This window comes from Ruegeria sp. CF8, assembly GCF_056537285.1.
In genome coordinates this window covers 576716-633867 of the sequence record NZ_JBQFRG010000002.1, presented here as the reverse complement: position 1 = coordinate 633867, position 57152 = coordinate 576716, and the positions used below count along the sequence as shown (strand labels likewise).

Annotated in this window: 52 protein-coding genes (2 of these 52 running past the window's edge); 33 read left to right on the top strand and 19 right to left on the bottom strand. The window is 56.9% G+C overall.

Translation table 11 applies throughout. From position 1 onward, the window contains the following. Positions 1-637, top strand: the 3' portion of a protein-coding gene (locus ACR0EV_RS07435) for an amidohydrolase (protein ID WP_480799510.1). It extends 488 nt beyond the left edge of the window; the window shows 637 of its 1125 coding nt (coding positions 489-1125); the start codon falls outside the window, past its left edge; the stop codon is at positions 635-637. A gap of 104 nt (positions 638-741) precedes the next feature. Here the strand turns inward: ACR0EV_RS07435 and ACR0EV_RS07430 are convergent, their stop codons facing one another. The 5 genes from ACR0EV_RS07430 to ACR0EV_RS07410 form a co-directional block, all read right to left on the bottom strand. After that, on the bottom strand, positions 742-1125 hold the full coding sequence (locus tag ACR0EV_RS07430; protein WP_171095340.1) for a carboxymuconolactone decarboxylase family protein: 384 nt from the start codon (positions 1123-1125) through the stop codon (positions 742-744). A 58-nt stretch (positions 1126-1183) separates the two neighbouring features. Continuing rightward, positions 1184-2857, bottom strand: a complete 1674-nt coding sequence (locus ACR0EV_RS07425; RefSeq protein ID WP_480799509.1) for a BCCT family transporter — start codon at positions 2855-2857, stop codon at positions 1184-1186. A 34-nt stretch (positions 2858-2891) separates the two neighbouring features. Next, a complete protein-coding gene (locus tag ACR0EV_RS07420; protein WP_480799508.1) occupies positions 2892-4346 on the bottom strand; it encodes an aldehyde dehydrogenase family protein in 1455 nt (484 codons plus the stop codon). 74 nt (positions 4347-4420) lie between these two features. Continuing rightward, the gene (locus tag ACR0EV_RS07415; RefSeq protein ID WP_171095334.1) at positions 4421-5509 is read right to left on the bottom strand and encodes an aromatic ring-hydroxylating oxygenase subunit alpha; all 1089 of its coding nucleotides are present in this window, start codon (positions 5507-5509) and stop codon (positions 4421-4423) included. Next, positions 5506-6393: a MurR/RpiR family transcriptional regulator gene (locus ACR0EV_RS07410; protein ID WP_480799583.1), complete on the bottom strand. Its 888-nt coding sequence runs from the start codon at positions 6391-6393 to the stop codon at positions 5506-5508. The genes ACR0EV_RS07415 and ACR0EV_RS07410 overlap by 4 nt, the downstream gene beginning before the upstream one ends. A 106-nt stretch (positions 6394-6499) precedes the next feature. On the opposite strand from ACR0EV_RS07410, the gene ACR0EV_RS07405 reads away from it, so the two are divergent. The 6 genes from ACR0EV_RS07405 to ACR0EV_RS07380 all read left to right on the top strand — a co-directional run bounded on the left by ACR0EV_RS07405 (position 6500) and on the right by ACR0EV_RS07380 (position 14992). Then, positions 6500-8977: an FAD-dependent oxidoreductase gene (locus ACR0EV_RS07405; protein ID WP_480799507.1), complete on the top strand. Its 2478-nt coding sequence runs from the start codon at positions 6500-6502 to the stop codon at positions 8975-8977. Between the two features lie 71 nt (positions 8978-9048). After that, positions 9049-10143 (top strand): alcohol dehydrogenase family protein, encoded by a 1095-nt coding sequence (locus tag ACR0EV_RS07400; RefSeq protein ID WP_480799506.1) that lies wholly within the window; start codon positions 9049-9051, stop codon positions 10141-10143. A gap of 74 nt (positions 10144-10217) precedes the next feature. Beyond that, positions 10218-11321: a mandelate racemase/muconate lactonizing enzyme family protein gene (locus tag ACR0EV_RS07395; protein WP_480799505.1), complete on the top strand. Its 1104-nt coding sequence runs from the start codon at positions 10218-10220 to the stop codon at positions 11319-11321. Between the two features lie 29 nt (positions 11322-11350). Beyond that, complete coding sequence (locus tag ACR0EV_RS07390) at positions 11351-12712, top strand: aminotransferase class III-fold pyridoxal phosphate-dependent enzyme (RefSeq protein ID WP_480799504.1); 1362 nt, start codon at positions 11351-11353, stop codon at positions 12710-12712. A gap of 24 nt (positions 12713-12736) precedes the next feature. Continuing rightward, complete coding sequence (locus ACR0EV_RS07385; protein ID WP_480799503.1) at positions 12737-13951, top strand: NAD(P)/FAD-dependent oxidoreductase; 1215 nt, start codon at positions 12737-12739, stop codon at positions 13949-13951. 18 nt (positions 13952-13969) lie between these two features. Then, positions 13970-14992: a GlxA family transcriptional regulator gene (locus tag ACR0EV_RS07380; protein ID WP_480799502.1), complete on the top strand. Its 1023-nt coding sequence runs from the start codon at positions 13970-13972 to the stop codon at positions 14990-14992. A 48-nt stretch (positions 14993-15040) separates the two neighbouring features. Here the strand turns inward: ACR0EV_RS07380 and ACR0EV_RS07375 are convergent, their stop codons facing one another. Continuing rightward, positions 15041-15928 (bottom strand): LysR substrate-binding domain-containing protein, encoded by an 888-nt coding sequence (locus tag ACR0EV_RS07375; RefSeq protein WP_480799501.1) that lies wholly within the window; start codon positions 15926-15928, stop codon positions 15041-15043. A 101-nt stretch (positions 15929-16029) separates the two neighbouring features. Here ACR0EV_RS07375 and ACR0EV_RS07370 point away from each other — a divergent pair, with 101 nt between their 5' ends. Genes ACR0EV_RS07370 through ACR0EV_RS07355 form a run of 4 tightly spaced genes read left to right on the top strand, consistent with a single transcriptional unit; the run spans position 16030 to position 20303 of the window. Beyond that, on the top strand, positions 16030-17157 hold the full coding sequence (locus tag ACR0EV_RS07370; RefSeq protein ID WP_480799500.1) for a CaiB/BaiF CoA transferase family protein: 1128 nt from the start codon (positions 16030-16032) through the stop codon (positions 17155-17157). A 22-nt stretch (positions 17158-17179) separates the two neighbouring features. After that, positions 17180-18013 (top strand): HTD2 family dehydratase, encoded by an 834-nt coding sequence (locus tag ACR0EV_RS07365; RefSeq protein ID WP_480799499.1) that lies wholly within the window; start codon positions 17180-17182, stop codon positions 18011-18013. Between the two features lie 11 nt (positions 18014-18024). Next, on the top strand, positions 18025-19443 hold the full coding sequence (locus ACR0EV_RS07360; protein ID WP_480799498.1) for an MmgE/PrpD family protein: 1419 nt from the start codon (positions 18025-18027) through the stop codon (positions 19441-19443). After that, on the top strand, positions 19440-20303 hold the full coding sequence (locus ACR0EV_RS07355) for an HpcH/HpaI aldolase/citrate lyase family protein (RefSeq protein WP_480799497.1): 864 nt from the start codon (positions 19440-19442) through the stop codon (positions 20301-20303). Before ACR0EV_RS07360 ends, ACR0EV_RS07355 begins: the two co-directional genes overlap by 4 nt. 20 nt (positions 20304-20323) lie before the next feature. On the opposite strand, the gene ACR0EV_RS07350 is transcribed toward ACR0EV_RS07355, so the two are convergent. Next, complete coding sequence (locus tag ACR0EV_RS07350; RefSeq protein ID WP_480799582.1) at positions 20324-21190, bottom strand: amidohydrolase family protein; 867 nt, start codon at positions 21188-21190, stop codon at positions 20324-20326. Between the two features lie 5 nt (positions 21191-21195). Next, on the bottom strand, positions 21196-22200 hold the full coding sequence (locus tag ACR0EV_RS07345; protein ID WP_480799496.1) for an ester cyclase: 1005 nt from the start codon (positions 22198-22200) through the stop codon (positions 21196-21198). Positions 22201-22313: 113 nt separating this feature from the next. Here ACR0EV_RS07345 and ACR0EV_RS07340 point away from each other — a divergent pair, with 113 nt between their 5' ends. The 14 genes from ACR0EV_RS07340 (at position 22314) to ACR0EV_RS07275 (ending at position 36173) form a co-directional block, all read left to right on the top strand. Further along, on the top strand, positions 22314-23360 hold the full coding sequence (locus ACR0EV_RS07340; RefSeq protein ID WP_480799495.1) for an ABC transporter ATP-binding protein: 1047 nt from the start codon (positions 22314-22316) through the stop codon (positions 23358-23360). 94 nt (positions 23361-23454) lie between these two features. Further along, complete coding sequence (locus tag ACR0EV_RS07335; RefSeq protein WP_480799494.1) at positions 23455-24699, top strand: ABC transporter substrate-binding protein; 1245 nt, start codon at positions 23455-23457, stop codon at positions 24697-24699. A gap of 69 nt (positions 24700-24768) precedes the next feature. After that, complete coding sequence (locus ACR0EV_RS07330) at positions 24769-25800, top strand: carbohydrate ABC transporter permease (protein ID WP_480799493.1); 1032 nt, start codon at positions 24769-24771, stop codon at positions 25798-25800. 9 nt (positions 25801-25809) lie between these two features. Beyond that, positions 25810-26691, top strand: coding sequence for a carbohydrate ABC transporter permease (locus tag ACR0EV_RS07325; RefSeq protein ID WP_171187560.1), 882 nt, complete (start codon positions 25810-25812; stop codon positions 26689-26691). 137 nt (positions 26692-26828) lie between these two features. Further along, complete coding sequence (locus ACR0EV_RS07320) at positions 26829-27359, top strand: ester cyclase (RefSeq protein WP_171187562.1); 531 nt, start codon at positions 26829-26831, stop codon at positions 27357-27359. Positions 27360-27370: 11 nt separating this feature from the next. Next, on the top strand, positions 27371-28702 hold the full coding sequence (gene hisD, locus ACR0EV_RS07315) for a histidinol dehydrogenase (RefSeq protein WP_480799492.1): 1332 nt from the start codon (positions 27371-27373) through the stop codon (positions 28700-28702). Next, entirely contained in the window at positions 28699-29751 is a 1053-nt protein-coding gene (locus ACR0EV_RS07310) for an ester cyclase (protein WP_480799491.1), read from the top strand. The genes hisD and ACR0EV_RS07310 overlap by 4 nt, the downstream gene beginning before the upstream one ends. 1 nt (position 29752) lies before the next feature. Beyond that, positions 29753-30520 carry an SDR family NAD(P)-dependent oxidoreductase gene (locus ACR0EV_RS07305; RefSeq protein WP_480799490.1) on the top strand — a complete coding sequence of 256 codons (768 nt, stop codon included), beginning with the start codon at positions 29753-29755 and terminating at the stop codon, positions 30518-30520. Then, a complete protein-coding gene (locus ACR0EV_RS07300) occupies positions 30520-31539 on the top strand; it encodes a LacI family DNA-binding transcriptional regulator (protein WP_480799489.1) in 1020 nt (339 codons plus the stop codon). Before ACR0EV_RS07305 ends, ACR0EV_RS07300 begins: the two co-directional genes overlap by 1 nt. Further along, positions 31536-32525, top strand: a complete 990-nt coding sequence (locus tag ACR0EV_RS07295; protein ID WP_480799488.1) for a nuclear transport factor 2 family protein — start codon at positions 31536-31538, stop codon at positions 32523-32525. The genes ACR0EV_RS07300 and ACR0EV_RS07295 overlap by 4 nt, the downstream gene beginning before the upstream one ends. A gap of 155 nt (positions 32526-32680) precedes the next feature. Continuing rightward, a complete protein-coding gene (locus ACR0EV_RS07290; RefSeq protein WP_480799487.1) occupies positions 32681-33643 on the top strand; it encodes a cupin domain-containing protein in 963 nt (320 codons plus the stop codon). Between the two features lie 18 nt (positions 33644-33661). Next, entirely contained in the window at positions 33662-34789 is a 1128-nt protein-coding gene (locus ACR0EV_RS07285; RefSeq protein ID WP_480799486.1) for a cobalamin-independent methionine synthase II family protein, read from the top strand. Next, on the top strand, positions 34786-35481 hold the full coding sequence (locus ACR0EV_RS07280; RefSeq protein ID WP_480799485.1) for an alpha/beta fold hydrolase: 696 nt from the start codon (positions 34786-34788) through the stop codon (positions 35479-35481). Before ACR0EV_RS07285 ends, ACR0EV_RS07280 begins: the two co-directional genes overlap by 4 nt. Further along, entirely contained in the window at positions 35478-36173 is a 696-nt protein-coding gene (locus tag ACR0EV_RS07275; protein WP_480799484.1) for an RraA family protein, read from the top strand. Before ACR0EV_RS07280 ends, ACR0EV_RS07275 begins: the two co-directional genes overlap by 4 nt. 194 nt (positions 36174-36367) lie before the next feature. Here the strand turns inward: ACR0EV_RS07275 and ACR0EV_RS07270 are convergent, their stop codons facing one another. From ACR0EV_RS07270 to ACR0EV_RS07245, 6 genes are all read right to left on the bottom strand, one after another. Next, positions 36368-37495 carry an aminotransferase gene (locus ACR0EV_RS07270; RefSeq protein WP_480799483.1) on the bottom strand — a complete coding sequence of 376 codons (1128 nt, stop codon included), beginning with the start codon at positions 37493-37495 and terminating at the stop codon, positions 36368-36370. A gap of 201 nt (positions 37496-37696) precedes the next feature. Further along, on the bottom strand, positions 37697-38485 hold the full coding sequence (locus ACR0EV_RS07265) for an inositol monophosphatase family protein (RefSeq protein WP_480799482.1): 789 nt from the start codon (positions 38483-38485) through the stop codon (positions 37697-37699). 1 nt (position 38486) lies between these two features. Beyond that, positions 38487-39290 carry an ABC transporter permease gene (locus ACR0EV_RS07260; protein ID WP_480799481.1) on the bottom strand — a complete coding sequence of 268 codons (804 nt, stop codon included), beginning with the start codon at positions 39288-39290 and terminating at the stop codon, positions 38487-38489. After that, entirely contained in the window at positions 39287-40123 is an 837-nt protein-coding gene (locus ACR0EV_RS07255) for an ABC transporter permease (RefSeq protein WP_480799480.1), read from the bottom strand. Before ACR0EV_RS07255 ends, ACR0EV_RS07260 begins: the two co-directional genes overlap by 4 nt. Positions 40124-40197: 74 nt before the next feature. Continuing rightward, a complete protein-coding gene (locus ACR0EV_RS07250; RefSeq protein WP_480799479.1) occupies positions 40198-41340 on the bottom strand; it encodes an extracellular solute-binding protein in 1143 nt (380 codons plus the stop codon). A 17-nt stretch (positions 41341-41357) separates the two neighbouring features. Further along, the gene (locus ACR0EV_RS07245) at positions 41358-42530 is read right to left on the bottom strand and encodes an ABC transporter ATP-binding protein (protein WP_480799478.1); all 1173 of its coding nucleotides are present in this window, start codon (positions 42528-42530) and stop codon (positions 41358-41360) included. Positions 42531-42673: 143 nt separating this feature from the next. Here ACR0EV_RS07245 and ACR0EV_RS07240 point away from each other — a divergent pair, with 143 nt between their 5' ends. From ACR0EV_RS07240 to ACR0EV_RS07205, 8 genes are all read left to right on the top strand, one after another. Further along, positions 42674-43687: a LacI family DNA-binding transcriptional regulator gene (locus tag ACR0EV_RS07240; RefSeq protein WP_480799477.1), complete on the top strand. Its 1014-nt coding sequence runs from the start codon at positions 42674-42676 to the stop codon at positions 43685-43687. A 2-nt stretch (positions 43688-43689) separates the two neighbouring features. Beyond that, positions 43690-44223: a 2'-5' RNA ligase family protein gene (locus tag ACR0EV_RS07235; RefSeq protein ID WP_480799476.1), complete on the top strand. Its 534-nt coding sequence runs from the start codon at positions 43690-43692 to the stop codon at positions 44221-44223. Positions 44224-44583: 360 nt separating this feature from the next. Beyond that, complete coding sequence (locus ACR0EV_RS07230) at positions 44584-45543, top strand: dihydrodipicolinate synthase family protein (RefSeq protein WP_480799475.1); 960 nt, start codon at positions 44584-44586, stop codon at positions 45541-45543. Beyond that, entirely contained in the window at positions 45534-46466 is a 933-nt protein-coding gene (locus ACR0EV_RS07225; RefSeq protein ID WP_480799474.1) for a 4-hydroxyproline epimerase, read from the top strand. Before ACR0EV_RS07230 ends, ACR0EV_RS07225 begins: the two co-directional genes overlap by 10 nt. A 67-nt stretch (positions 46467-46533) precedes the next feature. Next, a complete protein-coding gene (locus ACR0EV_RS07220; RefSeq protein WP_480799473.1) occupies positions 46534-47784 on the top strand; it encodes an NAD(P)/FAD-dependent oxidoreductase in 1251 nt (416 codons plus the stop codon). A 78-nt stretch (positions 47785-47862) separates the two neighbouring features. After that, on the top strand, positions 47863-48888 hold the full coding sequence (locus ACR0EV_RS07215) for a trans-3-hydroxy-L-proline dehydratase (RefSeq protein WP_480799472.1): 1026 nt from the start codon (positions 47863-47865) through the stop codon (positions 48886-48888). 128 nt (positions 48889-49016) lie between these two features. After that, positions 49017-49700 (top strand): GntR family transcriptional regulator, encoded by a 684-nt coding sequence (locus ACR0EV_RS07210; protein WP_480799471.1) that lies wholly within the window; start codon positions 49017-49019, stop codon positions 49698-49700. Between the two features lie 210 nt (positions 49701-49910). Beyond that, positions 49911-51023, top strand: coding sequence for a mandelate racemase/muconate lactonizing enzyme family protein (locus ACR0EV_RS07205; protein ID WP_480799470.1), 1113 nt, complete (start codon positions 49911-49913; stop codon positions 51021-51023). Between the two features lie 112 nt (positions 51024-51135). On the opposite strand, the gene bhcD is transcribed toward ACR0EV_RS07205, so the two are convergent. The 5 genes from bhcD to ACR0EV_RS07180 form a co-directional block, all read right to left on the bottom strand. Further along, entirely contained in the window at positions 51136-52125 is a 990-nt protein-coding gene (gene bhcD, locus ACR0EV_RS07200) for an iminosuccinate reductase BhcD (protein WP_480799469.1), read from the bottom strand. An 80-nt stretch (positions 52126-52205) separates the two neighbouring features. Beyond that, the gene (bhcC, locus tag ACR0EV_RS07195) at positions 52206-53369 is read right to left on the bottom strand and encodes a 3-hydroxy-D-aspartate aldolase BhcC (RefSeq protein WP_480799438.1); all 1164 of its coding nucleotides are present in this window, start codon (positions 53367-53369) and stop codon (positions 52206-52208) included. A 10-nt stretch (positions 53370-53379) separates the two neighbouring features. Then, positions 53380-54354 carry a beta-hydroxyaspartate dehydratase BhcB gene (gene bhcB, locus ACR0EV_RS07190; RefSeq protein WP_480799437.1) on the bottom strand — a complete coding sequence of 325 codons (975 nt, stop codon included), beginning with the start codon at positions 54352-54354 and terminating at the stop codon, positions 53380-53382. Between the two features lie 10 nt (positions 54355-54364). After that, a complete protein-coding gene (gene bhcA, locus ACR0EV_RS07185) occupies positions 54365-55555 on the bottom strand; it encodes an L-aspartate--glyoxylate aminotransferase BhcA (RefSeq protein WP_480799436.1) in 1191 nt (396 codons plus the stop codon). A gap of 758 nt (positions 55556-56313) precedes the next feature. Then, positions 56314-57152, bottom strand: the 3' portion of a protein-coding gene (locus ACR0EV_RS07180) for an ABC transporter permease (protein ID WP_480799468.1). Its footprint extends 103 nt past the window's final position; the window shows 839 of its 942 coding nt (coding positions 104-942); its start codon lies off the right edge, out of view; its stop codon occupies positions 56314-56316.

The window sequence follows — 57152 nt, the reverse complement described above, 5'->3', positions numbered from 1 at the left end:
AACCCAGGCGGGGCCTTTCTGCGCGTTCGAGGACAATTTTGAAATCCGCATTCAGGGGCAGGGGGGTCATGCTTCCATGCCAGAGAAGGGCATCGATCCGATCGTGACCGGGGCGGCGATTGTCATGCAGTTGCAATCTATCGTTTCGCGTTCCCTGCCGCCTCGGGAGCATGGTGTGGTTTCAATTACAGAATTCCTGACAGACGGTGCACGCAACATCCTGCCGAGCAATGTCACCATACGCGGGGATTGCAGGGGGTTTTCCAAAGATGTGTCGGATTGCATCGAGCGTAGAATGCGCGCCATTGTCGACGGCGTTAGTACGGCACAAGGGGCGGTGTCAGAGGTCGATTACTCCACATCGTTTCGTCCATTGGTAAACGATGCCAAAGCCACTGATGCGATCTCGGGCGCAGCTGGCAAAGTTGGTACGCTTGATGCTGAATTTGGCCGGGTTGGTTTCTCAGAGGATTTTGCCGAGTTTCTCATGCATCGCCCCGGCGCGTTTATCCTCATGGGAAACGGGTTGGACGGGAACAATGCAATGCCGCTTCATAATCCGTCCTATGATTTCAACGATGAAGCGATCAGATACGGAATTGCGTTCTGGACCAGCCTTGCGCAGCGCGGTTTTTGAGGCTGACGCGGTTGCCGCTCTGGTGGTTCTTTTTCAAAAAGAAAAAGGGTCCCCATTGTGTGCAAGGACCCTTTAACTGAAGCGAAGAAAATCGTGACGCGAGTTTAGTCCAGCAGGCCGCGTTCGGTCAGCACCTTACGTGCGACGCGGAAACACTCCAGCGACTGCGGGACACCGCAATAAATACCGATCACGTGAATGATCGAGCGGATTTCTTCTTTGGTCACGCCGTTGTTCAGAGCGCCGTTGCAGTGAATTTCCCATTCATGCATCTTGCCAAGTGCGCCGATCATGGTGAGGTTCAGCATGGACCGTGTCTTGTGGTCAATCGTGTCGTCACCCCAGCCAAAACCCCAGCACCATGCGGTCATGGCCTCTTGGAATGGGCGGGTGAAGTCGTCCGCGGCTGCAAGGTTCTTTTCAACATACTCGGCGCCCAGCGTGGATTTACGCTGTTTCAGGCCGTGTTCGAACAGGTTGTCGTCCATTTCGTTCTCCTTTGGTGAACGGGCCGGCCGATACCATGACCGGCCCGGATTGATTTGACTATTCTGCCGGGGTCGCTTCGGTTTCTACATCTTCAAAGACCGGCAGGCCCATCTTTTCGCGCTGGCTGTCCCGCCAGATTGCTTTGAGGACCGAAATTCCCATCAGAACCATGACCACGCTGAATGGCAATGCGCCGATGATCATGGCTGTCTGGATCGCCCCGAGGCCACCAATCATCAGCAATGCGCCCACGACCAACGCCAGGGCAGCACCCCAGAACAGGATGTGTGGGCGTGCTTTGGGTCCTTCGTCGCCAGCGGCATTGATGGTATTGATGATCAGCACCGCCGAGTCCGCCGAGGTCACCAGGTAAGTGAGCAACAGCACGACGACCATGATCGCAAACACCCAGGCCATGGTTTCGCTCAGCATGACCGAAAGGGTCGCGAAAAGCTGATCTGAAAGGCCGGTTCCGATGATCGCATTGTCCGCGACGCCCGAAAGCTCAAGCTCGATCGCTGTACCGCCAACCAGAGCAAACCAGACAAAGCACATGACGGACGGTACGATTGCCGCGCCAAGCACATATTCGCGAATGGTTCGGCCCTTGGAAATGCGCGCCAGGAAGACGCCTACAAAGGGTGCAAATGCAATCCACCACGCCCAATAGAACACGGTCCAGCTGCCCTGCCATCCGGCCAGTTGGCTTGCGACCGATCCATCCACCCCATCGCTGTTCCAGACGGTAAACAAGAGCGCTGGTGTTGCGATTAGGTAGTCGTAGATGCCGACAAATAGCGCCTGCAACCCAAAGAAGGTCGAGCCAAAGAACAGGAAGAAGGCAAGCAAAGCGAAGCTGAGCGCCATGTTGATGTTCGAGAGCCATTTGATGCCTTTACCGACACCAGACAACGCCGACAGTGTGGACGCACCAACAATGATCAACAGCGCGACGGCGATCGCCACTTTTGTCGGATTACCCGCGTCAGTCAGAAGCCAATCCCCGACACCGATCCGATGCAGCCCCGCAATGAACTGGTTGACGCCAAAGCCAAGCGTCTGCGCAACACCCAGCACGGTTGCGACAACGGCAACTACGTCGATGACGTGACCCAACGGGCCAGACAGGGATTTTCCGAAAATCGGTGTCAGTGCCGACCGGATGGTCAGCGGCAGGCCACGCCTGAACGAAAAATAGGCCAGCGCAAGTCCAACAATTGCGTAGCTGGCCCAGGCATGCAGGCCCCAATGTGAGAAAGACCATTTATAGGCCGAACGCACGGCCTCTTGCGTGGATCCTTCTGCCAGGCCCTGGATGACGTCTGGGTTGGTCTGGAAATGATAGATCGGCTCACCGGTTGCATAGGTCAGCATCCCGATACCGATCCCTGCACCGAACATCATCGAAAACCATGAGAAGCGCGAGAATTCAGGTTGGTCTTCCGGGCGGCCAAGTTTCATGCGCCCCGACACCGGCAGGATCGCAAGAACGATGCAGGTCAGGAAGAAGAAGGCCATCACATAGACGTACCAGAAGTTGAACGACGCCAGGATCAACGAGTTCAACCCCGACAGAACCGAAGCGGCATTGTCAGGAAAGGCCACGGCCCAAATGACGAGCGCACCAATCAGCAGCTTGGCAGTGATGGTCACGTCTTTCGTGAAGCCACGGTAGAACCCGCTGTCAGCCGTTTTGATCGGTAGTTCGGTAACGGGTGGTTTTATCGGCATGGGGTTTCCTCCCTATTGTTTTTGAGTTGGTGGATTAGCTGCGCAGCCGAATAGCCACGTTCTTGGTCTGGACGTAATTCCACAGCGCTTCGCGCCCCTTTTCCCGCCCATAGCCGGATTTCCCGTATCCACCGAATGGCGTTTCAACGCCGCCGGCATACCATTCGTTGACAAAGACCTGACCGGCGCGGATCTGCCGTGCGGCCTGCGTCGCGCGGTCGATATCGCGGGTGAAGACTCCACCGACCAGCCCGTAAGGTGTTCTGTTTGCAATCTCGATTGCCTGAGCGTCGTCACGGAACTTCAAAACAGAAAGAACCGGTGCAAAAGCTTCTTCATTCGCGATGTTCATGTCGGGGTTGACGTTGGTCAGAATGGTTGGTTCCAGAAATGCACCGGGGATGTTCATTTTACGCCCGCCCGTGGCTGCAGTCGCGCCAGCTGCGATTGCATCAGACACCATGCCAGCCGCGCGGTCACGTTGCGCTTCACTGACCATCGGACCCATGTTCGGGCCAAACTCACCCCGTTCAATACCCGGACCGACAGAAAGGTTGCTTGCCACGTTCGATATGCGCTCGATCAGTTCGTCATGGCGGCTTTCATGCACGATCACGCGGCTCATCGCTGAACACACCTGACCTGCGTTGAAATAGATCCCCCAGCGTACGTCGCTTTCGAACGCTTCCAGATCCGCATCATCATGCACGATGGCTGCGGATTTCCCGCCAAGCTCCAGGACGCAGGGCACAACGTTGCGTGCGGCTGCGGTGGCAATTGCGATGCCAGTTGGAACCGAGCCCGTAAAGACGATCTGATTGACGTGTGGATGCGCCGAAAGCGCGGCGCCTGCCTCGTGACCCAAGCCGCAAAGGATGTTTACGGCACCTTTCGGCAAGCCAACGGCCTCGGCAGCATGCGCAAACCAGGCATTGGTCAAAGGTGTCAACTCAGGAGTTTTGATGACAACGGTATTGCCCGTGGCCAAAGCTGCCGACAAGGACCGGGCAGTCATCTCGACAGGATAGTTCCATGGGATGATTTGCGCGGACACACCGAACGGCTCATACGTGGTGAAATCGAAGTAGTTCGCTCCAAGCGGAATGGACCGGCCTTCGACGGTTTCTGCCTGATTGCCGTAGTATTCGAAATAGCGGGCCGCACCTTCGATTTCGACGCGTGCTTCCCAAAGCGGTTTACCCTGCTCAAGGGTCAGAACCCGAGCAATCTCGTCAATGTTGTCCAGCAAATAGCGGCCCATGGCCTGTACCATTCGACCACGTTCCACAGGGCGCAGATCGCTGAGCGCACCTGACAGATGCACGCGGCGGGCCGCCATGACCGCACGATCCACGTCACCGGCATCGGCCAGCGCCTGTTCGGTTAGTTTTTCGCCAGTTCCCGGGTTGAAAACATCGATCCGACCTGCACCACCATCGATCCAGGTGCCGTCCACATAGTTCTGCCAATACGGCTTAACGTCTTGCATGTCGCGCATCTCCAAAACTTCGGAGGGCAATGAATTACCCTCCGAAGCGCAAGTTTCTTTGACTTTGTTTGGTTTTATTCCACGGCCTCGCGCATCCATTGCTGGAGCTTGGCGATGGAATGTTCACTCATGACACCACAGGCGGGGTCCAGAACCAGCGGGCCGGGAACGTACCCTTTGGATTTCAGCCCACGGTGAACGGATTCAACAAGACGGATGTCTTCTTCGACGGTGGTCTGGCGGTCTTGTACGGCAAGCCCCCGGATTACGTCGCTTTCATGACCGCCTTCGGTGTACCAGCCGCGCCATACGGTGCAGGTGTCCACAGTGTTGGCACGCCAGTGATAGGTGTTCAGCACGTTGCCCGGATAGCACTGGAACGAGAACATGGGCCACAGGAACCACGACTGATAGTCGCCTGCATGCGGAACTGACATGTCGATTGGATAGGTCATCTTGTCCAACGCCTGACATTCCGTGGTGTGACGCAACACGTAACCGCCGCCCGCATCGGGTTGAATGTCGTAAGTTTCCGGCTTAACAACGCCTTCCGCAAAGGTGGGGTGGTTCGAGGGGCAGTGATAGCATTCGGAGTAGTTTTCGATCGAAACTTTCCAATTGCAGTTTTCCGGAATCTCGACCCATTCCAGCGGCGCCAGGTCGTTTATGCCAGGTACGTATTCCGCAATCTCTTCGCGCACACCCGGATACCATTCGTCCATAGGCGCGGCATCTTTGTCGAGGTTGACGAAGATGAAGCCCAGGAAGTCCTCGGTCCGAACCTCGGTCAGGCAAATCTTTTCGCGCTGGAATCCGGGAACGTTCTTGACGTTGGGCCCGGCACGCAATCCGCCGGTCAGCTCGTAGGACCATTGGTGGTAGGGGCAAACCACAACCCGCGTGTTGCCGGTTCCGGTGACCATTTCATGCGCACGGTGCTGGCAGACGTTATAGAACGTGCGGATGACGTTGTCGCGCCCACGGATGGCAAACAGGTTCTGACCGGCAATTTCAAACGCGAAATAGTCGCCGACATTAGGGATGTCGTTAGCGTGGCCAGCATACTGCCAGGTGCGCATCAGAAGACCATTCATCTCTTTTTCAAAGACTGCCGGGTCGGTGTAATAGCTGGCGTCCAGCGAGTGGGTCAGCGGGGCATTCATGTGTGTTCCTCCTGGTAAAGGCCAAGCTGATGACGGCGTATATGAAACTTTTCGACCCGCTCGACGATCTCATCGCTGGACACTGCAATAACAAAACTGAGCAGCGTTTCTAACAGAGCAATTGTAGACACGGAGGAAGGGAAGAATTGAGGGGTATCTGCTGATACAACAAAACTATGTTGTGCAGATAAGATTATCGGACTGGCGGGCGAGTCGGATATACCGATAACGGTCACACCTTGCTTGCGCGCGGTCTGTACCGCTTCGACGACTTCAGTGCGATAGGGGTGGCAAGTGATGGCGATCAGGACATCCTGCTCTTCCGCCCATGCCAAGTCATCAATCGCTGTTGATCCGGGCCGGGGGATCGCATGGAAATCTGTCATACCGGTGCGGGCGAGATACGTGAAGTTGGACGCGTTCGAATTGTTTACTCCGACGCCCAGAGTATAGATGGATCGAGCCGACCAAATAGCCTCAGCTGCTGACTGCAGGCGACGGGCATCAATCTCGGCGAAAGTTTCTTCGATGTTTCGAATAGCTGAGCCCAGCAAGTCTGCGTAAAGCTCACCCAGGTCGCCAGAACGGCTGATTCCCTGCAACCAACGTGCGCGGTCGGGGAATGAGACGTCGCTTCGGCGAATCTCATCACGAAAAGGTTCCCGGAAATCTCCATAGCCCTCAAAGCCGATTTGTCTGGCCATACGAACGACGGTGTTCGGTTTGACGCTGGCGGCTTTGGCTATCTCACGGACGGTGGAAACACCAACTTCTCTGGGGTTTTCCAGAACATACCGCGCGGCTTTCTGTGCTTCCGGGGTCAACAGCGACAATTCTTGCGACAGGCGTCCCAGAACCTCGCTTGAAACATCTGTACCATTCATTGTGAATCTCGGTATGTACATTTGTGCCGTTTGACGTTGACACTGGTACATATGTGGCAATAGGAAGTCCATAGAAATATGCGACTCTCGAACAGGAATTTTTGCGATGTCCAAAAAAGAACTGCCCGAACGCGCCAAGGTTGTCATCGTCGGTGGCGGTGTCATGGGGTGCGGCCTTGCTTACCACCTTGGCCATGAAGGCTGGGGCGAAGAAACCGTCCTGCTGGAAAAGGCCGAATTGACCAGTGGATCGACCTGGCACGCGGCGGGTCAGATCACCCATTCGACCAGCTCATACGGGTTGGGTCGCATGGTGGACTACAACATTGGCCTGTATTCGAAGACTCTGGAAGAAGAGACAGGCCAGGCCGTCACTTGGCATGGCTGCGGTTCGTTCCGTCTGGCGTATACCGAAGACGAAATGGACTGGCTGCGCCACACCCTCTCGGTCGGTCGCTCTCTGGGCTTCAACATTGAATTGGTGGGGCCTGATTTCATCGCAGAAAAGCACCCGTTCTACAACCTCGACGGCGTTCTGGGCGCGCTTTACACCCCGGATGACGGCCACGTTGACCCGTCCAACGTGACCATGGCGATGGCCACCGGTGCCCGCCAAAAGGGCGTGAAAATCTTCCGCCACTGCCGCGCCACCAACATCACGCAGAACGATGCAGGTGAGTGGGTGGTCGAGACCGAAAAAGGCACGATTGTCTGCGAGCACGTTGTGAACGCAGGCGGCACCTATGCCCGCCAGATGGGTGAATGGTCAAATCTGCAACTGCCGATGACCTCGATGACGCACCATTATTTCGTCACCGAGAATGTGCCCGAGTTTCAGGATTTGGACGTTGAGCTGCCTGTGATCCGCGACGACAAACAGGTCTCGGGCTATATCCGGATGGAGCAGAAAAAGGGTCTGATCGGGATCTACGAGAAAGAGAATTCGAACTCGGTCTGGCATGACGAATGCCCATGGGAATACGAAAACTGGCTGTTTGAAGCCGACTATGACCGTGTCATGCCGTGGCTGGAAAACTCGTTGGAGCGGATGCCGATCTTTGCTGAGCTTGGCATTACCCGCGAAGTGCACGGTGCGATCAGCCATCCGCCGGATGGCAACCCGATGGTTGGCCCGGCGCCGGGCGTCAAGAATTACTGGTGCTGCTGTGGTACCCAGATCGGTATCGGCTGGGGCCCGGGTCTGACCCGCGAACTGGCCAAATGGATGGTTCACGGGGCCGCTGACATCTCGATGCGCGACTACGATCCGCGCCGCTTTGGCGCCTATGCCAAGAAAGACTGGCAGGTCATCAAAGCGCACGAAGACTACAAATTGCGCCACGAGATCCCCTTCCCGCACTTTAACCGTCTGGAAGGCCGCCCGATCAAGCCGTCGCCGCTGTATGAAATCCTCAAGGACAAGGGCGCGGTTTACGAAGAAGTCTATGGATTCGAACGTCCCCGTTGGTTTGCAACCGAAGGTGTCGAGCAGCGCGATCACTACAGCTTCCGCCGCAACGTGGTGCATGATGTCGTCGGTGCCGAGGTCAAAGCCGTCCGCGAAAGCGTCGGCATCATGGATGTGACCGCTTTCACCAAGGTCGAGGTTTCGGGCCCGGACGCCTATGCGTTGCTGGATCGTCTGACCGCAAACAAGATGCCGCAGAAAACCGGTTCGATCACGTTGACCCACATGCTGAACCGCCGGGGCCGGATCGAGTTGGAAACCACGCTGGTTCGGATGGCGGATGACCGCTTCTATCTGGTCTGCGCGGCCTTCTTCGAACAGCGTCTGCTGGACCACCTGAACCACAACCGCGCGGATGAGAACGTGACCGTCACACCTCTTTCCGCTGGCTGGTCGGCCCTGTCGCTTAACGGTCCGAAATCGCGCGAAGTTCTGGCGCAATGCACCGATGCGGACCTGTCCAATGCCGGTTTCCGCTGGCTGTCGGCGCAGGAAATCACCGTGGCCGGTCACAAGGTCTGGGCGTTCCGCATGTCCTATGCTGGCGAGCTGGGTTGGGAATTCCACATGCCGGATGAGGCCTGTGTGGATGTCTACACGGCCCTGTGGGCCGCAGGCGAGCCGCATGGCATCGTCAACTACGGTTCTTTCGCCATGAACGCGATGCGGATGGAAAAAGCCTTCCCCGGTGCGGGCGAGTTGACCAATGAGGTCACGCTGCCCGAGGCCAATGTGGGTCGCTTCTTCAAGCTGGACAAAGAGTATCTGGGTGTCGAAGCCACGCGCGTCAGCGCCGAGCAATCCGAGAAGGGCGAAATGCCCTGGGTCTGCGCTTATCTGGAAATCGAGCCCGACGGGATCGAGGACGGACATGGTGGCGAGGCGATCAAGGTGAACGGTGAGGTTGTTGGTGCTACAGCATCGGTTGCTTATGGCCACACCGTCGGCAAGATCCTAGCCTTTGCCTATATCAAGCCGCATGCCAACGTACCGGGTCAGGAGATCGAGGTGATCGTTGCAGGTGAGCCGCGCAAGGGCCGCATTCTGGGTGAAGCTGCCTATGATCCGCAAAGCAAGCTGCCACGCACCGACGCGCCTGCTGCAGTCCCTGCATAAGGCAACACCGGCGGGTACCAATAAGGTGCCCGCCGCTTGAAACCGACAACTCAGGCAAGGAGTCAGGCCCGATGATCCCAGAAACGATGAAAGCCGTGGTACTAAATGGTCATGGCGGGTTGGACATGCTGGAATTTCGGGACATGCCCACGCCGACGCCCGAAAAGGGCGAGGTGTTGATCAAAGTTGGAGCCTGTGGTCTGAACAATACTGACATCAACACGCGCACCGCCTGGTATTCCAAGAAAGTGGAGGCCGTTCTGGGCAGCGGCGCGGCTGATGGATTTGACGAAGCCAGCGGCGATGACGGCTCCTGGGGCAGCGGGTCGTTGAACTTTCCTGTCATTCAGGGCGCAGACGTCGCTGGTGAAATCGTTGCCGTTGGCGAAGGCGTTGATCCCGCACGCGTCGGCGAACGGGTGATGATCGATCCTTGGTTGCTGAGCCATGGGGATTGGCTGAACCCTGAAAACTCGGGCTATTTCGGGTCCGAGGCAGATGGCGGTTATGCCGAATACACCAAGGTGCGCGCGGCCAATGCGGTGCCCGTGAACAGCAGCCTGAGCGATGCGGAACTGGCCACTTTCCCTTGCGCCTATACGACCGCAGAAAATCTGGTGCAGCGCACCGCTCCGCGTCCGGGCGAGGTTGTGGTGATCACAGGCGCATCCGGCGGCGTGGGTTCTGCCGCTATTCAGCTTTGCCGTCTGCGAGGGTGCAAGGTGATTGCGATTGCCAGCCCCTCGAAGGCTGAAATGCTGCATGAACTGGGCGCGGCCCATGTCATCGACCGCAACACCCCTGTTCTGGAAGCCGCTATTCGTGACGCGGCTGGAGGACCGGTTGACATTGCGCTGGATGTGGTTGGTGCACCGATGTTCATGCCGCTGATCAACGCTTTGCGTCAGGGTGGCCGGTATTCCACATCAGGCTGCATCGCGGGTCAAATGGCCGAATTCGACCTGCGCCAGCTGGTCTACAAGGATCTGCAACTGACTGGCGCAACCATCTGCCCGGCAGGCACGATGCAGCGTGTGGTGGGCATGATCGAAACCGGGGCACTGAAGCCTCTGCTAGCGGCGACCTATCCGTTGGAAAACCTGGCGCAGGCGCAAGAGGCGTTTATGCAGAAAGCCCATGTTGGCAACATCGTGGTGACGCCCTGACGCGTGCCACGACCCTTTAAAAATAACGGCAAAACCAGTCTTTGGTTTGGCGGGCCAATCTAAGGAAAACTGACGTGAAGATCATCCGCATTGCAGCTTGGGAAGTTCCGCTGACCAGCCATGACACGTATTACATGGCGGATGGGAAAACCTGCGACACGACAACCTCGGTTGTGCTACGGCTTGATACCGATACGGGCCTGTCTGGCTGGGGTGAGGTCTGCCCGATCCCCCATTACCTGCCTGCCTATGCCAAGGGCGTGATCCCGGCCATCACCGAACTGGCCCCGGTTCTGATCGGCACCGACCCGGTGGGGCCGGAAACCGTAATGGAGCAGGTAAACCGGTTTCTGCAGGGTCATGCTTACGCGAAATCCGCGCTGGATACTGCGCTCTGGGATCTGACAGGGCAAGCCGCGGGTCTACCTGTTCACCGCCTTCTGGGTGGTCGGCAGGTCAAGGACATGCCGCTCTATCACTCGATCACATGCGTGGCCCCGGACGAAATGGCCCGCATGGCGCAGGATGCATTTGACAAGGGCATGCGCCAGTTTCAGGTCAAGCTGGGGGCTGATGGTGACTGGCAGACGGATGCTGAACGACTGGCAAAAGTGCGCGAGACCGTCGGTGCGGGGCCATTGGTCTATGGTGACTGGAACTGTGGCAGTGATGCGTTGAACGCAATCCGTGTTGGTCGCGCCGTCGCTCATCTGGATGTCATGCTCGAGCAGCCCTGCGCGACGCTTGAGGAATGCGCCCATGTGCAGCGGGTCACGGGCCTGCCGATGAAAATCGACGAAAACGCGCATGACGTCGCCTCGGTCATCGCAGCGCATCAGGCCGGTTGCATGCAGGCTGTTGCGCTGAAACTGTCCAAGATGAGTGGCCTGTCCGCGATGCGCCAGATCCGCGATGTCTGTCTGACGCTGGGCACGCAGATGTGTATCGAGGACACCTGGGGCAGCGACATCACCACCGCCGCGCTGCTGCATCTGGCTGCGTCCACCCCCGCACGTGGTATCATGAACACCTGCGACCTGAGCCACTATGTCGGCCCCCGTCTCGCCCCCGACGGTCCGGTGCGCGAAAACGGCCGTATCACCCCGCCCGAAGGGCCCGGTCTGGGCGTGACGCCCGACGCAGAAGCCCTGGGCCAACCCGTCACCATTATCGATTGATCCCAACCCAGCCCGCAGAGAGACCTGCTATGGAAGATTTCAGCAACGCCTACCCCTCACATGATCCTGAATGGGTCAAAGACATGCATGCAGATCACTATCTGCAAAGCTGGTCGAAACAGGGCAGCCGCCCGCGTGTCATAACCGGCGCGCAAGGCAGCTGGTTCTGGGACAGTGATGGAAAACGTTACCTTGATTTCCAAAGCCAGCTGGTCAACGCCAATATGGGCCACCAGCACCCCAAGATCGTTCAGGCGATCAAGGATCAGGCCGACAAGCTGTGTTACATCGGCCCCGCAATGGGTTCGGATGTACGTTCGGAAATGGCGGCGATCATGAATGAGATCACGCCCGAGAACATCACATCGACCTTTTTCACCACCGGTGGTTCGGCAGCGAACGAAACCGCGATCCGTCTGGCGCGCCACTATACCGGTCGTACCAAGATCATTGCGCGCTATCGTTCTTATCACGGGGCGACCGGCGGCACGCTGTCGCTGACCGGCGACCCTCGCCACCACCTGACCCGCGCTGATATGCCCGGCGTGGTGCGGATGCTGGACCCCTATGTCTATCGCCTGCCGACCGGACACACCGACCCGGCGAAATGCCCGGTGGCGCAGGGTGGTCCGCATCTTGAAGAACTCCTGATGTACGAAAACCCCAACACGGTGGCCGCTGTCATTCTGGAGCCGATTGTGGGCACCAACGGCATCATCGTGCCCCCCGATGGCTATCTGCAATCGATCAAAGAAACCTGCGAGAAATACGGCATTCTGCTAATCGCGGATGAGGTCATGGCCGGGTTTGGTCGTACCGGCAAATGGTTCGCCGTCGATCACTGGGGCGTCCAGCCGGACATCATCACCAGCGCCAAGGGTATCAACTCGGGCTATGTGCCGCTGGGAACAATGTCGGTTTCGACCGAGCTACACAATTGGCTGCGCGACTATCCGATGCCGGGCGGTCTGACCTATGCCGGTCACCCGCTGGCCTGTGCCTCAGGCATTGCTGCAATTCGCGCCATGCAGGACGAAGGTGCGCTGGAAAACGCCACAGCCATGGGTGAGAAGATGCGCGCCGATCTGGCCAAGATGGCTGAAAAGCACCCCAGCATCGGCGACATTCGTGGCAAGGGCATGTTCAACGGCATCGAGCTGGTCAAGAACCGTGAAACGCGTGAGCCACTGGTTCCGTTTGCCGCCAAAGGCCCGGATGCCAAACCGATGTCGGACATGATGAGCTTTGCGATGAACGAGGGCCTCTATCTGTCGTTCTACTCGAACGTCGTTCGCCTGACACCGCCGCTGAACATCAGCGAAGAGGATCTGATGACCGGTCTGGAGATACTGGATCGCACCCTCGACATAGCTGATCGTGAGTGTGTTTGAGCGTGACTTTGAGAGGCCGATGAAATGACCAATTACGGTGTCATCATTGTGGGGGCGGGGCAAGCTGGTTGCTCCGCCGCAGTCAAACTGCGCAATCTTGGTTATGACAAGCCAATTGCCCTGATCGGTGAAGAGGCGCACCCGCCCTATCAGCGGCCGCCTCTTTCCAAAGCTTATCTTCTGGGTGAGCTGCCGCGTGACCGTCTTTTCCTGAGGCCCGAAAGCTTCTTTGACGAGCACCAGATCGACTTGCACCTGAACCAGCAAGTCACCGAGATATCGGCAGACAAACAGACACTTGTTTGTGGCGATCAGACGCTGGCGTTTGAGCATCTGGTCCTCGCAACCGGCTCGACCCCCAACCGCCTGCCCAAGAGCATCGGTGGTACTCTGCCCGGGACCTATACAATCCGTGGCATCGCCGACATCGATGCAATTGCGCCCGAGTTCAAGCAAGGGCGAAAGATCGTCATCATTGGCGGGGGCTATATTGGCCTGGAAGTTGCTGCCGTTGCTGCAAAGCTTGATCTTGAAGTCACGCTGATCGAAGCCGCTCCGCGCATTTTGCAGCGGGTTGCTGCCCCGGAAACCGCCCAGTATTTCCGCGAGCTGCACGATGCCAACAACGTACGCATTCTTGAAGATACCAAGATTGCACGCGTTACCGGAGTAGAGCGTGCAGACGGGGTGGAGCTTGCCAATGGTGAGGTGATCCCGGCCGATTTTGTTGTTTTCGGGATCGGCATCACGCCAAACACGGCTCTCGCAAAAGCCGCCGGTGTGGCGGTTGAAAACGGCATCAAAACGGATGCGTGGGGCCGTACTTCGCATCCTTGTATCTGGGCGGCAGGAGACTGTGCAACGTTTCCGCATGGTGACGCACAGATCCGCTTGGAAAGCGTCGGGAACGCCATTGATCAGGCTGAAGCGGTTGCTGAGAACATTATGGGTGCAACCAAGCCTTACGAAGCAAAACCCTGGTTTTGGTCTGATCAGTACCATGTCAAGCTTCAGATTGCTGGTCTGAATGCCGGCTACGATCAGGTCGTTTCTCGTGAAGGTGAGGATGGGTCGACCTCGGTTTGGTACTACCGCGATGCCCAGCTTATAGCCGCGGACGCGATGAACGACCCGCGCGCATACATGGTTGCGAAACGGCTGATCGAATCCGGAAAATCCCCGCATCCCCAAATGGTTGCGGATACAGCTACTGATCTCAAAACACTTCTTAAAGTCTGAGGAAAGGCACGGCAGCGCATGTATCTTGAGTCAAAACCCATCACCCGGTGCCGGGAGGGCGAGCACCCAAGCGCTGCCGGACATACTGCGGGCGTTGCGCAGAAGCGCCATTTTTACTTTCTGCTGCTGCCTGGTTCCAACATGCTGGATTTTGCGGCTGGGATCGAACCGCTGCGCGCCGTCAATTCAGTGACCGGCGAAACTGATTACACTTGGTCGATTATGACTGAGACAGGCTCCCCAGTGACGTGTTCCAACGGAATCGAAATCCCTGCGCAGACAGGCCTATGTACGACGCGACATTCAGATTACGTCATTGTGTGCTCGGGCAATGCTGGATACTTGGAAGCCCGCCCCGAAACCCTGCAATGGTTGCGAAGACATGCCAGATTCGGCGGTCGGGTTGCGGCGATTGGAACCGGCGCGTTTACGTTGGCGCGGGCCGGGCTGGCAAACGAAGCGCAATTGACCTTGCACTGGGCACTGGCCCCTGTTTTCGAAGAAATGTTTCCGAAACTTGATTGTTTGCCGTCGCGGGTTGTGGCGGATGACGACGTGGCCTCAAGCGCCGGTGGCACTGCGGGTTTGGATTTGACCCTGTCCATCATCGAGTCGGATTTCGACAACGGCACTGCACAAAGAGTGGCGGATTATTGTGTCCACGACTTCGACTGCCACAGCAACCGGTCGCAACGCCAGGCCATGTCGAAGATGGCCGGGTCCCGGAACCCTGCATTTCTGAGTATCCTCAAGAAAATGGAGGACTCGCTGCAGGACCCGATCCCGGTTGATGAACTTATCGAAGACGAAAAAATCTCGAGGCGGCAGATCGAACGTTTGTTCAACAAACACCTCAAGACAAGCCCATCCCGATACTATCGCAATTTACGTCTTGATCGGGCGCGGGTGTTGCTGCGCGGTACTGATCTGTCCATCATTGATGTTGCCGTCGCAACAGGGTTCGCCAGTATCGTTAACTTCTCGAAAGCCTACAAAACGAGATTTGGCGAGCGTCCAACAGCCGACCGATCAGCCGCGTAAACGCGCGGCCATCTGAGAGCGGTCGCAAGTGTCAATTGTACAGGTAGATTACAGCGCGGCCTCTGCGACCAGCCAGTCCCAGAAGGCGCGAACCCTTGGCTGACGTTGGCGGTGGGAAACCGCACTCAGGAAATAACGCGGCGCAGGAGGCACGGTTTCAGAAGGCAATTCAAAGGGAATGCACAAACGTCCTTCGGCCAGCATCCTTTCGGCATTGGCCCGATTGCCCAGAGCCACGCCGATCCCTCGGGCAGCTGCCTCGAATGCGTGCAGAGAGTAGCTGACCGAAAAGAAACGCTGACGACGCAGCCAGGATCGCCCTGCCAGTACTTTTTTCCACGATGTCAGTCGCCTTTCAGTTTCTATCAGTGTCGCGCCTTTCAGGTCATCCAAAGCCCGCAATGCGTTCGCCTCAGCATAATCTGTACTGGTCAATGCAACGAGTTCGTCCGGTAAAAACTGTAGTGACACAAGATCCGGGTCGGCCTCGAACCGGTATTCAATGGCAACATCAATGCCTCGCTCTTCCGGGTTGAATGTCATACGGTCAAGAAGACGGATGTCATAGTCTGGATACAGTTCCGAGAACCCGTGCAGCTTGGGCATCAGCCACATTGCCGTTAGCGTGGGCGGGGCTGCAATTGTCAGAACTTCACGTTGAGACTGCTGGGTCGCAACCGATGTCGCACGCCCTATCGCTTCTAGGCCAGGACGGACTTCTGTCAGATAATCATGCGCGCCTTCGGTAAGAACCAGATTGCGCCCTCGGCGAATGAACAAGGGGGCGCCCAGAAACCCTTCCAATTTGTCCAACTGATGGCTGACGGCTGGGGGGGTCACGTTCAATTCGGATGCGGCTGCCCGCACTCCGCCCAGACGGGCGACGGTTTCAAACACATGCAATGCGTGAAGGGGTGGAAGTTTGTGAGTCGTCATTTTGTAAAAAATAACTAAACAAAAAACGCAAAAGCAATAAATTTTCTTTCAGGTGAATCGCTTTTATCCTGCTTAAAATGGATCGAAGCAAGGACGCCGAAATGAAGCCGTTGAAAGACATTCTCGTGGTCTCGGTCGAACAGGCACTGGCCGCTCCGCTTTGCACTGCACGACTGGTCGAAGCCGGGGCACGTGTCATCAAAATCGAACGCGCAGAAGGGGATTTTGCGCGTGGCTACGATCGTGCGGCCAAAGGCACAAGTTCGTATTTTGCCTGGACCAACCAAGGCAAGGAATCATTGGCGCTTGACTTCCGCGCTGAAGAAGACGCGGCCTTGCTGCATCGCATTATCGCTCGGGCTGATGTTTTTGTTCAGAATCTTGCTCCGAGTGCCATGGCGCGTGCCGGGTTTGGTTCAGCACAGTTACGCGAAATGCATCCGCATCTCATCACCGTTGACATCACCGGCTATGGAGAGAGTGATGCGGTCAAGCATCTGAAGGCCTATGACTTTCTGATACAGGCTGAATCTGGTCTCACTGGAATCAGCGGTGGTGTTAACGAAATGGGACGCATCGGCGTATCGATTTGTGATATTGGTGCAGGCATGACCTGCCACGCGGCCGTTTTAGAAGCCCTGATGCGCCGTGAAATGACGGGCGAAGGGGCAGCTTTGGCCGTTTCGTTGTTCGACGTGGCAGCAGACTGGATGAGTGTCCCGCTGATGCACAGCGAATACGGAAAAGGTGCACCGCAACGCGTGGGTTTGCGCCATCCCAGCATGGCCCCCTATGGTGCGTTCGAAACGAGCGAAGGCGCATTGACGTTAATCGCCATTCAAAACGAGCGTGAGTGGCAGCGGTTTTGCCAAGAGGTTTTACGCTCGAACACCGCAGGCTCAGACTCCAGATTTGCGTCCAACAATGACCGGGTTGCCAATCGTGACGCGCTGGAGGACCTGATTTCAAAAGTGTCGCGAGAGTTGACCTTGCAAGAGTTCCGGGCCCGGTTGGCTGCAGCAAACATCGCGTATGGTGCGGTCAACAGTGTTGAAGCGCTAGGCAACCACCCGGCCTTGCGGCGTCGCGACGTGACAACCGAAGGAAATGAAACGATCGCGATACCCGCAGCGCCAATTCGCTGGTTGGATGTTGAACAGGTCGATCCATTGTCGTCTTCTCCTGCAATCAACCAGCATGGCCCGGCGCTGCGCGCTGAATTCGCCTGACCAAAGCAGAAAGGTCAGCATGATGTCGCAAGCCGTAGACTCCTGGATCGGACGTTCGCAGACGCACGAGGACAGTTTGCGCGCCGAGCCCGCCCGTTTCATGCAGGCCACGATTGGTCGCGAACCGACGTTGGAAAACGGCGATGTTTTGCCGCCCCTGTGGCATTGGCTGTACTTTCTTGAAGCGAAACCAGCTTATGAGTTGGGCAGGGACGGCCATCCGAAAAAAGGGGGGTTTCTCCCTCCTGTCGCGCTGCCCCGTCGGATGTGGGCCGGTGGCAGGTTTGAATTTCTGGCACCCATTCCGATTGGCGACCAGGTCAAAAAGCGATCTACAATCAAGCACATTACGGAAAAGAACGGGCGCAGCGGCTCATTGTGTTTCGTGACCGTTCTGCATGAGGTTTTTTTGGGCGATGGTACGCTTGCTCTGACCGAAGAGCATGACATCGTGTACCGCGAAGATCCGCACCCAGACGCCCCAAAACCTGTGCCAGCCCAAGCGCCTGACAATGCTGAAGTGTCCGAGGTGATCTCGCCCACACAGGTTATGCTGTTCCGTTATTCGGCGCTGACCTTTAATGGCCACCGGGTTCACTATGACGTGGATTATGCCCGTTCGGTTGAAGGATATGACGGTCTGGTCTTTCATGGGCCTCTTACCGCAACCTTGCTGGTCGACCTTGCCCAGCGCACCATGGGAAATGCACCGAAAACCTTTGAGTTCCGTGGCACTGCACCTCTGGCAGGGATGAATTCCTTCCATATCGAAGGTGTCCGCGAAAACAACACGATGCAGCTATGGGCGCGCCGCCATGACGGGGCCAAAGCCATGCAAGCAACAGCCACTTTCTAAGGTTCAGGCCAATGCAATCGAAACTCGACGCAGATCAAACCGTGGCAAAACCAAATGTGCTGAACTTCTCGGAGCGTCTTGCAGAATGGGCAACGCAATCGGACCTTGGTGTTGACGCCGAGGTGAGAGAACAGGCGCGTTTCACGCTGATCGACACACTGTCCTGCATGGTTTTGGGCGCGACAGAGCGTCAGGCTGTTGCGGCATCGGATGCAATGCTTTTTGGTCTGAGACAGGGGTCAGTGCCGCCGGTCGGTGGGGGTGAGATGCTGTCGATAACCGGTGCAGCGCTGGCCAATGGCGCGCGTGCAGCAGCGCTGGACTTCGACGATTACGAACTGTCCGGGTCCAGTCACGCAAGCGCGCCAGTTCTGAGTGCTTTGTTGAGCCTTGCGCACAAGGTGCCGATGACAATTGACGAAATGAATGACGCCTGGATCGTGGGGTATGAGACCATCATCTGGATGGGTAAAGCGCTGGGATATGGTCACTACGACATCGGGTGGCACTCGACATCCACATTGGGTCCGATTGGGACAGCTGCCGCAGTGTCCAAGGCACTTGGGTTGTCGGCGCGGCAAATGTCCAATGCCATGGCGCTTGCGGTGTCTTCTTCTTCCGGGTTGCTGACCCAGATCGGCTATGACGCCAAAGCGCTTCATACCGGATTGGCGGCGGAAGCCGGACTGAGGGCAGCGCTATTGGGACGTGCAGACGCAACTGGAAACTGCAATCTGTGGGATTCCGAGTTTGGGTTTACAAAGGTTTACGGCACCCCGGAATCCATCGGTTTTCGTGAAATGATGAAAACGATGGAACTGGGTCAGGCGGTTCAACAGTATCCGGTTATCCGAAAGCTATGGCCAAGCTGCGCCTACACGCAACGCCCAATTTACGGTGCGATTGAGCTGAGCCGGCAGATCAAACACCCAAGCGATATCACCTCCGTTAAAATCCGCATGCCCGCGCCGTTCCATCGCGTTGCTGGCTTTGGTGTGCCGGACAACGACGCCGAAGCCCGCTTTTCGGTGCGGTACTGTATCGCTGTTGGTTTGCTGGAAGGCCGTGTCGTCCCCGGTGATTTTGAGCCAGAGGGGTTCAACGACCCTCAGCGTCGCGAGTTGACAGCTTCGATCGAGCTGGATCTGTACGATCTTCCAAAAGGTGACACTGGTGACATCGGACCGACAACCCCGGAAACGATCACAGTCGAACTCAAGGACGGTCAAGTGATCAGCCATGAAATGACTTTTGTTCCTGGCGGTGCGTCCATGCCCATGACCAAAGCCGACTTAATGCAGAAGGTGCGCGCCTGCGGCTGCTCGGTCGAATTGGCGCGGGCATATCTGGCGGCACAGGGTGATACGCCTTTGTTGGACACTGGATTGCTTGGTCAGGTATCGCCCCCAATGATGGCGCGCGCGGGATGAAAAACAGCTCTCTCAGGTCGCTTCTTTATATTCCCGGGCACGTTGAAGCCTTTGTAGCCAAAGCTGCAAGGACGGAAGCTGATGTCGTAATCCTTGATCTTGAGGATGCAGTGCCGCAGTCTGAAAAGGATAACGGACGGCAAAGGCTTCGCAGTGCAGCGACTGTCCTGCGGGACCAAGGCAAATCGGTCGCGGTCCGGATAAACAACGACGACACGCTGTTGGAGGATGACCTGTCTGCAGCGACTGCGGCGGGTGTTGATTACTTGATCCTGCCAAAAATCGAAAACCCTGAATTTGTTCGGAAAGTTGCCGATTTTGTTCGTAGCGAGGGGTGCGATGAGGTGTCCCTGATTGGTTTGATCGAAAGCCCGGTAGGGTTGCTTAATGCGCCGAAGATTGCTGCGGCGCACGAGCGATTGATCGCGTTGAACCTCGGGACAGAGGACTTTTGCCTGGAGATGGGTATGGAGCCCGAATGGGACGGTCTGCTTTATCCGAGCCAACAGATCGTGACAGCAGCACGGGCGGCCGGCAAAATCCCGTTGGGCTACGCTGGCAGCATCGCGCAGTATCACGACATTCTAGCCTTCAGCAGGATTGCGGAAAGATCTGCCAAATTGGGGTTTGAGGGCGGTTTTGCAATCCACCCTTCACAAGTGTCGCCGTTGAATGCTGCGTTCACCCCGTCGGAAAACGCTGTTGCTCAGGCGCAGAGGATTGTGGCTGCATACGAAAAAACCTTGGCTGAAGGTCATGGTGCCGTTTCGCTCGACAACAAGATGATCGACCTGCCGATCGTCGAGAAAGCGCGGCGCGTCCTAGAGGCGGGATCTCGGCTCTCTGACGGTTTCGTATGAACCTATGCAGTTTTTCGGTGTCAGAGCTGATAAAACCGCTTTGCTGTTTCACGAAAAACTGCCGCCTTGGCCTCTTCCGGGATTAATTCTGCATATGCCTTCATGAGGGTTGCGTAGTCGCTGTACAGACTGTCGACCGGAAAATTCGAACCATACATGGTTCTTTGCGCTCCGAATTGGTCAAGGCATGTCTCGACAATCGGGCGGATGCTTCGGGTTGACCAGTGATGGTCAAACATGCCCAGACCCGAGAGTTTACAGGTCACGTGCGGCAAATCTGACAGCGTTCGCAGATTATTGGCCCATTCATTCAACCCCGCTGTGCTGCGGTCATGGGGTGATCCCGCGTGACAAAGCGCGACTTGCGTATCCGGAGCCTGCGCCAACACACGAGCGGTTTTCTCGTAGAGTTCGGGGATCAGTTGCAAATCAAAGCTCAACCCCCGTCGCCCGGCCTCTTGCAAACCGGTCAGAAAGCGGGGGTCGTCCAACAGGGCGTTGGTGCCGGTTTGCGCATCCTCTCCGGGCGCGCGGCCAACGATCTGGCGCACGCCACGTACAGTGCTGAGGTGCTGAAACGCATCCAATTGATCTGTCAGATCCGGCGCGGTCAGGTCGCAAAAGACCACTTGTGCCATGGGCCAGCTGGGGTTGGCGTCCGCCACCGATTGAACCCACCGGGCTTCGGCCATCCCGTCTTCGGCCCCCACCTGAATATGGACCGAGGCGCGGATGCCCTGAGCTTGGGCATCTGTGCTGAATTCGTCCAAAAGGTAGTTCCGTTGAATGGGAGAGGGGTCGCCAAAAAACCGCTCTACACCTTTGGCCATCAGCCACGGGTAGTGAACGGCGTTTAGATCCCAAAGGTGATGATGCGCATCTATCAAGCCAGTCATGTGCGTGGCACCTGTTGCATGCGTCCCAGAATATCTACGCCTTGCTGTTTCCAGAAATGCAGCAGGTCAATGAAAATCCAGTTTTCAGCCAGTTTGTCACCCGCGCGGCGGTAAATGTCGATTACGCGGAACTCTCCGGGCTTGTCGGTGGCGGGCATGCCCATGAAACCTCCTGTGGGGCGGGCGGTGAAATTGGGCCACCCAAAGAAACCACCAAAATACCCTTCGGCCATGCGGCAGATATGCCCGGTCTTTGTACGATCAGTAAAGCTCGCGCGGAACGGTCCTGCATGTTGCTTGGCGTAGCGCTCAATCGTGTAAGTTGCGCCGATCCCGGTAGGTCCCCACCACAACATGTCTTCGTGCCACGTACGGCGCAGTTCATCCTCAAGGCTCAAGCCGCTGTTCCATTGACCCAGATCCGAGATCATCGCGTTGATCGCTGCTAAAGTCTTTTCGCCTTCCTCTGGGGGTTGTGGATCTAACATCAACCCATCATGGGTCATCGGGCCTGGCTGAACCAGTTGAGCAGCGGTTTGAGGTGGAAATGGCTGCAACCCGGCCTGAAGCATAAGGTGAGGTACATCGAAATACATCGCTGTTTCGGTGATCTTGCCGTCTTCTACACGGTTGAATTCGCAATAGCGTAAAAAAGCCAATTTGCCGGTTGGCGCGATCCCCAACCAGGGTGCATCGAACAAGCCCATCAGATGTCCCATCGACACCACCCAGACAGACGAGAATTCATCCATTTCGTTGGCGCCAGCCATGAAGACATCTTGCCGTCTTTGCAGTTGCGTCAGTGATGTGCGCAGGGGTGCCCAGAAGGTATCTGCGACGGCCTGAGGTCCTTGAATTTCATCAAACGGATGAAACCCGCGCCATATGTGATTCGAGCTGTAGTACTCTGACAGAACCTTGTGTTCCGCACCTGTTTCGGAACGGTCTAGTTGCTCATAAAACTCTTTGATTACTTGCTTTTCTGCCGAGAACCCGGACATCGAGTAGCGCCTTTCTGCATACGATTGCAAAAAAACCTTGCCAAAATGACGCAGTTAAGTCTACCGTGTTTGCAAGCGTATGCAAAAAATTTCCAATCCAACGGGAGAAGCGGATGGCCGAGATTCAATTGCGCAATGTTGGCAAGCGATGGGGTTCGTTTGTCGGCGTCGACAATTTCGATCTGACCATAGCTGACAAGGAGTTCCTGGTTCTGCTGGGTCCCTCAGGCTGCGGCAAAACCACAACAATGCGGATGATCGCGGGCCTGGAAGATGCCAGTGAGGGCGACATCATGATCGACGGCGTGCGCGTCAACGATATGGAGCCCAAGGATCGCGATGTGGCGATGGTGTTCCAGTCCTACGCGCTTTACCCGAACATGAACGTGTACGAGAACATCCGCTTCCCGTTGCGGGTGCGCGGTATCGATCCTGCGACCCATGATGACAAGGTGCGCCGCGCCTCGGCCATGGTTGAACTGGACGACTTCCTGCACCGCAAACCGGCGGAACTGTCGGGCGGTCAGCGTCAGCGGGTTGCTCTGGCACGTGCCATTGTGCGTGAACCGAACGTCTTTTTGATGGACGAACCGCTGTCCAACCTGGATGCAAAACTGCGGGTCTCGACCCGGGCGCAGATCAAAAACCTCAGCCATGAACTGGCTGTGACCACCATCTACGTGACTCACGACCAGATCGAAGCAATGACGCTGGCAGATCGCGTTGTGGTGATGAAAAGCGGTGTGGTTCAGCAGGTTGGAAGCCCGACCGAGATCTATGACACCCCGGCCAATACCTTTGTGGCCAGCTTTATCGGCAACCCGGCCATGAACCTGATGGAAGGTCAGGTCCGCAACGGCACGTTCGTAGCAGACCACGTGGAGATTCCGAATATCACCGCACCTGATGGCCCTCTTACGCTTGGTTTCCGTGCTGAAGATGCGACGCTGGCGGCGGAAGGGCAGGGGCAGATTAACGCTCCGATCTATACTCAGGAACTGCTGGGCGACGCGACGATGATTTCGGTTCGTGTCGGGGGCGCACTGGTATCCGTGAAGGCAGACAAGAACTTCCGGGCAGAGATCGACGATATGGTGTCCATTTCGGTTCCTGCCGAAATTTGCCATCTGTTTGACGGCACGTCCGGACAACGGATCTGAAGAAAGCCCCGCCAAACCACCGGAGGTAACCCCGGGGATCAAATCCATGCGTGTAAGGGGCGCGCATCACTTTTCAAAGAAACAGGGAGATGAGATGTTTCTGAAAAATCTAGCTACCGCAACCGCCTTTGTAGGTCTGATGGGTTCGGCTGCTTATGCGGCCAACTGCGGCCCCGAAGGTCAATCCATTCGCATTCTGGCCAGCGACTTCCCGGCCATCCACGCCGTCGCAGGTGCTGCCGAGAGCAACTGCGCCAGCGGTGCGTCTGAGTTTTCCACCAACCACACCACCGAAGCGCGTCAGATCATGAACGCGGCTCTGACGCCGAACCCGGCTGAATACTCGTCGGTCATTCTGGCCAACGCGACCCTGACTCAGCTGATGAATGACGGTCTGGTCCGTCCTCTGAACGATCTGGTTGAGAAGTACGGCGAAAATATCTCGCCGAACCTGCTGATCACCATTGACGGCAATGTGATGGCGGTTGCCTTTATGGCCAACTCGCAGCACCTGTTCTCGCGCAAGGACATTCTTGAGCAGGCAGGTTTCGAAGGCATCCCAGCCACTTACGAAGAGGTTCTGGAAGCCGCAGCCATGATCCGCGAAGCGGGTATCATGGAACACCCGATTGTGATGAACCTGCAAACCGGCTGGAACGTCGGTGAGGTGTTCAACATGATCTACCTGGGCCATGGCGGTGAGTTCTTCGAGCCCGGCTCGGCGGAACCGGCGGTCAACAACGAAAAAGGCCTTGCTGCTCTGGAAGTCATGAAATCGCTGGCCGAATATGCCCATCCTGACCACCTGACCCATGCCTCGAACGAGACGCAGGGCCTATGGGAATCCGGTCAGGCGGCACTGGGTGTCATGTGGGGTTCGCGCGGTTCGCCGATCCTGGACGATGAAGGCTCAACCGAAGAAGTGACATCGAACACCGTTCTGTCTGCGGCTCCGACCGTTGGTGGTGGCTCGATCCCTTCCGCTACGCTGTGGTGGGATGGCATCGCGATCTCGTCCAACGTATCGGATGAAGAGGCCGAAGCCACCTTTGCGGCTCTGGTCAGTGCTCTGACTCCTGACATGGTTGCAGCCAACAATGACGACGCCGTTTGGCTGCTGGAAGGGTTCAACCCCGGACCGGCTGCGGCGGGTGTTGCGCAAACCGCTCAGGGTGGCGCCAAGCCATATCCGATGATCCCGCAGATGGGTCTGCTGCACGCAGCGCTGGGCGCGGAACTGGCGGATTTCCTGAAAGGTGACGAAAGCGCCGAACAAGCGCTGGCCGATGTTGAGGCCGCCTACAGAACATCCGCAAAAGAAGCTGGTTTCCTCCAGTAATTCTGCCGGAACCGAGGGGGCTGTTCAGGCCCCCTCACACAACTCGGACTTCAGATCGGGACGAACGCCATGAAGCACCGCACCTTTTTCTGGTTCATTCTGCCGACGCTTTCCGCGATGATTTTGTTCATCGCCCTGCCTATCGTCTCGGTCTTTATTCAGTCGCTGTTTGTTGCGCACGAACAAGTTCTGATCGTGTCTGAAAGCTGCGGCCCGTTTGGCTGTACGCCAACAACGTCGGTCGATCTTGAAGCAACGGCCAAGCTGCAAGAGGAACGGCCGCTGGGTCAGTTCAATGGGTTGGGAACGTATACCAACCGCTCGCACCTAGCATTTGCAGAGGTGAGCGAGGCTTGGGCTAGCTCGGCCTCGATGGGTGAGTTCTTTTCGAAGGTCTACAACCTGCCTTTCTATAGCGCGTTGACCTTTACATTGGCTTACACGGCGATTGTAACCCCGCTGGTTCTGGTATTGGGAATGGCGATTGCCGTTGGGGTGAATAACCTGCCCAGTATGCTCAAGGGGTTGGCAATTTTCATCTCGCTGCTGCCCTTCCTTGTTACACCGCTTGTGGGCTCTTTGATCCTGTTCTGGATGGTCGACAGTGATGGTGTAATTGGGGCCACGATTCAGAACATCTTCAACGATCCAACGCTGAGTTTGAAAGCATCGACCGCGCTGACATGGATCATGCTGATGTTTTATGGGGTGTGGCACACCTTACCCTTTAGCTTCATCACCTTCTACGCGGGTTTGCAAACGGTCCCAGAAGATACGATGGAGGCCGCACAGATCGACGGTGCCACCAAGTGGCAGCGCATGATCCACGTGATCGTGCCTCACCTTGCCCCGCTGGTGTCCTTCGTGACGCTGATGATGATCATGGATAACTTCCGCGTCTTTGAACCGATCGTCAGCTTCAAGGCCGAAGCGCACGCTCAGTCGCTCAGCTGGATCATCTATAACGACCTGCGCGAAAGCGGCAATCCGCTTTACGGTTCGGCCGGTGCGACTTCGCTGATTACCATTATTCTGGTGGTCATCCTGATGACGCCTGTGCTGATCCGCACCTGGCGCGATTTCACCCGCAAATCTCACTGAGGACACGACATGGCGACCAAAGCACAATCTCGCATGACCCCGCTCAAGCTGTTCTCATACGCCTTTGTGGCGGTGTGGCTGATCATTGCGGCGTTCCCGTTCTTCTGGACCTTCTGGGGCAGCTTCAAGGTCCAGGCAGACTTCCTGTCCAAGGCCGACTGGATGAATGCCCTGACAGGGACCAACACGATCGAGCAAACCGGAAGCGCCTTTACCGGAGCCGGGTATTACGGCGCTTGGGTTCTTGAGGACTTCTGGTTCAATTTCAGGAACACCGGCATCGTTGTGTTCTTTACGGTGGTCATCTCGCTGACCTTCGGCACACTGGGTGGCTATGCTCTGGCCCGGTCCGGTTTCCGCTATGCCTTCTGGATCCTGATGGCAGCGCTGGTGTTCCGTGCCATGCCACATATCACACTGGTTTCGGGCTATCTGTTGCCGTTCTTCGAGTGGAATGTCTGGGGTATTCTGCCCACAACGATCATCGTGCTTGTGGCGATCAATCAGCCGTTCACGCTGTGGATGCTGCATTCGTTCTTCAAGAACATCCCCAAGGACATGGACGAAAGCGCCATGGTCGATGGCTGTACGCGTTTCCAGGCCTTCTGGCATGTGATCGTACCGGTCATGTGGCCCGGCGTGATCACCACAGGTCTGTTCAGCTTCCTGCTGGCCTATAACGACTTTGCGGTCACAGCGATGCTGCTGAGTGAAGAGAATGAAACCATCATTCCTGCCATCAACAGCTTCATGGGCACCACGCAGGTCGAAGGCAAGATCATGTACGCGGTGGCTGCCGTGGTCTCGACCACTGCCCCGCTGTTTGTCCTGATCCTGTTCTTCCAGCGACAGATCGTCAGTGGTCTGACAGCTGGTGCGGTCAAAGGCTGATGAGCGCATCTGCAAGACATAACGCGGTTGCGCGCCACCCGGCGCTCAACCGGATGCCAAGAGATTTTCTGACGCGCGGCTGACGTCCCTCTGCCAAACAGAACATCTCATTTGAATACGATTAAAGGACTAAGAACATGAAGGGTTCACGCCCCGAACAAGCCGTGCTGACCAAAGACACGGATATGAGCAAAACTGAAGAAACGCGCGCCGTCATCGAAGGGATGGTTGACGGGCTGAATGACCACCGCATCGATGACATTGGTGAGTTTTTCGCGCAGGGTTTCCGCTGGATGGGCAACCAGGGCTGCGGCACTAAGACCGGACTGAATGAATTCCAGGACAATTGGCAACGCCCGTTTCAGGCGGCGTTTTCGGACAAGACCTGCATTGATGAGGCGCGCCTTTACATGGGTGAATGGGCTGCGGCCTTTGGTCGTCAGGAAGCCACCCATTCGGGCGAGTTTCTGGGTATTCCCGCCACCGGTAAGCGTGTCGAGATTCGCTACATGGATTTCTGGAAAGTGGTCGACGGCAAAATCGTCGACAACTGGGTGAATGTCGATTTTGCCCATGTGGCTGCCCAATTGGGCGTCGATCTGTTCCAGGGGAACGGATGGGAAGCATATGACCGGGGCGAGAAAACTCCGCCTCGGCCCGCAAACTGAGGATTAGGACAATGGCTATCGAATACCTGAAACGTGGCAAGCCCGAGGCTGACAGGGCCGAGGATGACGCCAAGACTCGTGCTGTCGTTGAGGCGACGCTGAAAGACATCGAAGCGCGTGGCGATGCGGCCGTGCGTGAACTGTCCGAAAAGTTCGACAACTACTCGCCCGAAAGCTATCGACTGAGCCAGCAGCAGATCGACGATCTGATTGCCTCGCTGTCGGATCGTGAACTGGCTGATATCAAGTTCGCACAGGAACAGGTGATGAACTTCGCCCAAGCGCAACGCGACTCGATGCTGGATATCGAGGTCGAGACGCTGCCCGGTGTCATCCTGGGCCACAAGAACATCCCGGTTCAATCCGTGGGTTGTTACGTGCCCGGCGGCAAGTTCCCGATGGTGGCCTCGGCGCATATGTCGGTGGCAACTGCGAAGGTCGCCGGTGTGCCCCGCATTATCGCTTGCACCCCCCCGTTCAATGGCGCGCCCAACGCGGCCGTGATCGCGGCGATGCATCTGGGTGGTGCGCATGAGATTTACGTGATGGGCGGTATTCAGGCCGTGGGCGCTATGGCCATCGGCACTGAGACCATCGACCCTGTCCACATGCTGGTTGGCCCGGGCAACGCGTTTGTTGCCGAAGCCAAGCGCCAGCTGTTCGGTCGGGTGGGTATCGACCTGTTCGCCGGTCCGACCGAGACGATGGTCATTGCAGATGAAACCGCGGCTGACGCCGAACTGTGCGCCACCGACCTGCTGGGTCAGGCCGAGCACGGCTATAACAGCCCCTGCGTTCTGTTGACCAACTCGCGCAAACTGGCCGAGGAAACACTGGCCGAGATTGAGCGTATTCTGGATATCCTGCCGACCTCGGGCACCGCACGGGTCAGCTGGGATGAATACGGCGAAGTGATTGTATGCGACACCTATGACGAGATGTTACAGGTTGCCGACGACATCGCATCGGAACACGTTCAGGTCATGACCGACCGCGACGACTGGTTCCTTGAGAATATGACCTGTTATGGCGCGCTGTTCCTGGGTCCGCGCACAAATGTGGCCAATGGCGACAAGGTGATCGGGACCAACCACACGCTGCCAACGAAAAAGGCTGGCCGCTATACCGGCGGTCTGTGGGTTGGCAAGTTTATGAAAACACACAGCTATCAGAAAGTGCTGACGGATGAGGCCGCAACGATGATCGGCGAATATGGCTCGCGCCTTTGTATGCTCGAAGGCTTTGTCGGCCATGCCGAGCAATGCAATATCCGCGTGCGTCGCTATGGCGGCATCAATGTTCCTTACGGCGAGGGCGCGCCGTACCGGGAGGCCGCAGAATGAGCGACGTACATTCAGCAAACAAGGCGCTGATTGAGCCGCTACGGGCGGCGATGTATGACTTTGAAGAAACCGGGGTACGCGCGGCGCTGGAAGCGCTGATTGCCCCAGATGCGGTGGTGCACATGTGCCACCCCTTTGGTGACCTGACCGGCCCGGTCGAACTGTACGATCACTGCTACGCACCGCTGCTGGCTTCGATGCCGGATCTGGAACGGCGCGATTGGATCGTCATGGGCGGACGCACTGAGCATGGCGGTGACTGGATTGGTTGCGGCGGTCATTACTATGGCACCTTCGTGGCTCCGTGGCTGGACATTCCACCAACAGGTCATCTGACCCATATGCGGTATCACGAATTCTACCGATTTGAAGGCGGCAAGGTGGTCGAGATCCAGACGATCTGGGATATCCCGGAAGTCATGATTCAGGCCAAAGCCTGGCCGATGGCACCGTCGCTGGGGCTTGAATTCTGCATTCCGGGTCCTGCGACACATGACGGCCTTGTGCCGGGGCCGTGGGACGAGGCGAAGTCGCAGGCGTCCTGTGATCACATCGTGACGATGCTGGCACATCTCAAGAAACACCCTACTCAGGGTGGTCCGGAAGTGATGGAGATGCCAAAGTTCTGGCACGAGCGTATGAACTGGTATGGGCCTGCCGCGATCGGTACGGGACGGGGAATTTCCGGGTTCCGCAACTGGCACCAAATTCCGTTTCTGAACGGAATGCCGGATCGTGGTCAGTATCTCGACGAGATTCAGTACCACTTTTTCGGTGACGGTGAGTATGCAGCTGTGACCGGTTGGCCTGATATGATCCAGACTGTGACGCATGATGGCTGGATGGGCATTGCGCCGTCAGGCAAACGGATCACGATGCGCAGCTTGGACTTCTGGCGTCTGGAGAACGGAAAGATCCGCGAAAACTGGGTCACGGTCGATATTCTGGATGCCTACAGACAACTGGGTGTCGACGTGTTTGCCCGTCTGCGCGAGTTCAACAAAGCGCGCGTTCCCGGGTCGATCTCGTTCCCGGTAGGGGATGTCTGACATGGCGCAACTCCCCAGTACGCCCAGCTTCAGCCTTAGCGGCAAGCGCGCTTTGGTTGGGGGGGCATCGTCCGGCATCGGCATGGCTTGTGCCGTGGCGCTGGCAGAACATGGGGCTGAGGTTACACTTGCAGCGCGTCGGACAGGTGCGCTGCAAGAGATCGCGTCCGAGATGTCTGCGCGCGGCTGGTCGGCCAAGGTGCTGGAACTGGATGTGTCCGATGTAGATGCCACCGCTGCGGCCGTTGCGGAAAACGGTCCATACGAGATCCTTTTGAACTCGGCCGGGCTGGCACGTCATGGCAAGGCGGTTGACACATCAGCACCGGATTTCGATGCAGTGATGAATGTCAATGTACGCGGTGCGTATTTCCTGACTCAGGCCGTGGCAAAGGGTTTGCTCGACGCGGGTCGCCCCGGCTCGTTGATCAATATCTCAAGCCAGATGGGGCATGTGGGCGGACGCGAGCGTGCCGTCTATTGTGCCTCGAAATTTGCAGTTGAAGGATTCACCAAAGCCATGGCGCTGGAGTTCGGTTCTGCAAAAATCCGGGTCAACACAATATGCCCGACATTTATCCTGACGGATCTGACACGTTCGACCTTCGACGACCCGGATAAGCGCGCTTGGATTCTGGACAAGATCAAGCTAGGCCGCCCCGGCGAGATTGAAGATATCATGGGCGCGGTGGTCTATCTGGCCTCGGATGCGTCAGCACTGGTAACAGGTACTTCGATGTTGGTGGATGGAGGCTGGACAGCGGACTGATGGCAACTCAGAAGGTCACATCATTGGACGTGGCACGGCGGGCAGGGGTAAGCCAATCCGCTGTCAGCCGTGTGTTTACGCCCGGTGCGTCGGCCTCGGAAAAGACCATCGCCAAGGTGCGCAAAGCTGCGGATGAGCTTGGATATCGCCCCAATGTTCTTGCGCGTGCGGTGGTCTCTGGCAAAAGCCGGATAATCGGCCTTGTGGTCTCGTATCTGGACAACCAGTTTTATCCCGAAGCTCTGGAAAAGCTGACCAATCTACTGCAGGAACGTGGCTATCACGTGATGATCTTCATGGCGCCGCAAGCGACGGTCAACGTCGATAAGGTGGTGTCTGAGATACTGGACTTTCAGGTTGACGGTATCATTGCGGCATCGGTCACTCTGTCCTCTGAATTGTCCAATCGCTGCCGTGCGGCGGGGGTGCCGATGGTGCTGTTCAACCGGGCGCAGGACGACCCGGCCATGTCTGCGGTCACGTCAGATAACATTGCGGGTGGGCGCAAGGTGGCTGAGTTCTTGCTGGCTGCGGGCCATAAGAAAATCGGCTATATCGCAGGTTGGGAGGGCACTTCGACCCAACGTGACCGCGAAGCAGGTTTTGTCCGGGCCTTGCGTGACGCAGGTGTCGAACTGCATGCGCGTGAGGTCGGCAATTTTGTAACCGAACAGGCGCAAGAAGCGACGCGGCGCATGTTCGCCTCGGATCCGCCTGATGCGCTGTTTGTGGCCAACGATCATATGGCGATTGCGGTGATGGATACCCTGCGCTTTGAATTGGGTCTAAAGGTGCCCGAAGACGTATCAGTCGTTGGGTATGACGATGTCTCGGTGGCCGCTTGGCCAACCTACAACCTGACAACCGTGCGCCAGCCAGCCAACCGTATGGTGAGCGAAACGGTGGAAATTCTGCTCAGCAAAATCGACGGCCCGGATGTTGGTCCGCGCCGGTTGGAGATTGATGGGCCTTTGATTGTTCGCGGCTCGGCCCGCATACCTGAAGGATGGAAGACATGAAGGGATTTGATCCCAAATTCAAAGATTTCCCCGACTATATCATCGGGATCACAAAGGAAATCTGGGAAGATCGCGGCATTGCAACGCTGCATCATTACTACTCACCGGACATCGTTGTACGTTCGCCCGCTTCGGTGGTTCTGGGTAACCAGAACGTCATTGGGGCTACAATGGCGACGCTGGCCGAATTCCCTGACCGGCAGTTGTTGGGCGAGGATGTGATCTGGTCCGGCACCCCGGAAGAGGGGATGTTGAGCTCGCACCGCATCATATCGACCGCGACGCATCTGGCCGATGGTGTCTATGGCAAGGCGACAGGCAAGCAATTGCGCTATCGGATTCTCGCCGACTGCCACGCTATCGACAATCAGATCAACGATGAATGGCTGATCCGCGACCAGGGTGCCATCGTGCGCCAGATGGGCTGGGACCCGAAGGAATACGCCGCTGATCTGATCGCGCGTGAGGGTGGGCCGGACAACTGCGTCAAACCGCTGACGCCTGCAACGGACCAGCCCGGCCCCTACAAGGGCAATGGCAACGACAATGAATGGGGTCAGCGTTACGCCGACATCCTGACCCGGATCATGAGCGCCGATATGGGCGTGATCGAAGCCGAGTATGACCGCGCCGTGCAATCCGAATATGTGGGCGGCGTCACTGGCCACGGCTGGGACTCGGTGGATCGGTTCTGGATGGGCCTGCGTGCCAGCTTCCCCAATGCCGAGTTCAAGATCGAACACCAGATCGGGCGCGACGATCCCAACATGGCCCCGCGCGCGGCTGTACGGTGGAGCCTGCATGGCAAGCATGACGGCTGGGGTGTTTTCGGCGTCCCGACCGGGGCCGATGTGTATGTGCTGGGCATCAGCCACGGTGAGTTTGGCGAGTTGATCAGCGGCCAGCCGCAGTTGCGCCGCGAATACACACTGTTTGACGAAACATCGGTCTGGAAACAGATCCTGTTGCAGACCGGCGGCAAGTAACATGTCCCGCCGTATCTCAAATCTGGATGCGGGGCAGGTGATGCGGCGGTACCACGCCCATCGTGCCAGCCTGCGTGCCCGGCGGCTGAATAATCGCCCGCCGGGGTTTGGGGTTTGATCCGTTCAAACCTCAAACCAAGCAAAGGAATACAGATATGAGTACCATTCAAAGTCGCATCGTCCGTTACGGAGAGCTGCAACCCTGTAAAACCGCGTTCATCGACGCACACACACCCGGGTCGGATCAGAAAGAGAACTTTACCATCGTCGGCGGTGGCGTCTCGGAAAGCCCGGACCAGCACGTTCACATCACCGACAAGATCGGGTTCAACATTGGCGCGGCGGGGCAGCCTCCGAAATGCCGCAACTCTTTGCACAGCCACACCACGGCAGAGGTGTTCTTTGTTGCCAAAGGTCGCTGGCGGTTCTTCTGGGGCCGGTATGGCACTGCAGGTGAGTTCATCGCTGAAGAGGGCGACATCTTCAACATCCCCACCGGCATATTCCGTGGGTTCGAAAACGTTGGTCAGGACTACGGCATGATCATGTCGATCCTTGGTGGTGACGACGCGGGTGGTGGCGTGACATGGGCACCTCAGGTTATTGAAGACGCTCAAGCCCATGGCCTGATGCTGGGCAACAATGGCGTGCTTTATGACAGCAAGAAGGGTGAAGAGTTGCCGCACAATGTGCAGCCCATGCCCTTGCTGACCGAAGAGGAACTGAAAGCTTATCCCGAAGTTCCGGTTGAGGATGTGGTGGGTAAATATGTTGCCCGATATTGGGACCTGATGGCGCTGTCGGCAAACAAGCCTTCTGTTGTGATCGGTGAAAACGGTCTGATCAAGGACAAGCCGGGCTTCGAGGTTGACTTCCTGACCCGCGGCTCGGCTGTGAACGATCCAGTCAAAGCAGAAAAACCGGTGGTTCTAATGCCCGCAAGTGGCCATTGGCGGATCGCGATCAACGATGTTGTGACCACTTTGTCCAATGGCGATACCGCAGTGGTAATGCCGGGTGAAAGCTACAGCGCGCAACCTTCGATGACTGGTCAGGCCGGGCTCTACCGTATCACGGCAACGGATGATCCGGCGGGCGCAACCTGGACTGGTAACTAAGAAAGACGGAGACCCCGCATGACCAAAATTCTTACTTCACATGTGGGGTCTCTGCCCCGAACTCAGGACGTCGTGGACTTTATCTTCGCGCGCGAAAACAACGAGACTTACGACGCTGCTGCTTTTGATGCTTGCATGACCGAAGCGGTTTCTGAAACCGTGCGCAAGCAGGTTGAGGCTGGCGTCGATATTGTCAGCGATGGCGAAACCTCGAAAATTTCCTATGCCACCTACGTCAAGGATCGTTACACGGGGTTTTCCGGTGATAGCCCGCGCAATGCGCCCGCTGATCTGAAAATGTTCCCCAGCTTTTTAGAACGTCTTGCCAATGACGGTGGCACTCCGCAATATGCGAGGCCCATGTGTACGGGTGAGGTCCGCTCGAAAGGTCAGGGCGAGCTTGAGAAGGATATTGCCAACCTCAAAGCCGCCATGGCTCAACACGGTGCTGAGCGCGGGTTCATGAACGCAGCCTCACCCGGTGTGATTTCCTTGTTCCTTCAAAACGACTTCTATCCCAAGCGTGAAGCTTATCTTGCGGCGCTGGCGGATGCGATGAAAGAAGAATACGAAACCATCGTGGCCTCTGGTCTGGACTTGCAATTGGATTGCCCCGATCTGGCCTTGTCGCGCCACATGCTGTTCACCGATCTGTCCGATGACGAGTTCCTCAAGATCGCCGATATGCATGTCGAGGCTCTGAACCATGCCTTGCAAAACGTACCGCAGGATCGCGTGCGCGTGCATATTTGCTGGGGCAATTACGAAGGCCCGCATTGTTGCGATATCGGAATGGACAAGGTGTTCACCACGCTGATGGCAACCAAAGCCCGCTATATATTGTTTGAGACCTCAAACCCGCGTCACGCACACGAATGGACCGTATTCCGCGATCGCAGGGCCGAGATCCCGGACGACAAGGTTTTGGTGCCCGGCGTCGTCGACACCACAACCAACTTCGTCGAGCATCCCGAATTGGTGGCCCAGCGGATTGAGCGTTTCGCAGACATCGTGGGCGCAGATCGCGTGATCGCCGGCAGTGATTGCGGCTTTGGCACCTTTGCCGGTTTTGGGGCCGTGGACCCTCAGATCGCCTACGCCAAACTGGCTTCGCTGTCCGAAGGGGCTAAGCTGGCTTCGGCATGACACCATTGATCCTTTTACCGGGCATGATGTGCGATGCCCGGCTCTTTGGTCCCCAGATCGAGGCGTTGTCTGGTAAGATGCCGGTCATGACCTTTCCGCTGCATCAGCATGACAGCGTCGAGGCCCTGGCTGCTGAAATTCTGGCCCACGCACCGCCCGCTTTTGCGCTTGCCGGGCTGTCGATGGGCGGGATCGTGGCGATGGAAGTGTTGCGACAAGCGCCCGGGCGCACCCAAAAGCTGGCGCTTTTGGACACCAACCCCTTGGCAGAAACGTCCGAGGTCAAAGCCCGCCGTGCCCCTCAGATCGAGGCCGTAAAGAGCGGCAAGCTGCGAAACGTTATGCGGGACGAGATGAAGCCGAATTATTTGGCAGATGGCCCTCATCAGGGGGCGATCCTTGACCTGTGCATGGCAATGGCCACTGATCTGGGGCCCGAGGCATTTCTGCGCCAGTCGCATGCTTTGATGAACCGCCCGGACCAGCGCCAGACCCTATCTGCCTATTCCGGAAAAACCCTGGTTCTCTGCGGTAGGGAAGATGGTCTTTGCCCGGTCGAGCGGCATCAGTTGATGCACGATCTGCTGCCAAACAGCGAGTTTGAGATCATCGAAGAAGCCGGGCATTTGCCCACATTGGAACAACCAAACAAAACCACGGCGGCGTTGATCCGCTGGTTGGAGGACACATGACACCGTCACTTTTGTCACTGCTCCGCAAAGTGGATACGCCCACTGTCTGCAACGCCATTGAGGTGGCGCAAGGCAAGCGCGGCTTCAACGGCTTTACCCGCGGCACCATGCTGTGCTCGGCTCCGGACGAGCCAGCCATTGTGGGCTATGCCCGCACGGCCAAAATTGCAGCGGTCAATCCTCCAACCGAACCTGCCGATGTCATCAAGGCGCGCCGAATGGCGTATTACAAGTATATGGCCGAAGGGCCGGCGCCTTCGGTCGCAGTGGTAGAGGATTTGGATTTCCCTGACTGCATCGGTGCCTATTGGGGAGAGATCAACACCACGGTCCACAAGGGATTTGGCATGTCGGGGGCATTGACCAACGGCGTGATGCGGGATCTGGGGGACGTGCCCGAAGGTTTCCCTGTTGTTGCTGGATCCGTTGGACCAAGCCACGGCTTTGTCCATGTGCGCGAGATTGACACGCCTGTCACGATTTTTAGCCTAACGGTCAAGCCCGGTGACTTGATCCATGCGGATCGGCACGGTGCGTTGGTGGTTCCCGAAGACGTCGTTGACCAGCTTGAGGCCGCAATCCAGAAACTGTTGACCACGGAACGTATCGTCCTGGACGCTGCCGCGCAGCCTGGATTTGATTTTGATGCCTTCTCGGTCGCTTGGTCTGAGTTCGAGAAAGCTCGCACTTGAAGACGTGTGACTCACCTGAATCCAGCCCGCGGATTCTGGTTCCTGCATAAAATTGTGGTTGCCGGTCGATAGATTACAAACCGGTAGTCACAACTTCGCTGAACAGGCCAAAACCGCAATGCGGTTCGTCTCTTACCGCCAGAAGGACAACATGTCTGGGTGCGCACGGTTTCGAGCGATTTCTAACCCGTATTTTACGCTACACTGTGGCGCGCCAAAAAGCCCGACAGCTTTTTCAGCCCGGCTTTAAGATCCGCTGTCGGATTGGTATAGCCAAGGCGCAGCCAGCCCTCCATGTCCATCGCGCTGCCTGGTGTCAGCATAACGCCTTCTTCTTTCAAAAGCATCACGCAAAGATCGCGTGACGACATGGGCAACTCATACTTTAGCAGCGCCGTGGTGCCTGATTTTGGCGGCACCCAGCTCAGCAATGGCTCATTTGCCATCCAATCTTCGACGATCTTCAGGTTCTCTCGCGTGATCCGCTGGGCGCGCGCCAGAATTTTGTCGCGGTTTTCAAGTGCAATGGCAGCGAGCATTTCGTCGACCTGACCGACCGAGATGGTGTTGTAGTCACGGTGGATCATCACATCATGAAGCATGTCTTTGGGCCCCGCGATCCAACCGACCCGCAATCCGGCCAATGAATACGCCTTGGACATACCTGCCGTGCTGATCCCTTTTTCATAAAGGTCGGCAACGGCCGCCGTGAAACCATCACCGGTCTGGTCGGTGCCGCGATAGACTTCATCGCACAAAAGCCACGCATCAACGCTGCGCGCGATTTCGACGATTTGTTCCAGCAAGGCACGGTCCATCAAAGCACCGGTCGGGTTGTTCGGATTGTTGATCGCAATCAACCGCGTGTTGGGTCGAACCATCGCGCGCAGCTTGTCGAGATCGGGCAGAAACGCGTTTTCTGGGGTCAAATGCAACAGCTCTATTTCCGCTCCGATGCTTTCGGGGATCGAGTAATGCTGCTGATAGGTCGGGATCACCGAAATCACGTGATCCCCGCGCGCAACCAGCGTTTGATGCACCAAAGAGTTGGCGCCGATGGTTCCGTGGGTCGTCAGGATATTTTCGCGGGTCTGGTTTTCGTACAACCCACAGATGGCATCGCGCAAACGGTCCGAACCTTCGATTGCGCCATAAGTCATCTTCATGGCGGACAGATCGTTCAGAATGCTGTTGTGTTGGCCCGCCATCTCAAACAGCTCACCCAGTGTGATAGACTCGACGCAGGTTTCAGCCAGATTGAGTTCGCACTTGGTTTCGAACTCGTTCATCCACATTTCGACACCGAAAGGCCTGATATCCATGGGTCTCTCCTATCGTCTCAGTAAAGCCGAAGCCGCTACATTGATGGTGCGTGCCACCATGGTATCTTCCAGACTCGGGTCAATAGAAAGTAGGAACGCAAGATTTTTACTCGGCTTTGCCTCTGAGACACCAAGCCGACAGAATTGACATTTCAGATGAACAAGCCGTCGGCTCAAGATCTCAAGACAGAGCTTTCGGGATTAACTTTGACAATTCCCGCTGACTTTTTCGCGAAACGAAAGGTGCATGCCCTTTCCGCTCGCCAAAATTTGGCTGCCTTGCGTTAAAAACCTGTCCAGGGGTTCGCAGTCGATCTGCCCTCCGGCCTCCTGGATCATCGGAATGGCGGCAAAAGCATCCCAAGGGTTCAAATGGGCCTCATAGTATCCTTCAGCCTGACCGGTGGCCACCGCCAGCAAGCTGATCGCGGCAGAGCCGTTGCGACGGTATTCTATGCCTGCATCCAGCAAAGCCTCAATCAACTGAGTATGTTCTGTAAACGGTCGGCGGGTCGACCAGCCCAACATCAATTGTGAACGGGTTGGTTCGGCGCAGTTGGAAACACTCAAGCGTTTTTCGTTCAGCCACGCACCCCCGCCGACAGACGCCCAGGCCAACATGTTCAGGTCTGGTGCGCAGATCACACCAAGTGGTATGTTTTGGCCGTCATAAAACGCTATACAAACGCCCCAGTCGCGATGCCCGCGCATGAAGTTGGCGGTCCCGTCAATCGGGTCCACGACCCAAAACGCGTTGCCCGAGCCGGATACGCCGTCCTCTTCACCCAACATGGCGTCGTCTGGCCAGCTTTCAGCGATGCGTTGACGTATCAAGTCTTCGACCGCGCGATCCGCGAAGGTTACAAAATCCTGCGGGCCTTTCTCGGCAATGAATTCGACACCACGCTCATCGCGAAGACGCACAGCCAGCGCAGCGGCGTCTTGGGCCAAAGACTTGGCGAAGGCCAGCCGGTTCTCGACATCGGTCATGTCAGCTTCCCACCTTGGCCAAAACGTCCGATTTCAGAAACCGTTCAATGAACAACATGAAGCCAACCGAAGGGACAAGCAAAATGAGCGCAGTGATTGAGGCGATTTGATAGTTCCCTTCCATTGATGCGGTGAACAATAGCAAGGGCATCGTGGTGATGTCCGGCACACCGACAAAGTACGTTCCGGTGAACTCGTCCAGCGAGATCAGGAACACGAAAATTGCACTGGCCATCAGCCCAGGAAGGGCAAGCGGTAAGGTGACCGTGCGGAACACCGTGAAGGGAGACGCCCCCATATTTGCGGCGGCTTCCTCAAGCTCTCGATCCACGGCGGCAAATGCGGCAGTGGCGATCCAAACCGAAAACACCAGCCCCTGGATCGTATGAACCAGAACCACGCCGACATAAGTGCCATTCAGGCCCAGCCCATAGAATATGCGGGCGATGTTCATGTGTACGGCGATGGATGGAAAGGCTTGTGGCAACAGGAACAACAGCAGGAAGAACGTCCGCCATGGCAGGCTGCCGCGCCCCAATGCCAGCCCGGCTGGAATAGCAACCACCAGAGACGCCAGCACGGTAAACAGAGCGATCAGAACCGAGCTCCAGAGCGACTCCATAGCGTTGCCCTGAGGGCGGAACACACGTTCCCAGAAGGAAAAGCCGTAGCTTTGCGGGAGTTTCGCCGGAAAGTACCACGTTTCGGCGACGGACCAGATCAGCATGTTGGTGATCGGCCCAAAGATTGCAAAGGCCAGCAAAGCCAACAGCACGGCGGTGAGGGTTGTGCGAAGAATGGTCATGCGGGCTTCCCTCCTTCACGCACGCCCTGACGCAGGTAGACCCAGGCGATCACGGCCGTCATTGCATAAGAAATAAAGCCCAGCGCGTTTGCCACGCCATAGTCGGAATAGGCGTTGATGCGCCATGCCATGTCCACTGTGATCATCGTGGGCGTCTGTGCGTTGATCATAAGAGGCACCGACAAAACGGACATCATTACGACGTAAGACAGGATCAGCCCGACCATGAGTGTTGTGCCCACTTGCGGCACCACAATTTCAAACAGAATTCTAAGACGGGATGCGCCCAGGTTGCGAGCTGCTTCGATCGTCGAGCGATCCAATGATGCCATCGCGCCTGCTACCAGCAAGGCCACGAAGGGCGTTTGTTTCCAAACAAAGGTAATCACAATGCCACGCCAGTCCAGATAGCTGGCGGCTTGCAAGGGTTCCATCAAACCGGTTGAGACAATGATATTGTTCATCATCCCGTTCTTGGCGAGGAAGGTTCGCATCAGCTGTGCCGCAACTACAAACGGAATGAACAATGGCCAGCGATAGAGCCAGCGCAACACGGCAAGGGCCACCCGGTTTTCACCTAAGGTCAGATAGCCACCGATGGCTATCGAAAGCAGGCCGATAATCACGGTTGAGAGGCTTACGATTATCAGGGTGAACAGGACATCGTTGGAATACAAGGCAAAGGCCTTTGTGAAGTTCTGCAGACCCCAACCGCCAAGCTCCTCATCCCGGAACGCCCACAACAGGGAATAGCCCAAAGGGTATAAAAACAGGCAGGCAAGCAATACGATTGCAGGTGCAATCAGGATTAAAGAGGCTTTTCGGGTGATCATCGGGGGCCAGTCCAAGAATTTTGAGTGCGGGCCCCATGGGGGAAGGCCCGCACATTGGTTTCCATGAGAGGGAGTTAGTTGGAAACCTTTTGCTCGTAGGCTTCGCGGATATCGTCAAAAAACGGACCCAGCGGGAAGGGTTTGCCTTTGGCAGCCAGATCTTCCGGCGTCACATCGGTGAACAGCTTGTTCCAGGTTTCCTGATCCAACGCACCTTCAACATGCTGAGCGTCGATACCCGGGTACCAGTTAAAGCGCTTGACGATGCCTTCTGCCTGAACTTCGGGGCTGGTGGCCAGAGCGATAAACTTGCGCGCCGCTTCAGCGTTTTCCGCCTTGGCCGGGATCGCATAGTAATAGGGTTGACCCGGCATGCCCGGCTCGGGCAGCAGCAGTTTGAGGTTCGGATTCAGGCGGCCGTCGGCTTGCCAAGTGTAGAACATGTCAACCCAAACCGGACCCATAACGATCTCACCCCGGTTCATCATATCCAGAGTGCCCGCGTTGCCAGGCGTAAATGTGACGTTTTCGTTGAAAGCTTTGAGGTCGTTCAGGGCCTGGTCCCAGCTGTTTTTTAACTCTGGATCATAGGGGCCGTTCATCAACTGATCGGTGTTGCCAGCATAGGCATACATCCACGCTGCGGTGAATGCGACGCCCGACATTCCGTTCTTGATGCCGTTATAGCCGAACGCCCCTTTGTTTTCTGCTGTCCAGGTTTTCAGTTCGTCAAAGCTTGCAGGCGGGTTTTGAACCAGATCGGGGTTGTAGGCGATTGCAGTCTGGCTGTGGAACATGGGCATAACATAGCCCTCGACATCGGTGCCCAGAGCGGTCTTGGACGTGTCACGCGTGGCAAGCTGACCGGTATCGATGTCACCTACGTATTTCTGTAAGAGACCTTCTGTCACCATCTCACCAGATTTCAGCTGGGTCATGACAACGACATCTGTATCCCAAGCTTCGTTTCCGGCCTGTGCCTTGATTTTTTCTAGAATTGCCTGGCTGCCTGCGTTGCCTGGACCAGTGCCGACAACGTTTACTTCCCAGCCCGGGTTCTGTTCCTCGAACAGCGGGCCAAGATAATCGGTTACGTAGTCAACCATGTTCTGACTGCCGCCAGAGGCCACGTTGAGCACGTTTTCGGCCTGCGCCGTGCCTGTGACAGCGACCACTATGGCCGCTGAGGCAAAAAGATTTGCAATTTTGGAAGTCATGGTGTTTCTCCAGGGTCTCAGAGGTGTTGTGCGGCCGGGGTCGCCGCCTCATGTCCGGTCACGGCTGTCTGGGACTTTGCAGGAAACAGACTTAAGGCCGTGGCCGGTACGCTTACATCGACAACCGCGCCGATGGGCATTTTGTGGGGATTGTCCGCCATGATCCGGGCTTCGCCGACCTGTATTTCATGGCGATAGACCGATCCCAGATAGGAATGCTGAAGGACCGTTCCGGGCAGCGACAAAGAATTATCAGGCGCGCTACCCAATTGGGCAGCATCGCTGTGAAACAGAATTTCAACCGGGCCGCTTTGGCATTCGGGGAAATGGACGCCAGAACGATCCTGACTAGGTTCCGGAAGGCGATGGGTTTTGCCATCCAATGTCAGATCTATGGATGAAGCGCCAATTTCAGCGACACCATGCAATGTATTTCCCGCACCCATGAACCGGGCGACATAGGGATTGGCGGGTGTGTGAAAGACATCTTCCGGGGTGCCGACCTGCGCGATCCGACCTTGGTTCAGAATCACAACCCGGTCTGCCATCGACATGGCTTCTTCACGGTCGTGGGTGACCAGAACTGTTGTCAGGCCAAGTCGCTGTTGCAGGCTCCGGATTTCGTGGCGCATATTTGCGCGGATACCCGCATCAAGGTTGGACAACGGTTCATCCAGCAGCAAAACCGGTGGGTCTATGGCCAAAGCACGGGCAAGCGCCACACGTTGCCGCTGACCACCCGACAAAGCGCCGATCTTGCGATGGATCAGATCACCCAACCCGACAAGCGCGGCCATTTCCTGTACGCGCGATGCAACCTGATCTTTGCTTTTCTTGCGAAGCCTCAGCCCGTATCCGATGTTTTGCGCCACATTCATGTGCGGCCACAGCGCGTAGGATTGGAACATCATCGCCATGCCGCGGTTCTCGGGGGTGGTGTGGCTCATATCCTGCCCATCGACAGAAATCGACCCGCCGCGCACTGGAACAAAACCAGCAAGGGCCCGCAGCAACGTTGTCTTGCCACAGCCCGATGCCCCGAGCAGGGCAATGAATTCGCCGGCCTTTACGTCAAGGTCGATATTGGAAAGCACATCCTGCTCGGCGTATCCCACCCGAAGGTTGCGCAGCTTGATCTCGGCCCCAAGCGTGGAAGAAGAAGATTCGTAGTCGACCGGAGCAAGGTTCATTTTGCATCTTTCATAATTCTGCTACAAACGTAGTGAACACGTGTTCATGTAACGGTAAGAAATGACACCTTTATGACGCAACCCTAAATTTCAGATATTCGGAAAAGAAGTTCCGGTCCTTCGAGATGAGCCCCGACTGACACATGAATACTGGTAAAGAAATCAAACCTCGCCGTGTAACGGCAAAACAGGTCGCCGAGGCCGCAGGCGTTTCGCGGTCAGCAGTATCGCGTGCATTCACGCCGGGATCGCCTTTGGATGAGGATAAGAAGAAGAAAATTCTTCAGGTTTCTGAACAGCTTGGATACCGTCCCAATGCGCTTGCGGCGGGGTTGCAAAGCAGGGGTCGATCTAACCTTGTCGCAATTGTTACAGGTGATCTTGTCAATCACTACGACAGCGAAATTCTGGCAAAGCTGATGCGGGGATTACATGCAATGGGCAAGTGGCCCGTTGTACTGGGAGGCTCTGCCGAAACATCCGAAGCCGAAGTTCTCGAAGTGCTGGCGTATCCGCTGGATGCCCTGATTCTGCGAGGGGGTAGTGTGGACGAATCAGTTGCGATCCATTGCGCCAAGTTGAACATTCCCCTGATCGTGTCTGGTCGTGTGATGGATGCCGAAGGAGTGGATTGTGTCTGTTGCGACAACGCGCGCGGGGCGGAACTGGCGGTGGCGCGGCTGATCGCCCAAGGTAAAACCCGGTTGGGCTATCTAGGCGGATTGGCGCATTTGTCGTCCGATCAGGAACGGAAGGCAGGCTTTGAGAATGCTCTTGCCAAGGCTGGTCTGGAACCCGCCGTCACGAAGCACTCAGACTTCAGTTATGAGGGCGGATACGAGTCCCTGATTGAAATATTGAACAGTGAGGTCAAGCTGGACGGGTTGTTCTGTGCAAATGACGCTATGGCATTGGGTGCGATTGCTGCGGCCCGGCAACAGTTTGGCATGTCCATTCCTTCTGACCTGTCCGTTGTCGGATTTGATGACATCGCGATTGCGCAGTGGCCCAGTTTTCAATTGTCGACCATCAGAAACGATATGGATCAGACCGTTGCGCAGATTTTGCGGTTGCTCACCGAACGCTTGGATCAACCTGAAAAGCCCAGCGAAACCATTCTCATCGAACCAGAATTTATTTCTCGAGGAACGCATTGAATATGAAGGCAAATGTTGCATGTTTTTCAATCTGGATGCTGCCAGAAGAGCCTCTGCTGACTGAGTTGAGTAAAAGGATCAAGCGTTTTGCTGATGCAAACGACACGCCATCATTTGTCCCACATGTAACTCTGGAGGGTGACATCGCGGGGGAAGAGGCAGAACTGAAGGCGATTCTGGGCGAAATTTCAGCGGGTCTTTCCAGCTGCAACCTGACCGTGACCGGAATTGGTGCCGAAAACGTGTTTTACAAGTCGCTTTATCTGGATCTTGCACCTACGCCGGAATTGGAGCGCGAGCAGGAAAAGTTGTCCAGTGCCTTGCCGGCATCCCAGCGTCCAAGGGACTTTTTGCCTCATGTAAGTGTGGCTTACGGTCCGATTGCCCCAGAAATCAAATCAGCAGAAGCCCATGTTTATGAAGACATGATTGGAATGCAGATCAGTTTCCGGCGCTTATGTTTGGTAAGGTCGAGTCAAAACGTGCCTGTCGAAGAGTGGCACATTCTCCAGTCTTTTGATTTTGCCTCCGTTTAGGGCTTTAAGACCCGGGTAGCTTGGTCACATGCTTTGCGTAGGTTACACCTTGCGGCACATGGCTCGCTGGTCATTGTGAAGACGTTCAAAAAGGTGGATCAATCATTTCTGGATTTTGGATCCAAAATCCCATATTGAAACGTTACTAGGTGATTCATAGTAGCCAACGTTCGTGAGAAATCGGTGAATATTGCGGCATTGGCACCTGTTTCGTTACTGGCGGTCAGGTTCGCAAGTGTCACGCATCGCGGTTCGTTTGAGCCACTGAAACGTCCGGAGAACGCCCCGGGCGACCTGTAAAGTTTCGGCCAACGCGCCCAAAGCACTTTGGCCCCTGACGCATTGAGGAAGGATACCTTCATGTCCAAGAATGTCTTTACCGGCATCATGCCCGCCCTAATGACCCCCTGCAAAGACGATCGGACACCCGATTTCGATGCCCTGGTCAAAAAGGGCAAGGAAATGATCGCGGCCGGTATGTCTTGCGTTGTGTATTGTGGCTCAATGGGCGACTGGCCGCTGCTGTCGGATGCTGAACGGATGGAAGGTGTCGAGCGTTTGGTTTCAGCAGGTTTGCCTGTTGTCGTCGGTACGGGTGCAATCAACTCGAAATCCGCGGTCGCACTGGCGGCGCATGCGCAAAAGGTGGGCGCAGCAGGGCTTATGGTTATCCCACGCGTTTTGTCCCGCGGATCCTCGGTCGCAGCACAGCGCAACCATTTCAAAGCAATCCTGTCCGCCGCACCCGACGTTCCTGCCATCATTTACAACAGCCCGGTCTATGGCTTCGCAACCCGGGCCGAGTTGTTCTTTGCCCTGCGGGCCGAGCACCCAAACCTAGTGGGGTTCAAGGAATTCGGCGGCAAGGACGATCTGCGATATGCGGCAGAGCATATCACCTCACAAGACGATCAGGTTACGCTGATGGTGGGCGTGGATACCGAAGTTTATCATGGCTTTGTCAACTGTGGGGCAACCGGCGCGATCACCGGGATTGGTACGGCGCTGCCTAAAGAGGCGTTGCTGTTGGCTGCCCTGTGCCAAAAGGCTGCGACCGGTCATGCCGAAGCGCGCTTGCGCGCGCGTGAGCTGGAGGAAGCCTTTGGTGTGTTGGCAAGCTTTGACGAAGGCACCGATCTGGTGCTGTATTACAAGCATCTGTTGGTTCTGAACGGTGAAAAGGAATACCGACTGCATTTTGTTGAGACCGACGAATTGACGGATTCGCAACGCAAGTATTGCGAACAGCAATATGCCCTGTTCTGTGGGTGGTTTGCCGACTGGTCGAGACAGGGCGGAGTGATAGCTGAATGCATGTGATCGACAGCCACACGGGCGGGATGCCCACGCGGGTGATCTTGGACGGGGCACCCGATCTTGGTTCTGGCTCATTGGCCGAAAGGGCCCGTCGTCTGGCCACCGAACATGAAGCATTTTACAAGTCTGTTTTGCTTGAACCACGCGGGCAGCCCGGCATGGTGGCCGCGCTTCTTGTTCCTCCAGAAGACCCGAGTTGCGAAACTGGCGTGATCTATTTCGATACCGATGCGGTTCTGGGAATGTGCGGGCATGGCACGATTGGTCTGGCGGTGACGCTAGCGCATCTGGGCCGGATCGCTCCGGGTACGCACAAGATCGAAACGCCTGCCGGTCAGATCTCGGTCGATCTGCTGGACGCGAATACTGTGCGTGTCACCAATATCGAAAGCCGCCGGGTAAAAACGTCGGTTGCCATTGAGGTCGCAGGCCATGGTCAGGTGAAAGGTGACTTGGCGTATGGCGGTAACTGGTTTTTTATTGTCGACCCCAGCCCAATTGCTGTGGAACCGGGTAACATTCGCGCTTTGACTGACTTATCCATTGCCATCCGCGAAGCTTGTATCTCTCAGAACGTATGCGGTGAAAACGGACAACCGGTGGACCATGTGATCCTGCAGGGCTTGTCCCCTAACAAGGGCATTCACAGCCGCAATTTTGTGCTGTGCCCAGATGATCAATATGACAGGTCCCCTTGCGGCACGGGCAGTTCGGCGCGACTAGCGTGTTTGGCTGCGGATGGAGTGCTGGCCCCCGGCGAAGAAATCACTCAGGAAAGTGTGATCGGCAGCCCGTATCGCCTGAGCTTTCAACCCGGGCCTACGGGGGGCGTGATCCCAACGTTGACTGGCCGGGCGTATATCATGGGGGAAGGCAAATTGACTTTTGCGCAAAACGATCCTTTTCGCGAAGGGATCTTCCTTTGACTTAGATGTCAGGTGGCGCCGCGTAACCGGCCACTGAGCTTGAACTACTGATTGAGATTTTCCAGCGATGCAGCAAAGCAACCCAACAGAAATCGTTGTGATCGGCGCTGGTGTCGTGGGTATCAGCGCGGCGTTAGAGTTGCAAAAGCGTGGCAAGCAGGTTCTGGTTCTTGACCGTGAAGGCATTGGGGCAGGGGCGTCGAAAGGCAATGCCGGTGCGTTTGCCTTTACCGACATTGTGCCGCTTGCCACGCCCGGGATCATGCGCAAAGCGCCGGGTTGGCTGCTTGATCCGTTGGGCCCTTTATCGATCCCACCCGCATATGCGTTGAACATCACGCCTTGGATGCTGCGGTTCTGGCGGTCCAGTTGGCGTGATCGCTATGCGGCGTCGCTGTCCGCGCAGGCCGTTCTGATGGCCCATTGCCGCGCGGCGCTGGAACGTCAAATCAAAGAGGTGGATGGCGAGGCACTGATACGGCGTGAGGGCCAGTTGCAGCTGTTCGAAAGCGAAGCTGAGTTTCGTGCCAGTCTGCCCACCTGGGATTTGCGCAGGGACCATGGAATTCCCTTCGATCTGTTGGACAGCCCGGAACAGATCGCCGAGGTTCAGCCCGGTCTGGATCGCCGATTTACCCATGCGGGCTTTACACCGACTTGGATGAACACGGTTGATCCGGCCCGCTGGACCAGCCATCTGGCCGCGCAATTCACCGCGCGCGGAGGTCGTGTTGAACGCGCGGGTGTTGTGGCGTTGGCCCGGTCCGATGCGGGAGTGAATCTTGGAACAACAATTGGCGACATTTCGGCCAGTCAGGTGATTGTAGCTGCCGGGGCATGGTCGCACCAATTGGCTGCAACTTTAGGTGACCATATTCCGCTCGAGACCGAGCGCGGGTACAACACCACTCTGCCAGCAGGCGCTTTTGATCTGCGCACGCACCTGACCTTTGGCGGGCACGGGTTCGTGGTGACGCGGATCAACGATGGTGTCCGCGTTGGAGGCGCGGTTGAACTGGGTGGGTTGAAGCTGGCCCCCAATTTCAAGCGTGCCGATACACTGCTGGCCAAAGCCGGGCGGTTCCTGCCTGCCTTAAATCTTGAAGGTGGAACGCAGTGGATGGGTTTCCGCCCATCGCTGCCAGACAGCCTGCCAGTCATTGACCGCTCTGCCCGTGCGCCTCAGGTTCTGTATGCCTTTGGACACGGCCATCTGGGCCTTACCCAATCCGCAGGCACCGCAGAGCTTGTCGCTGATCTGGCTACGGGAGCGAAACCTGTGCTTGACTTGACGCCTTACGCATCCACACGGTTTTGAGCCAGAGGATGCGCGATGAAAATCACTTCGGCATTCGCAGCGACAAGCGCCTGTCGCGCAACATAATTGAGGACCCAAATGCGTAGCAGCAAGACGATACACGTGATTTCGGCGCATGCTGAAGGCGAGGTGGGCGATGTCATCGTTGGAGGTGTCGCCCCTCCACCCGGCGACACGGTTTGGGCGCAGCGCAATTACATCGCGCAAGACCAGACTTTGCGGAACTTTGTCCTGAACGAACCACGCGGCGGTGTGTTCCGCCATGTCAATCTGCTGGTGCCACCGAAACACCCTGAGGCCGACGCAGCCTGGATCATAATGGAGCCGGAAGACACACCACCAATGTCAGGGTCAAATTCGATCTGTGTCTCGACCGTGCTGCTGGATGGCGGGATCATTCCGATGCAGGAACCCGAAACCCACATGGTGCTAGAGGCACCGGGCGGGCTGGTTCGGGTCCGTGCGGAATGCCGCAATGGCAAGGCGCGGCGTATTTTTGTGCAGAACCTGCCCAGTTTCGCCGACAAGCTGTCGGTCCCTCTTGAGGTGCCGGGGTTGGGCACGATCACTGTGGATACGGCCTATGGCGGCGACAGTTTTGTGGTGGTTGATGCCAAGGCGCTGGGCTTCGAAATTGTCGAACATGAAGCCCGCGATATTGCCCGACTGGGCGTGAAGATCACCAATGCGGCGAACGAGCAGCTTGGGTTCTCGCATCCTGATAATCCCGAGTGGGATCATATCTCGTTCTGTGCCTTCTGTGGTCCGTTGACTGCGACCGAAACAGGGTTGACCGGTAAGTCCGCAGTCGCAATCCAACCGGGTAAGGTCGACCGTTCGCCAACAGGAACTGCAGTATCCGCGCGCATGGCGTTGATGGCTGCAAGAGGGTTGATGGTGACGGGCCAGACGTTTGAAGCTGCCTCAATCATCGGGTCAAGCTTTACGGGTCGGATCGTTGACGTGGCGCAGGTGGGCGGTCGCGCGGCAATCATACCCGAGATCAGTGGCCGAGGATGGATCACTGGTATTCACCAGCACATGCTTGACCCTGACGACCCTTGGCCCGGAGGCTATCGTCTGTCGGATACCTGGGGTGTTTGACCGCGTATATCCATACCCCGCGCTCGGACTGGTGGACGCATTCAGCCGGTGCGAAGTTATTGGTTCGGCTTTGAGAAATAGCGAAAACTCGGTACCCCTAACTAAAATGCTGCAGGGCTAGACTTGAAATGGCAGGAAAACGAGCAATCACCAAGCAGAGCTTGCCGGAGGTCATCGCAAATGATCTGCGGGAACGTATTCTGAGCGGTGAACTGGCCGAGGGCGAAACCATTCGGCAAGAGGCTCTGGCTGAAGAATATGATGTTTCCCGAATGCCGGTCCGTGAAGCGCTCAAACGCCTGAACGCCGAGGGTCTTGTGCAATGGGCCAACAACCGTGGCGGCTCTGTCACCAAGCATTCCCTTAGAGAAATTGGTGAGATTTTCGATTTGCGTATCCTGATCGAAGTGGACCTGTTTCACCACTCTATCCCAAACATGACATCCGCTGACTTTGCACGCTGCGAAGAGATTCTGAGCCAGATGGAGAGATCCTACGACGAAAACGATGTGGGGAAGTGGGGTGTCTTGAACTACAGATATCATTCAGCGCTTTACGCCGCTTCGCAACGGAAGCTGACCAACGAGTTGCTGGATCGCATCAGCCTGCAATCGGATCGGTATGTGCGAATGCATCTGAGTGTGATGAAGCAGCGCGAACCGGCAAAGAAAGACCATCGCGACCTTTTGCGGTTGGCGCGAGAGCGTAAAGTTGAAGAGGCTTGCGACCTTTTGGCCAGTCATATCCGGCGCACCAAAGAGCAGCTTCTGGGCATGATCGCCGCGAAACGCGCGGCTGAAGAGGCGACTTGACAAATTGTCGGGTCGGGATCCTTCTTTTCGTGTTTGGGCGGTGGCACATGTTCAGAACAACTTGGTTTGGCCTGATAACCGTTTGACGATGCACATACCGCCCGGAGAATTGAATAAGAAAGTTGAAGGTTTGACAGAGGCAAATGAGAACGCAGCGCTGAACCTGGATGATGTCCCGATTGGCTCGCTTCGCCGGTTGAAGGCTTTCACATGATCCAACCTGTTCCTATTGTTTCGGCCCGAGCCTGGCGGCAATACCAACCCTTTGCCGCAGGAAAATATGTGTGCCGCGGGCAGACCGAACATGGCTTCCACGCGGTGATCGTCGCGCTTGAAGCAGCTGATGGCACCATCGGCTGGGGAGAGGCGGCGCCTCTCGGGGCATTTTATGCTGAGGCTTTTCCCGAGGAAATGGCGGAAGGAACAGCACGGTTACTACCGGAAGTGATTGGTCTACCTTCAGATGCGCCAGCACAGTTGGCCGAGGTGTTGAACGCGGCCATGCTAGGCCAGCCCGGGGTGAAATCAGCAATTGACATGGCCGCTTGGGATTTGGCGGCGCGCCGGGCAGGAATGCCGCTTTGTTCCTTTTTAGGTGGGGGTGCCACTCGATCCGTTACACTTTATCGCTCGATCAGTCAGGCCACCCCTGAGGAGATGGCGCAGAGCGCGCAGGCCTATCTGAAACTAGGCTACCGGCGTCTACAGGTCAAAGTTGGACAGGACCCGCTGGAGGATATCGAGCGTTTGCGCGCGGTCCGAAGTGCTGTTCCTTCTAACATTTCGCTCTATGCGGATGCCAATGGCGGATGGCTGGTTGAAGATGCGCTTCGCTTTTTACGGGGTGTGGGCGATCTGGACTTTTGGCTTGAACAACCTTGTATGTTGATGGCCGAAAATCGGCGTGTTGCGCAATCTTGCCCTCACCCGTTTATTTTGGATGAAAGCATCACGGGTCTCGAAGCAATGCTGACGGCTCATGCCGACGGGATGGTGTCGGGGGTGACGCTTAAAATGGCCCGGATCGGCGGGGTTGGCCCGACCCGTTTGCTCAGCGATGTGGCCGTGCAGCTTGGGTTGAAGGTGACCATTGAAGATACCGGGGGAAGCACCATCAACACGGCTGCCACAGCTCAGATGATGGCCAGGCTCCCGGTGCGGCTTGCAGCGCACACAGTGGATTTCATGAATTGGGTGACAGTTCAAAACGCGACCGGTATGCCGCCCAGCACTGACGGATTGCTGCACGTGCCGAATGGAGCAGGTCTTGGGGTTGAGGTCGACCCTGATACTTTGGGCGAGCCGTTTTCTTCCAGTGCCTGACATAGATTTTTGCGCGCGAAAGCGCCCGGGCCGGACGCTGTCGCTTTTGCCGTGGCATGGCCCGGAACGAACCACTCCAAGTAAGTATCAGTTCACTCTTTCGCGCAGGTTTTCAGAGAGCAACCCGATCTGCCCGCCCGCTTTCTTGAGCGAGTTTTGCGGCGACTTGAGCGACGGCGAGGTCTTGTAGGCCGACGCCTGTACCGTCGAAGAGGGTGATTTCTTCGGCGGAGGTGCGACCGGTGTGATCGCTGTTGATGACGGCGCCGATGGGGTTGATTTGGTCCTCGGTCAGGGTGCCATTGGCGATGGCGTGTTGGGCCTCGCCGATGGAGGTGGACTGTGCGACCTCGTCGGTGAAGACAGTGGCGGCTGCGACCAGCGCGGCGTCGACCTCTTGCTTGCCTTTGGTGTCTGTGCCCATGCAGGCCAGGTGGGTGCCGGGTTTGATCCAGTCTTTCATCAGCAGCGGCTCGAAGGCTGAGGTGATGGTGATGATGACATCCGCCTGCGCGCCGAGTTCTTCTTGGCTGACGGCCTCGAACTCCAGACCCAACTCGGTTGCGACCGCGCCCAGACGGGGCAGCATCTCGGGGTGGGGGTTCCAGGCGACGACCTTCTCAAAATCGCGCTGCTCGGCGGCGGCGCGCAGCTGGAAGGCGGATTGGTGGCCTGCGCCGACCATGCCCAGCACCTTGGCATCGTTGCGGGCCAGATGGGCGATGGACACGGCAGATGAGGCCGCAGTGCGTACGGCGGTCAGGTAATTGCCGCCCACCAGCGCCGAGAGCCGCCCGGTATCTGGATCGAACAGGAAGACGGTGGATTGGTGATTGGTCAGCCCCTTGTCCATGTTGCCGGGCCAGTAGCCGCCGGATTTTACACCCAGCACCTGACCGGCGCGGTCAAAGCCGGATTTGAAGCCATAAAGCGCGTCGGCATAGCCGATGGCCTCACGAATGACCGGGAAGTTATAGGCGTCGCCACGCGCCATGGCGGCAAAGACGTCCTGTACCGCATCGAAGGCCTCGCGGCGTCCGACCAGTTGCTGGCAGAGGTCTTCTCCAACGATCAGCAGGGGTTTGTCTGTCATATCTTTCATGACCTTTTCCTTGAGCTTTGGGGTGCAGGTCCGGGCGGCAGGGGAAGGGATAACTGCCGCCCGGGACGCATGTGCGGCGGCTAGTAAGCCTTGCCGCGCGCGGAGACCGGCCAAAGCGCTTCAACTTTGCCGTTTCGAACACCCACATACCAATCATGCACATTGGCGGTCGGGTCACAGTGACCGGGCACCAGATGCAGCTTGTCATTGACCTTGAGAACGCCGTCGGGGTCGGCGACCACGCCGTGCTCGTCCGAGCATTTGACATATTCCACATCCGTGCGTCCGAAGATCACCGGCAGGCCGCTGTCCACGGATTGGGCCTTGAGGCCTGCGTCCACGATGGCCTTGTCTGCCTTGGCATGGCTCATGACGCTGGTGAGGATGAAGAAGGCGTTCTCCCATTCCCCCCGGTCGATGCGGTTGCCGTTCTCATCAAGGATGCGGCCATAATCGGCATCCATGAAGGCGTAAGAGCCGCATTGCAGTTCGTTATACACGCCCGAGGTGCTCTCGAAGTAATAAGACCCGGTGCCGCCACCGCCGACGATGTCACAGTCCAGCCCTTGGGCCTTCAGCCCGTCCACGGCGTCTTTCACCTGCGCCACGGCGATGTCGATCTTGGCTTTGCGGTCTTCGTAAAGATCCATGTGCTGCATCGCGCCCTGATAGGCCTGGATACCGGCAAACTTGAGACCCGGGGCCGCGTCGATCGCTTTGGCGATGGCGATGACGTCCGCTGTGGTGGTCACGCCGCAGCGACCCGCGCCGCAGTCGATCTCGACCAGGCATTCGATCTGGGTGCCGTGGCGCTGCGCGGCATCGGACAGATCACCCACATTGTCGATATCGTCAACACAGCAGATTGTGCGCGCGCCCAGCTTGGGCATCCGCGCCAGACGGTCGATCTTGGCCGGGTCGCGTACCTGATTGGACACAAGCACATCCTTGATACCGCCACGGGCAAAGACCTCGGCCTCGGACACTTTCTGGCAGCAAATGCCACAGGCGCCGCCCAGCTCGACCTGCAGCTGCGCCACGTCGACGGATTTGTGCATCTTGCCATGCACCCGGTGGCGCATGCCGTGGGCCTTGGCGTAATCGCCCATCTTTTTGATGTTGCGTTCCAGCGCGTCCAGATCCAGCACCAGAGCCGGGGTCTGGATCTCGGATGCGTCCATGCCGATGGCGGCGGGAATGTCGTAACCGACTTCGAGTTGCTCGATGTTTACGGGCTTGTTCATGATGTCCTCCTCAGCCCCGGGTCCAGGGCAGTTTGTCCAGATCCACATTGCCGCCGGTGATGATCACGCCGACGCGTTTGCCTTTGAAGGCCTCGGGGTGCTTCAGAATGGTGGCCAGCGGCACGGCGCAGCTGGGCTCTATCACGATGCGCAGGTATTTCCAGGTGATCTTCATCGCAGCGATGATCTCGTCCTCGCTGGCGGTGTGGATGTCGCTGACGAAGTTCGACACAAAGTGCCAGGTGTTCTCCTTCAGCGGCACTTTCAACCCGTCGGCGATGGTGACCGGCGCGTCATCAGCGATGATGTGACCGGCCTTGAAGCTGCGATAGGCATCGTCGGCCTGTTCCGGTTCCGAGGCGTAGATCTGCACCTCGGGCGCCAGGTTCGACAGGGTCAGGCAGGTGCCCGAGATCATGCCGCCGCCACCGATGGGCGCAACCACGGCATCCAGCCCGTCGGTCTGTTCCAGCAGCTCCGCCGAACAGGTCGCCTGACCCGCAATCACGCGGGGGTCGTTATAGGGGTGCACGAACTCACCGCCCGTGCGCGCCTGCACCTCGGCAAACACCGCCTCGCGCGAGGTGGTCGAGGGCTCGCATTCGGTGATGATCCCGCCATAGCGGCGCACCGCGTCCTTCTTGGCCTGCGGTGCCGTGCGCGGCATCACAACGTTGCACGGGATACCGCGCCGACCGGCGGCATAAGACAGGCTGAGCGCATGGTTGCCGGAAGAATGTGTGCAGACGCCGCGTTCGGCAGCTTCGTCATTCAGGCCAAAGACTGCATTGCAGGCCCCGCGCACCTTGAAGGCCCCGGCCTCCTGGAAGTTCTCGCACTTGAAGAACAGCTGCGCGCCGGTCAGATCGTCCAGATACTCCGACCGCAACACGGGGGTGCGGTTGATATGGGGTTTGATCCGCTCATGCGCCTCGCGCATATCGGCGATGGTCAGGCAATCGGCTGTGGTCATTGCATCCAACATCAGGGCCTCCTTACGCTGCAGATTGCATGGGTGTGGCACGGCCCGCGCGGAAGTATTCCTGCGCTGCGGCCACACCGCTGCCCAGCTCGATCGGATAGTCCAAATCGGCCATGGCCATTTCGATCGTGGCCAGACCGGACAGAACCATCACGTCCGTCAGGCTGCCCAGATGGCCGATGCGGAAGGCCTTGCCGTTCATCTCGCCCAGACCAATGCCAAAGCTGACGCCATAGGCGTTGAAGGCGTGATCCGTCAGGGCATTGCTGTCGAAGCCGTCGGGTACATAGATCGCGCTGACGGTGTCCGAGTAGAGATCCGGCGACTGCGCCACCAGCTCCAACCCCCAGGCCGAGGTGGCCTTGCGCACGCCTTCGGCGAGACGGAAGTGGCGGGCATAGACATTGTCCAAGCCTTCCTCGAACAGCATCTTCAGGCTCTCACCCATGCCATAGATCAGCTGCAGCGGAGGGGTATAGGGAAAGCCGCCCGATGCGTTGGCGTTCATCATGTCGCGGAAGTCAAAGAAGGTGCGCGGCAGTTGGGCCGTCTCCATCGCTGCCAGCGCCTTGGGGCTGACGCACAGGATCGCCATGCCGGTCGCCAGCATGAAGCCTTTCTGCGAGCCCGAGACCGCAATATCAACGCCCCAGTCGTCAAACGCGAAAGGCATCGAGGCCAGCGAGCTGACGCAATCCACAAACAGCATCGCCGGGTGGGCACTGGCATCCATCGCCCCACGCACCGCTGCAATATCCGAACGTACGCCGGTGGCTGTCTCATTATGGGTGACCAGAACCGCCTTGATCTCATGGCCCTTGTCAGCCGCCAGAGCTTCGGCAAACTTCTCCGCCGGGGCACCGCTGCCCCACGCGCATTCGATGATCCGAACATCCAGCCCGTGACGCTGACACAGGTCGATCCAGCGATGACTGAACATGCCATAGCGCGCCACCAGAACCGCGTCGCCGGGGCTGAGCGTGTTGGTGATCGACGCCTCCCATCCGCCCGTCCCGCTGGCCGGGAAGGTGATGATCTGGCCCGCGCTTGTGCCAAACACGCGCCTAGTGTCCTCCAGCACCGGTGCAAACGTCTCAACAAAATCCGGTGCGCGATGATCCTGCGTCTGAACCTGCATCGCCAGACGCAAACGATCAGGAATGTTCGTCGGGCCGGGAATAAAGACCGGGTTCTGGTTGGACATGATAAGCTCCTCCAATTTGGCAAAATTATCTTACCAATCTTCGGACATTGCAATTTTCTCGAAAATGTTTTCCATTATATGAAAAAATAACCTAACGCATTGAAATACATGGCCTGGAAGGTTTTTCATTATCAGGGAAAACGATAACCAATTTGAAAAACACTGTGCCAAAGCCTAAAACTGACCCACAGACAACACAGGAAAATCCCCCATGGAGAATCACAAAAAGCCACGCGGAAGGCCCAAATCAATCTTCAAGGAAAGCTCCGCCGGAACACTGCAATCCCTCGACCGCGCATTGGAAACACTCACAAAACTCGCAGCCCTGGAACGATCTACCACATGCGGTGGGCGGGCTGGCATCGACGAGGTACCCAGTGGGCATTGACATGAGAACCCTCTCCAGATTTGCGACCTTCCAGTGCTCATGACGGCCTGAATCACTAAGTTTCAAAGAGAAGGCATGTAAGGCTCTTTTGAAAAATAAACACTTTCAGTGTCTACAAAATTGAAAACAAAAGACTCTAAAGTAAGCGCGATACGCGGAAACCCACGGTAGAAGCCGACTTTCAAGATTCCTGTGGACTTGGACTCAGTCTAAGCTGTTGCAAAGCATCAAAAGACCAACACAACTAACGCGCTCAGAAGTCTCTGCATATCGCTCAAATGTCTATACCCCCGTTCTTCGCAGCCACCTTTAACAAACACTTTTTATGGGAATTTCGTTGGTGCCAACCAACATGAGAGAACGAAAGCCGCTAACGTTCACCGCGTCGGTAGGGTGCCATCAACGCCGCTGGTACTTCGGCTCTGCGCGCGACAAGGACGAGCGCGACGATGGAAAGTACGTAAGGCGCCATCAGAAAGAGCTGGTAGGGTACGCCTTCAATCGCCGTCTGCAGCCGTAGCTGGTATGCATCGAAGAATGCGAACAACACCGCGCCAACCAGTGCTTTACCAGGCTGCCAACTGGCAAAAACAACCAGCGCAATGCAAATCCAGCCGCGCCCCTGAACCATACCCGGGAAAAAGCTGTTAAACGCAGTTGTCGTCAGGAATGCTCCGCCCACGGCCATCAAAGCCGATCCTACGACAACCGCGCCGATGCGGATACGGATTGGGTTCAGCCCCTGCGCCTCAACTGCATGCGGGTTTTCACCGGTCATACGAATAGCCAATCCTAGAGGTGTTCTGGACAGAACGTAGGCCATCAAAACCACAGCAAAGAGCGCGAGGTAGGTCGGTAGAGCCTGGGAAAACAAAATTGGACCCAGAACGGGTATATCGGACAGCCCTGGAACATTGAGCGGTTGGAAAGCCTCGATCGTCGGAGGCAGATCACCCACTTCAACAATAAGCCTGTAAAGGTAATAGGCCAACGCTGATGCAAATAGCGTTATACCAAGACCAGATACATGTTGCGAAAGCCCAAGCGGGACCGTCAGCATGGCATGCAGCAATCCCATGACCGCACCACAAAGCGCTGCAATCATAAGACCCACCAGCAAAGGCGCTCCCATGTAGACGGCAAGCCAACCGCTCATCGCGCCCATAGTCATGATCCCCTCGATCCCCAGGTTGAGCACGCCTGAACGTT

Excerpts from the sequence above, each read along its gene's own strand:
- ACR0EV_RS07430 (WP_171095340.1), bottom strand. The coding sequence starts at position 1,125 with ATGGACGACAACCTGTTCGAACACGGCCTGAAACAGCGTAAATCCACG.
- ACR0EV_RS07425 (WP_480799509.1), bottom strand. The coding sequence starts at position 2,857 with ATGCCGATAAAACCACCCGTTACCGAACTACCGATCAAAACGGCTGAC.
- ACR0EV_RS07420 (WP_480799508.1), bottom strand. The coding sequence starts at position 4,346 with ATGCAAGACGTTAAGCCGTATTGGCAGAACTATGTGGACGGCACCTGG.
- ACR0EV_RS07415 (WP_171095334.1), bottom strand. The coding sequence starts at position 5,509 with ATGAATGCCCCGCTGACCCACTCGCTGGACGCCAGCTATTACACCGAC.
- ACR0EV_RS07410 (WP_480799583.1), bottom strand. The coding sequence starts at position 6,393 with ATGAATGGTACAGATGTTTCAAGCGAGGTTCTGGGACGCCTGTCGCAA.
- ACR0EV_RS07405 (WP_480799507.1), top strand. The coding sequence starts at position 6,500 with ATGTCCAAAAAAGAACTGCCCGAACGCGCCAAGGTTGTCATCGTCGGT.
- ACR0EV_RS07400 (WP_480799506.1), top strand. The coding sequence starts at position 9,049 with ATGATCCCAGAAACGATGAAAGCCGTGGTACTAAATGGTCATGGCGGG.
- ACR0EV_RS07390 (WP_480799504.1), top strand. The coding sequence starts at position 11,351 with ATGGAAGATTTCAGCAACGCCTACCCCTCACATGATCCTGAATGGGTC.
- ACR0EV_RS07385 (WP_480799503.1), top strand. The coding sequence starts at position 12,737 with ATGACCAATTACGGTGTCATCATTGTGGGGGCGGGGCAAGCTGGTTGC.
- ACR0EV_RS07380 (WP_480799502.1), top strand. The coding sequence starts at position 13,970 with ATGTATCTTGAGTCAAAACCCATCACCCGGTGCCGGGAGGGCGAGCAC.
- ACR0EV_RS07375 (WP_480799501.1), bottom strand. The coding sequence starts at position 15,928 with ATGACGACTCACAAACTTCCACCCCTTCACGCATTGCATGTGTTTGAA.
- ACR0EV_RS07370 (WP_480799500.1), top strand. The coding sequence starts at position 16,030 with ATGAAGCCGTTGAAAGACATTCTCGTGGTCTCGGTCGAACAGGCACTG.
- ACR0EV_RS07365 (WP_480799499.1), top strand. The coding sequence starts at position 17,180 with ATGTCGCAAGCCGTAGACTCCTGGATCGGACGTTCGCAGACGCACGAG.
- ACR0EV_RS07360 (WP_480799498.1), top strand. The coding sequence starts at position 18,025 with ATGCAATCGAAACTCGACGCAGATCAAACCGTGGCAAAACCAAATGTG.
- ACR0EV_RS07355 (WP_480799497.1), top strand. The coding sequence starts at position 19,440 with ATGAAAAACAGCTCTCTCAGGTCGCTTCTTTATATTCCCGGGCACGTT.
- ACR0EV_RS07345 (WP_480799496.1), bottom strand. The coding sequence starts at position 22,200 with ATGTCCGGGTTCTCGGCAGAAAAGCAAGTAATCAAAGAGTTTTATGAG.
- ACR0EV_RS07340 (WP_480799495.1), top strand. The coding sequence starts at position 22,314 with ATGGCCGAGATTCAATTGCGCAATGTTGGCAAGCGATGGGGTTCGTTT.
- ACR0EV_RS07335 (WP_480799494.1), top strand. The coding sequence starts at position 23,455 with ATGTTTCTGAAAAATCTAGCTACCGCAACCGCCTTTGTAGGTCTGATG.
- ACR0EV_RS07330 (WP_480799493.1), top strand. The coding sequence starts at position 24,769 with ATGAAGCACCGCACCTTTTTCTGGTTCATTCTGCCGACGCTTTCCGCG.
- ACR0EV_RS07325 (WP_171187560.1), top strand. The coding sequence starts at position 25,810 with ATGGCGACCAAAGCACAATCTCGCATGACCCCGCTCAAGCTGTTCTCA.
- ACR0EV_RS07320 (WP_171187562.1), top strand. The coding sequence starts at position 26,829 with ATGAAGGGTTCACGCCCCGAACAAGCCGTGCTGACCAAAGACACGGAT.
- hisD (WP_480799492.1), top strand. The coding sequence starts at position 27,371 with ATGGCTATCGAATACCTGAAACGTGGCAAGCCCGAGGCTGACAGGGCC.
- ACR0EV_RS07310 (WP_480799491.1), top strand. The coding sequence starts at position 28,699 with ATGAGCGACGTACATTCAGCAAACAAGGCGCTGATTGAGCCGCTACGG.
- ACR0EV_RS07305 (WP_480799490.1), top strand. The coding sequence starts at position 29,753 with ATGGCGCAACTCCCCAGTACGCCCAGCTTCAGCCTTAGCGGCAAGCGC.
- ACR0EV_RS07300 (WP_480799489.1), top strand. The coding sequence starts at position 30,520 with ATGGCAACTCAGAAGGTCACATCATTGGACGTGGCACGGCGGGCAGGG.
- ACR0EV_RS07295 (WP_480799488.1), top strand. The coding sequence starts at position 31,536 with ATGAAGGGATTTGATCCCAAATTCAAAGATTTCCCCGACTATATCATC.
- ACR0EV_RS07290 (WP_480799487.1), top strand. The coding sequence starts at position 32,681 with ATGAGTACCATTCAAAGTCGCATCGTCCGTTACGGAGAGCTGCAACCC.
- ACR0EV_RS07285 (WP_480799486.1), top strand. The coding sequence starts at position 33,662 with ATGACCAAAATTCTTACTTCACATGTGGGGTCTCTGCCCCGAACTCAG.
- ACR0EV_RS07280 (WP_480799485.1), top strand. The coding sequence starts at position 34,786 with ATGACACCATTGATCCTTTTACCGGGCATGATGTGCGATGCCCGGCTC.
- ACR0EV_RS07275 (WP_480799484.1), top strand. The coding sequence starts at position 35,478 with ATGACACCGTCACTTTTGTCACTGCTCCGCAAAGTGGATACGCCCACT.
- ACR0EV_RS07270 (WP_480799483.1), bottom strand. The coding sequence starts at position 37,495 with ATGGATATCAGGCCTTTCGGTGTCGAAATGTGGATGAACGAGTTCGAA.
- ACR0EV_RS07265 (WP_480799482.1), bottom strand. The coding sequence starts at position 38,485 with ATGACCGATGTCGAGAACCGGCTGGCCTTCGCCAAGTCTTTGGCCCAA.
- ACR0EV_RS07260 (WP_480799481.1), bottom strand. The coding sequence starts at position 39,290 with ATGACCATTCTTCGCACAACCCTCACCGCCGTGCTGTTGGCTTTGCTG.
- ACR0EV_RS07255 (WP_480799480.1), bottom strand. The coding sequence starts at position 40,123 with ATGATCACCCGAAAAGCCTCTTTAATCCTGATTGCACCTGCAATCGTA.
- ACR0EV_RS07250 (WP_480799479.1), bottom strand. The coding sequence starts at position 41,340 with ATGACTTCCAAAATTGCAAATCTTTTTGCCTCAGCGGCCATAGTGGTC.
- ACR0EV_RS07245 (WP_480799478.1), bottom strand. The coding sequence starts at position 42,530 with ATGAACCTTGCTCCGGTCGACTACGAATCTTCTTCTTCCACGCTTGGG.
- ACR0EV_RS07240 (WP_480799477.1), top strand. The coding sequence starts at position 42,674 with ATGAATACTGGTAAAGAAATCAAACCTCGCCGTGTAACGGCAAAACAG.
- ACR0EV_RS07235 (WP_480799476.1), top strand. The coding sequence starts at position 43,690 with ATGAAGGCAAATGTTGCATGTTTTTCAATCTGGATGCTGCCAGAAGAG.
- ACR0EV_RS07230 (WP_480799475.1), top strand. The coding sequence starts at position 44,584 with ATGTCCAAGAATGTCTTTACCGGCATCATGCCCGCCCTAATGACCCCC.
- ACR0EV_RS07225 (WP_480799474.1), top strand. The coding sequence starts at position 45,534 with ATGCATGTGATCGACAGCCACACGGGCGGGATGCCCACGCGGGTGATC.
- ACR0EV_RS07220 (WP_480799473.1), top strand. The coding sequence starts at position 46,534 with ATGCAGCAAAGCAACCCAACAGAAATCGTTGTGATCGGCGCTGGTGTC.
- ACR0EV_RS07215 (WP_480799472.1), top strand. The coding sequence starts at position 47,863 with ATGCGTAGCAGCAAGACGATACACGTGATTTCGGCGCATGCTGAAGGC.
- ACR0EV_RS07210 (WP_480799471.1), top strand. The coding sequence starts at position 49,017 with ATGGCAGGAAAACGAGCAATCACCAAGCAGAGCTTGCCGGAGGTCATC.
- ACR0EV_RS07205 (WP_480799470.1), top strand. The coding sequence starts at position 49,911 with ATGATCCAACCTGTTCCTATTGTTTCGGCCCGAGCCTGGCGGCAATAC.
- bhcD (WP_480799469.1), bottom strand. The coding sequence starts at position 52,125 with ATGAAAGATATGACAGACAAACCCCTGCTGATCGTTGGAGAAGACCTC.
- bhcC (WP_480799438.1), bottom strand. The coding sequence starts at position 53,369 with ATGAACAAGCCCGTAAACATCGAGCAACTCGAAGTCGGTTACGACATT.
- bhcB (WP_480799437.1), bottom strand. The coding sequence starts at position 54,354 with ATGTTGGATGCAATGACCACAGCCGATTGCCTGACCATCGCCGATATG.
- bhcA (WP_480799436.1), bottom strand. The coding sequence starts at position 55,555 with ATGTCCAACCAGAACCCGGTCTTTATTCCCGGCCCGACGAACATTCCT.